The 55985-nt window shown below is 60.2% G+C and carries 53 protein-coding genes (1 of these 53 running past the window's edge); 29 read left to right on the top strand and 24 right to left on the bottom strand.

Annotated features, from left to right (window positions below):
• Nucleotides 1-432, bottom strand: the 5' portion of a protein-coding gene (locus KGA98_RS15990) for a universal stress protein (RefSeq protein WP_046041383.1). Its footprint begins 9 nt before the window's first position; 432 of the gene's 441 nt are visible here — the first part of the coding sequence; it begins with the start codon at nt 430-432; its stop codon lies beyond the left edge, outside the window.
• A 104-nt stretch (nt 433-536) separates the two neighbouring features.
• Between KGA98_RS15990 and KGA98_RS15985 the strand changes: the two genes are divergently transcribed.
• From KGA98_RS15985 to KGA98_RS15955, 7 genes are all read left to right on the top strand, one after another.
• Complete coding sequence (locus KGA98_RS15985) at nt 537-974, top strand: hypothetical protein (protein ID WP_090454096.1); 438 nt, start codon at nt 537-539, stop codon at nt 972-974.
• A gap of 620 nt (nt 975-1594) precedes the next feature.
• A complete protein-coding gene (gene fadB, locus KGA98_RS15980) occupies nt 1595-3742 on the top strand; it encodes a fatty acid oxidation complex subunit alpha FadB (protein WP_057715656.1) in 2148 nt (715 codons plus the stop codon).
• A 29-nt stretch (nt 3743-3771) separates the two neighbouring features.
• Nucleotides 3772-4947, top strand: a complete 1176-nt coding sequence (gene fadA, locus KGA98_RS15975) for an acetyl-CoA C-acyltransferase FadA (RefSeq protein ID WP_008023006.1) — start codon at nt 3772-3774, stop codon at nt 4945-4947.
• Nucleotides 4948-5042: 95 nt separating this feature from the next.
• A complete protein-coding gene (locus tag KGA98_RS15970) occupies nt 5043-5279 on the top strand; it encodes a DUF1653 domain-containing protein (RefSeq protein ID WP_057715655.1) in 237 nt (78 codons plus the stop codon).
• A 114-nt stretch (nt 5280-5393) separates the two neighbouring features.
• A complete protein-coding gene (gene topA, locus KGA98_RS15965) occupies nt 5394-8021 on the top strand; it encodes a type I DNA topoisomerase (RefSeq protein ID WP_223502767.1) in 2628 nt (875 codons plus the stop codon).
• Between the two features lie 247 nt (nt 8022-8268).
• Nucleotides 8269-8793 (top strand): DUF6586 family protein, encoded by a 525-nt coding sequence (locus KGA98_RS15960; protein WP_150812431.1) that lies wholly within the window; start codon nt 8269-8271, stop codon nt 8791-8793.
• Nucleotides 8794-8887: 94 nt separating this feature from the next.
• Complete coding sequence (locus KGA98_RS15955; protein ID WP_046041430.1) at nt 8888-9121, top strand: hypothetical protein; 234 nt, start codon at nt 8888-8890, stop codon at nt 9119-9121.
• A 92-nt stretch (nt 9122-9213) separates the two neighbouring features.
• Here the strand turns inward: KGA98_RS15955 and sulA are convergent, their stop codons facing one another.
• Both sulA and lexA read right to left on the bottom strand, forming a co-directional pair.
• Nucleotides 9214-9690, bottom strand: coding sequence for an SOS-induced cell division inhibitor SulA (gene sulA / locus KGA98_RS15950; RefSeq protein ID WP_008052977.1), 477 nt, complete (start codon nt 9688-9690; stop codon nt 9214-9216).
• 10 nt (nt 9691-9700) lie between these two features.
• Nucleotides 9701-10309 carry a transcriptional repressor LexA gene (gene lexA, locus KGA98_RS15945; protein ID WP_150812432.1) on the bottom strand — a complete coding sequence of 203 codons (609 nt, stop codon included), beginning with the start codon at nt 10307-10309 and terminating at the stop codon, nt 9701-9703.
• Nucleotides 10310-10538: 229 nt separating this feature from the next.
• Here lexA and KGA98_RS15940 point away from each other — a divergent pair, with 229 nt between their 5' ends.
• The 3 genes from KGA98_RS15940 to KGA98_RS15930 all read left to right on the top strand — a co-directional run bounded on the left by KGA98_RS15940 (nt 10539) and on the right by KGA98_RS15930 (nt 13165).
• Nucleotides 10539-11246 (top strand): TetR/AcrR family transcriptional regulator, encoded by a 708-nt coding sequence (locus KGA98_RS15940; protein WP_007974041.1) that lies wholly within the window; start codon nt 10539-10541, stop codon nt 11244-11246.
• Nucleotides 11247-11404: 158 nt separating this feature from the next.
• Nucleotides 11405-12415: a beta-N-acetylhexosaminidase gene (gene nagZ, locus KGA98_RS15935; RefSeq protein ID WP_056722002.1), complete on the top strand. Its 1011-nt coding sequence runs from the start codon at nt 11405-11407 to the stop codon at nt 12413-12415.
• A gap of 12 nt (nt 12416-12427) precedes the next feature.
• Nucleotides 12428-13165: an S-methyl-5'-thioinosine phosphorylase gene (locus KGA98_RS15930; RefSeq protein ID WP_007974037.1), complete on the top strand. Its 738-nt coding sequence runs from the start codon at nt 12428-12430 to the stop codon at nt 13163-13165.
• Between the two features lie 143 nt (nt 13166-13308).
• On the opposite strand, the gene KGA98_RS15925 is transcribed toward KGA98_RS15930, so the two are convergent.
• The 3 genes from KGA98_RS15925 to mfd are packed head-to-tail and all read right to left on the bottom strand — an operon-like array spanning nt 13309 to nt 20047.
• Nucleotides 13309-16002: a DEAD/DEAH box helicase gene (locus KGA98_RS15925; protein ID WP_150812433.1), complete on the bottom strand. Its 2694-nt coding sequence runs from the start codon at nt 16000-16002 to the stop codon at nt 13309-13311.
• Nucleotides 16003-16008: 6 nt separating this feature from the next.
• Nucleotides 16009-16587: a CsiV family protein gene (locus tag KGA98_RS15920; protein WP_150812434.1), complete on the bottom strand. Its 579-nt coding sequence runs from the start codon at nt 16585-16587 to the stop codon at nt 16009-16011.
• 10 nt (nt 16588-16597) lie between these two features.
• Entirely contained in the window at nt 16598-20047 is a 3450-nt protein-coding gene (gene mfd, locus KGA98_RS15915) for a transcription-repair coupling factor (protein WP_150812435.1), read from the bottom strand.
• A 363-nt stretch (nt 20048-20410) separates the two neighbouring features.
• On the opposite strand from mfd, the gene KGA98_RS15910 reads away from it, so the two are divergent.
• The 3 genes from KGA98_RS15910 to sthA all read left to right on the top strand — a co-directional run bounded on the left by KGA98_RS15910 (nt 20411) and on the right by sthA (nt 24809).
• Nucleotides 20411-21874 (top strand): glyceraldehyde-3-phosphate dehydrogenase, encoded by a 1464-nt coding sequence (locus KGA98_RS15910; RefSeq protein ID WP_090454111.1) that lies wholly within the window; start codon nt 20411-20413, stop codon nt 21872-21874.
• A 295-nt stretch (nt 21875-22169) separates the two neighbouring features.
• A complete protein-coding gene (locus KGA98_RS15905; RefSeq protein WP_191626067.1) occupies nt 22170-23207 on the top strand; it encodes an FAD:protein FMN transferase in 1038 nt (345 codons plus the stop codon).
• A gap of 207 nt (nt 23208-23414) precedes the next feature.
• A complete protein-coding gene (gene sthA / locus KGA98_RS15900; protein WP_007984277.1) occupies nt 23415-24809 on the top strand; it encodes a Si-specific NAD(P)(+) transhydrogenase in 1395 nt (464 codons plus the stop codon).
• Between the two features lie 42 nt (nt 24810-24851).
• Here the strand turns inward: sthA and KGA98_RS15895 are convergent, their stop codons facing one another.
• Together KGA98_RS15895 and KGA98_RS15890 are read right to left on the bottom strand one after the other, a co-directional pair.
• Nucleotides 24852-25574, bottom strand: coding sequence for a glycerophosphodiester phosphodiesterase (locus KGA98_RS15895; RefSeq protein ID WP_007984279.1), 723 nt, complete (start codon nt 25572-25574; stop codon nt 24852-24854).
• 14 nt (nt 25575-25588) lie between these two features.
• On the bottom strand, nt 25589-26170 hold the full coding sequence (locus KGA98_RS15890; protein WP_150812437.1) for a PilZ domain-containing protein: 582 nt from the start codon (nt 26168-26170) through the stop codon (nt 25589-25591).
• 94 nt (nt 26171-26264) lie between these two features.
• On the opposite strand from KGA98_RS15890, the gene KGA98_RS15885 reads away from it, so the two are divergent.
• The 3 genes from KGA98_RS15885 (at nt 26265) to KGA98_RS15875 (ending at nt 29517) form a co-directional block, all read left to right on the top strand.
• On the top strand, nt 26265-27515 hold the full coding sequence (locus tag KGA98_RS15885; RefSeq protein ID WP_102668916.1) for a lipoprotein-releasing ABC transporter permease subunit: 1251 nt from the start codon (nt 26265-26267) through the stop codon (nt 27513-27515).
• Between the two features lie 7 nt (nt 27516-27522).
• Entirely contained in the window at nt 27523-28206 is a 684-nt protein-coding gene (lolD, locus tag KGA98_RS15880) for a lipoprotein-releasing ABC transporter ATP-binding protein LolD (protein WP_173677889.1), read from the top strand.
• Between the two features lie 66 nt (nt 28207-28272).
• Complete coding sequence (locus KGA98_RS15875; protein WP_057715642.1) at nt 28273-29517, top strand: lipoprotein-releasing ABC transporter permease subunit; 1245 nt, start codon at nt 28273-28275, stop codon at nt 29515-29517.
• A gap of 124 nt (nt 29518-29641) precedes the next feature.
• Here KGA98_RS15875 and KGA98_RS15870 read toward each other — a convergent pair whose 3' ends face one another.
• Nucleotides 29642-30991, bottom strand: coding sequence for a heavy metal sensor histidine kinase (locus KGA98_RS15870; protein WP_150812438.1), 1350 nt, complete (start codon nt 30989-30991; stop codon nt 29642-29644).
• A complete protein-coding gene (locus KGA98_RS15865; protein WP_057715640.1) occupies nt 30991-31671 on the bottom strand; it encodes a heavy metal response regulator transcription factor in 681 nt (226 codons plus the stop codon). Before KGA98_RS15865 ends, KGA98_RS15870 begins: the two co-directional genes overlap by 1 nt.
• A gap of 155 nt (nt 31672-31826) precedes the next feature.
• Between KGA98_RS15865 and KGA98_RS15860 the strand changes: the two genes are divergently transcribed.
• Nucleotides 31827-32348, top strand: a complete 522-nt coding sequence (locus tag KGA98_RS15860) for a plastocyanin/azurin family copper-binding protein (protein WP_150812439.1) — start codon at nt 31827-31829, stop codon at nt 32346-32348.
• Between the two features lie 61 nt (nt 32349-32409).
• The gene (gene queF, locus KGA98_RS15855) at nt 32410-33240 is read left to right on the top strand and encodes an NADPH-dependent 7-cyano-7-deazaguanine reductase QueF (RefSeq protein ID WP_090454128.1); all 831 of its coding nucleotides are present in this window, start codon (nt 32410-32412) and stop codon (nt 33238-33240) included.
• A gap of 174 nt (nt 33241-33414) precedes the next feature.
• Here queF and KGA98_RS15850 read toward each other — a convergent pair whose 3' ends face one another.
• Nucleotides 33415-33678 carry a DUF4404 family protein gene (locus tag KGA98_RS15850; protein ID WP_150812440.1) on the bottom strand — a complete coding sequence of 88 codons (264 nt, stop codon included), beginning with the start codon at nt 33676-33678 and terminating at the stop codon, nt 33415-33417.
• Between the two features lie 112 nt (nt 33679-33790).
• Nucleotides 33791-34411: an HAD family phosphatase gene (locus KGA98_RS15845; protein ID WP_150812441.1), complete on the bottom strand. Its 621-nt coding sequence runs from the start codon at nt 34409-34411 to the stop codon at nt 33791-33793.
• Nucleotides 34412-34612: 201 nt separating this feature from the next.
• Here KGA98_RS15845 and KGA98_RS15840 point away from each other — a divergent pair, with 201 nt between their 5' ends.
• The 3 genes from KGA98_RS15840 (at nt 34613) to rssC (ending at nt 37355) form a co-directional block, all read left to right on the top strand.
• Nucleotides 34613-35302, top strand: coding sequence for a VacJ family lipoprotein (locus KGA98_RS15840; RefSeq protein ID WP_150812442.1), 690 nt, complete (start codon nt 34613-34615; stop codon nt 35300-35302).
• A gap of 389 nt (nt 35303-35691) precedes the next feature.
• Nucleotides 35692-36873 (top strand): two-component system response regulator RssB, encoded by a 1182-nt coding sequence (gene rssB / locus KGA98_RS15835; RefSeq protein WP_057715634.1) that lies wholly within the window; start codon nt 35692-35694, stop codon nt 36871-36873.
• Nucleotides 36873-37355, top strand: a complete 483-nt coding sequence (gene rssC / locus KGA98_RS15830; protein WP_057715633.1) for an anti-sigma factor antagonist RssC — start codon at nt 36873-36875, stop codon at nt 37353-37355. Before rssB ends, rssC begins: the two co-directional genes overlap by 1 nt.
• A 134-nt stretch (nt 37356-37489) precedes the next feature.
• On the opposite strand, the gene tal is transcribed toward rssC, so the two are convergent.
• Nucleotides 37490-38416 carry a transaldolase gene (gene tal, locus KGA98_RS15825; RefSeq protein WP_057715632.1) on the bottom strand — a complete coding sequence of 309 codons (927 nt, stop codon included), beginning with the start codon at nt 38414-38416 and terminating at the stop codon, nt 37490-37492.
• Nucleotides 38417-38594: 178 nt separating this feature from the next.
• The gene (gene dusA / locus KGA98_RS15820) at nt 38595-39590 is read right to left on the bottom strand and encodes a tRNA dihydrouridine(20/20a) synthase DusA (protein ID WP_218542950.1); all 996 of its coding nucleotides are present in this window, start codon (nt 39588-39590) and stop codon (nt 38595-38597) included.
• A gap of 445 nt (nt 39591-40035) precedes the next feature.
• Between dusA and KGA98_RS15815 the strand changes: the two genes are divergently transcribed.
• Together KGA98_RS15815 and KGA98_RS15810 are read left to right on the top strand one after the other, a co-directional pair.
• Nucleotides 40036-40374 (top strand): DUF6124 family protein, encoded by a 339-nt coding sequence (locus KGA98_RS15815; RefSeq protein ID WP_150812484.1) that lies wholly within the window; start codon nt 40036-40038, stop codon nt 40372-40374.
• A 146-nt stretch (nt 40375-40520) separates the two neighbouring features.
• Nucleotides 40521-40742 carry a hypothetical protein gene (locus tag KGA98_RS15810; RefSeq protein ID WP_150812485.1) on the top strand — a complete coding sequence of 74 codons (222 nt, stop codon included), beginning with the start codon at nt 40521-40523 and terminating at the stop codon, nt 40740-40742.
• Nucleotides 40743-40810: 68 nt separating this feature from the next.
• Here KGA98_RS15810 and KGA98_RS15805 read toward each other — a convergent pair whose 3' ends face one another.
• The 6 genes from KGA98_RS15805 to KGA98_RS15780 form a co-directional block, all read right to left on the bottom strand.
• Nucleotides 40811-41596 (bottom strand): transporter substrate-binding domain-containing protein, encoded by a 786-nt coding sequence (locus KGA98_RS15805; RefSeq protein WP_223502766.1) that lies wholly within the window; start codon nt 41594-41596, stop codon nt 40811-40813.
• A 90-nt stretch (nt 41597-41686) separates the two neighbouring features.
• The gene (gene copD, locus KGA98_RS15800; protein WP_150812487.1) at nt 41687-42610 is read right to left on the bottom strand and encodes a copper homeostasis membrane protein CopD; all 924 of its coding nucleotides are present in this window, start codon (nt 42608-42610) and stop codon (nt 41687-41689) included.
• 3 nt (nt 42611-42613) lie between these two features.
• The gene (gene copC / locus KGA98_RS15795; RefSeq protein ID WP_150812488.1) at nt 42614-42997 is read right to left on the bottom strand and encodes a copper homeostasis periplasmic binding protein CopC; all 384 of its coding nucleotides are present in this window, start codon (nt 42995-42997) and stop codon (nt 42614-42616) included.
• A gap of 52 nt (nt 42998-43049) precedes the next feature.
• Entirely contained in the window at nt 43050-43952 is a 903-nt protein-coding gene (locus KGA98_RS15790; RefSeq protein ID WP_090454179.1) for a copper resistance protein B, read from the bottom strand.
• Nucleotides 43953-43962: 10 nt separating this feature from the next.
• Entirely contained in the window at nt 43963-45669 is a 1707-nt protein-coding gene (locus KGA98_RS15785) for a copper resistance system multicopper oxidase (protein ID WP_150812489.1), read from the bottom strand.
• A gap of 107 nt (nt 45670-45776) precedes the next feature.
• Entirely contained in the window at nt 45777-46478 is a 702-nt protein-coding gene (locus KGA98_RS15780; RefSeq protein ID WP_102668829.1) for a murein L,D-transpeptidase catalytic domain family protein, read from the bottom strand.
• 81 nt (nt 46479-46559) lie between these two features.
• On the opposite strand from KGA98_RS15780, the gene KGA98_RS15775 reads away from it, so the two are divergent.
• Entirely contained in the window at nt 46560-48314 is a 1755-nt protein-coding gene (locus tag KGA98_RS15775; RefSeq protein ID WP_154860624.1) for a murein L,D-transpeptidase, read from the top strand.
• Between the two features lie 187 nt (nt 48315-48501).
• Here the strand turns inward: KGA98_RS15775 and KGA98_RS15770 are convergent, their stop codons facing one another.
• Complete coding sequence (locus KGA98_RS15770) at nt 48502-48969, bottom strand: hypothetical protein (RefSeq protein WP_150812491.1); 468 nt, start codon at nt 48967-48969, stop codon at nt 48502-48504.
• A 243-nt stretch (nt 48970-49212) separates the two neighbouring features.
• Here KGA98_RS15770 and KGA98_RS15765 point away from each other — a divergent pair, with 243 nt between their 5' ends.
• On the top strand, nt 49213-50784 hold the full coding sequence (locus KGA98_RS15765; RefSeq protein ID WP_150812492.1) for a GGDEF domain-containing protein: 1572 nt from the start codon (nt 49213-49215) through the stop codon (nt 50782-50784).
• Nucleotides 50785-50896: 112 nt separating this feature from the next.
• The gene (locus KGA98_RS15760) at nt 50897-52303 is read left to right on the top strand and encodes a DUF1254 domain-containing protein (RefSeq protein WP_150812493.1); all 1407 of its coding nucleotides are present in this window, start codon (nt 50897-50899) and stop codon (nt 52301-52303) included.
• A 35-nt stretch (nt 52304-52338) separates the two neighbouring features.
• Here the strand turns inward: KGA98_RS15760 and KGA98_RS15755 are convergent, their stop codons facing one another.
• Entirely contained in the window at nt 52339-52665 is a 327-nt protein-coding gene (locus KGA98_RS15755) for a hypothetical protein (protein ID WP_191626072.1), read from the bottom strand.
• A gap of 339 nt (nt 52666-53004) precedes the next feature.
• Here KGA98_RS15755 and KGA98_RS15750 point away from each other — a divergent pair, with 339 nt between their 5' ends.
• Nucleotides 53005-53799, top strand: a complete 795-nt coding sequence (locus KGA98_RS15750; RefSeq protein ID WP_150812494.1) for an exodeoxyribonuclease III — start codon at nt 53005-53007, stop codon at nt 53797-53799.
• Nucleotides 53800-53912: 113 nt separating this feature from the next.
• On the top strand, nt 53913-54743 hold the full coding sequence (locus KGA98_RS15745) for an arylamine N-acetyltransferase family protein (protein WP_150812495.1): 831 nt from the start codon (nt 53913-53915) through the stop codon (nt 54741-54743).
• Between the two features lie 55 nt (nt 54744-54798).
• Here KGA98_RS15745 and KGA98_RS15740 read toward each other — a convergent pair whose 3' ends face one another.
• Nucleotides 54799-55104, bottom strand: coding sequence for a BrnA antitoxin family protein (locus KGA98_RS15740; protein WP_090454198.1), 306 nt, complete (start codon nt 55102-55104; stop codon nt 54799-54801).
• Between the two features lie 3 nt (nt 55105-55107).
• Nucleotides 55108-55389 carry a BrnT family toxin gene (locus KGA98_RS15735; RefSeq protein ID WP_057715593.1) on the bottom strand — a complete coding sequence of 94 codons (282 nt, stop codon included), beginning with the start codon at nt 55387-55389 and terminating at the stop codon, nt 55108-55110.
• Nucleotides 55390-55643: 254 nt separating this feature from the next.
• Between KGA98_RS15735 and KGA98_RS15730 the strand changes: the two genes are divergently transcribed.
• On the top strand, nt 55644-55985 hold a 342-nt coding region (locus KGA98_RS15730; protein ID WP_317848891.1), incomplete at its 3' end, for a solute carrier family 23 protein.

Genomic DNA, 55985 nt, shown 5'->3' with positions numbered 1-55985 from the left:
GTTTTGCAGGCGCACCGCCAGCACATCGCAAGGCGCGCCATGCAGCACGTCATTGGCGGTGGAGCCCAGCAACAGTGCCAGACCATGCCGGCCATGGCTGCCCACCACGATCAGGTCGCAGGTTTGCTCCTTGGCCAGATGGTGGATCTCCTGGCGTGGCTGGCCGTAGGTCAGGTGGCTGTATTCCCTGGAGAGCTCCGGGTATTTCAGGATCAAGCGGTCAAGGCGCTCCTTGGCCTGATCGAACTGCTGCTGTTGCAGTTGTGACAGGTCCATTGGCACGTCGCCGCCGAAGGCCATCGCCATCGGCTCGACAATGTGCACCAGCGACAATTTCGCACCGTTGCTCACCGACAGTTCGCGAGCGCGGTGAATCACAGGGTCGCACTCTTCGGTCAGATCTACAGCGACCAGAATATGGTTGTAGGGCATGAGGTGCTCCTCCTGAGGGATGCAATATTGGTAAGTATGGCTGGTTTCAAGCGCATTGGTTCCAAAGTGACACAATGGGCTCATTCAAATTCGGGAGTACAGATATGACGGTCTGGATAGTGGTGTCAATCCTGCTGGTGGTGCTGAGTCCGCTGGCATGGTTGCGGCCGTCGCGAGTTCAGAGCGGGCGCATCGCCTTGCGGATGGAGGCTCGGCGCATCGGGCTGGCCATGCAATTGGCGCCTCAGGAGTGGCCGCACTGGCTCAGCCAGGAGCCGCCGAGCCCCTGCGCCCAGTACCATCGTCCTCGACGTGGCAATCAGCCGGCGTGCTGGAGTTACTGGCAAAAATCACCGGGTGTCTGGGTCAATCAATGGCAGGAAATCTGTGAAGACAGGGCACTGCTCGATCATTTCGAAAAATTGCCGGCCAACGTCTACAAAGTCGAGGCGGACAAGCAAATGATCACGTTGTACTGGGGCGAGAAGGGCGAGGCTGAGGTGTTGCAGCAGATCGACGCCACCCTCAAAGCCCTCGCCTGAAACCCGACCCCCCTGTAGGAGCGAGCCTGCTCGCGATGAACCTGAGAGCGCCGCGGGGTGCCAGGCTTCCCGCGTCATCGTTGACGTCCATCGCGGGCAGGCTCGCTCCTACAGGTGTTTTTCGCAGGCAATAAAAAGCCCGACATTCATCATCGGGCTGGAGTTGGCCAGGCAGGCCGGTAAAAACGGTGTTGGCTGATCTTACGCTGGGCATTCGCCAAAAGCGTTCACAATTTTCCCCTGGGTTCCGCCAGCGTAGTTTGTTAAACACGGGCTGCAGCGAATTAGGGCGAACTTTCTAACAATTGATTCTATGAATGACCTTGCATGCTCAAGCGTGTTTAAGGTCTTCGCAGTACGGATATGACCGGAAAGTCGCGTTTCAACCCATGTTTCGGGCGATTGACAATTGTCGGAAATTCCGTGAAGGTGACGTACCCAAATCAAACGGGCGTATGAATTGAGCGTTTGTATTTCAGACCGCTCCTACAGAATCCCGACTATCGCGTTGGCGGGTGTGCCGGGGGAATGGGCGTAGCATTGACGATCAACGTCCTTGCCAAGCCATTCGCCTGCGTCCGACGTGTACTGTTCAGCTTCCATATCGTGGAGATCAGTTGATGATTTACGAAGGTAAAGCCATCACGGTTAAGGCTCTTGAAAGTGGCATCGTCGAACTGAAGTTCGACCTCAAGGGTGAGTCCGTCAACAAGTTCAACCGTCTAACCCTGAACGAACTGCGTCAGGCCGTAGACACCATCAAGGCAGATGCTTCGATCAAGGGCGTGATCGTCAGCAGTGGCAAGGACGTGTTCATCGTCGGCGCCGACATCACCGAATTTGTCGACAACTTCAAGCTGCCGGATGCAGAACTTGTTGCTGGCAACCTCGAAGCCAACAAGATTTTCAGCGATTTCGAAGACCTCAACGTCCCGACCGTCGCCGCGATCAATGGCATCGCGTTGGGTGGCGGTCTGGAAATGTGCCTGGCGGCGGACTACCGCGTCATGTCCACCAAGGCCAAGATCGGTCTGCCGGAAGTCAAGCTGGGCATCTACCCGGGCTTCGGCGGTACTGTGCGCCTGCCGCGCCTGATCGGTGCCGACAACGCCATCGAATGGATCGCCGCCGGCAAGGAAAACCGTCCTGAAGACGCGCTGAAAGTCGGCGCCGTCGACGCCGTGGTTGCTCCTGAGCAACTGCAGGATGCCGCACTGGAACTGATCAAGCGCGCCATCTCCGGCGAGTTCGACTACAAGGCCAAGCGCCAGCCGAAGCTGGAAAAGCTGAAGCTGAACGCCATCGAACAAATGATGGCTTTCGAAACCGCCAAGGGTTTCGTGGCCGGCCAGGCTGGTCCGAACTACCCGGCGCCGGTTGAAGCGATCAAGACCATCCAGAAAGCCGCGAACTTCGGTCGCGACAAGGCGCTGGAAATTGAAGCTGCAGGTTTCGTCAAACTGGCCAAGACCTCTGCTGCGCAGAGCCTGATCGGCTTGTTCCTGAACGATCAGGAACTGAAGAAAAAGGCCAAGGCCTACGACGAAATCGCCAAGGACGTGAAGCAGGCCGCCGTACTGGGCGCCGGCATCATGGGTGGCGGTATCGCCTATCAGTCGGCTTCCAAAGGCACGCCGATCCTGATGAAGGACATCAACGAGCACGGTATCGAGCAGGGGCTGGCCGAAGCCGCCAAACTGCTGGTCGGCCGCGTTGATAAAGGTCGCATGACCGCCGCGAAAATGGCTGAAGTGCTCAACGGCATCCGTCCAACCCTGTCGTACGGCGACTTCGGTCACGTGGACTTGGTGGTCGAAGCGGTCGTCGAGAACCCGAAGGTCAAGCAAGCGGTACTGGCCGAAGTTGAAGACAAGGTCAAGGAGGACACCATCCTGGCGTCCAACACCTCGACCATTTCCATCACCTTGCTGGCCAAGGCCCTCAAGCGTCCGGAAAACTTCGTCGGCATGCACTTCTTCAACCCGGTGCACATGATGCCGCTGGTGGAAGTGATCCGTGGCGAGAAGTCCAGCGAGCTGGCTGTTGCCACCACCGTTGCCTACGCCAAGAAAATGGGCAAGAACCCGATCGTGGTCAATGACTGCCCGGGCTTCCTGGTCAACCGCGTCCTGTTCCCGTACTTCGGCGGTTTCGCCAAGCTGGTCAGCGCCGGTGTGGACTTCGTCCGTATCGACAAGATCATGGAAAAATTCGGCTGGCCTATGGGCCCGGCGTACCTGATGGACGTGGTCGGCATCGACACCGGTCACCACGGTCGTGACGTGATGGCTGAAGGCTTCCCGGACCGCATGAAGGACGACCGTCGCTCGGCCGTCGACGTGCTCTACGAAGCCAAGCGCCTGGGCCAGAAGAACGGCAAGGGCTTCTACGCCTACGAGACCGACAAGAAAGGCAAGCAGAAGAAGGTTGCCGATCCTTCGGTACTGGAAGTGCTCAAGCCGATCGTTTACGAGCAGCGCGAAGTCACCGACGAAGACATCATCAACTGGATGATGATCCCGCTGTGCCTGGAAACCGTGCGTTGCCTGGAAGACGGCATCGTCGAAACCGCTGCCGAAGCCGACATGGGTCTGGTCTACGGTATTGGTTTCCCTCCATTCCGTGGCGGTGCGCTGCGTTACATCGATTCGATCGGTGTGGCAGAGTTCGTTGCCCTGGCTGACCAGTACGCTGATTTGGGCGCGCTGTACCACCCGACCGCGAAGCTGCGCGAAATGGCCAAGAACGGCCAGAGCTTCTTCGGTTAAGCGCCCCCAACTAGAGTGAGAGTGAACTTATGAGCTTGAATCCTAGAGACGTCGTGATTGTCGACTTCGGTCGTACTCCGATGGGCCGCTCCAAGGGCGGCATGCACCGCAACACCCGTGCCGAAGACATGTCGGCGCACCTGATCAGCAAACTGCTGGAACGTAACGTCAAGGTCGACCCGAACGAAGTCGAAGACGTGATCTGGGGCTGTGTGAACCAGACCCTGGAGCAGGGCTGGAACATCGCACGCATGGCGTCGCTGATGACCCAGATCCCGCACACTTCGGCCGGCCAGACCGTCAGCCGCCTGTGTGGCTCGTCCATGAGCGCTCTGCACACTGCCGCGCAAGCGATCATGACCGGCAACGGTGACGTTTTCGTGGTTGGTGGCGTCGAGCATATGGGTCACGTGAGCATGATGCACGGTGTCGATCCGAACCCGCACATGTCGCTGTACGCGGCGAAAGCCTCGGGCATGATGGGCCTGACCGCGGAAATGCTGGGCAAGATGCACGGCATCACTCGCGAGCAACAGGACGCTTTCGGCGTGCGCTCCCACCAACTCGCCCACAAGGCGACCGTGGAAGGCAAGTTCAAAGACGAAATCATCCCGATGCAGGGCTACGACGAGAACGGTTTCCTGAAAACCTTCGACTACGACGAAACCATTCGTCCGGAAACCACCCTGGAAAGCCTGGCGGCTCTGAAGCCGGCGTTCAATCCGAAGGGCGGCACCGTGACAGCCGGTACCTCGTCGCAGATCACCGATGGTGCCTCGTGCATGATCGTGATGTCGGCGCAGCGTGCGCAGGATCTGGGTATCCAGCCTCTGGCGGTGATTCGTTCGATGGCAGTGGCAGGTGTGGATCCGGCAATCATGGGCTATGGTCCAGTACCGGCCACACAAAAAGCACTGAAGCGCGCGGGTCTGGGCATTTCCGACATCGACTTCTTCGAGCTCAACGAAGCTTTCGCCGCACAGGCCCTGCCAGTGCTGAAAGATCTGAAAGTACTCGACAAGATGAACGAGAAGGTTAACCTGCACGGCGGCGCGATCGCCCTGGGCCACCCGTTCGGTTGCTCCGGTGCGCGTATCTCCGGCACTTTGCTCAATGTGATGAAGCAGAATGGCGGTACCTTCGGGGTAGCCACCATGTGCATTGGTCTCGGCCAAGGCATCTCCACCGTCTTCGAACGCGTTTAAGCGTCTCGTTGATGGAAGCCGGGGCCAAGTGCCCCGGTTTTTGTTTTTCCGGATTTATTTTTTTATTTTGAAAAAATTTGAGTGAGGGCCAAAGCATGCCGATACAACCTGGGCTCTACCAACATTACAAAGGTCCGCAGTACCGCGTATTCAGTGTTGCGCGGCATTCGGAAACCGAAGAAGAAGTGGTCTTCTACCAAGCCCTGTATGGCGATTACGGCTTTTGGGTGCGTCCCTTGAGCATGTTCCTGGAGTCCGTCGAGGTTGACGGCGAACAGGTGCCACGCTTTGCTTTGGTGCAGGCCGAACCGAGCGTTTTTCCGCAGCCATAAGGGGAGTGCGCGCAGAGCCCTGCGCTTGACCTCATCTTGTAGCCACTATATATAGCGGTGCCGCGTCAGGCGCCAACCGCCTTTCACTTCTCGAATTCAGGAATTTTCTGATCCATGGGCAAATCGCTGGTCATTGTGGAATCCCCGGCTAAGGCCAAGACCATCAACAAGTATTTGGGCAACGAATACGTGGTGAAGTCGAGTATCGGCCATATCCGAGACCTGCCCACCAGCGGTTCGGCTAGCGCCAGCAAAGAGCCAGCCGCCAAGCGCGGCAAGGCTGCTGCGGGTGAAGCGCCGGCACTGTCGCCGAAAGAAAAAGCGCGCAAGCAGCTGGTCGCGCGCATGGGTGTCGATCCGGATCATGGCTGGAAAGCCAAGTACGAGATCCTCCCGGGCAAGGAAAAAGTCATCGAAGAGCTGCGCCGGCTCGCCAAGGATGCTGACACCATCTATCTCGCAACCGACTTGGACCGCGAGGGGGAAGCCATTGCCTGGCACCTGCGCGAAGCCATCGGTGGTGACGACACCCGCTACAAGCGCGTGGTGTTCAACGAAATCACCAAGAAGGCGATTCAGGAAGCCTTCTCGAAACCAGGCGAGCTGGATATCGACCGCGTCAACGCCCAGCAGGCGCGTCGCTTCCTCGACCGCGTGGTGGGTTACATGGTTTCGCCGCTGCTGTGGGCCAAGATCGCTCGCGGTCTGTCCGCCGGTCGCGTGCAGTCGGTTGCCGTGAAGCTGGTGGTCGAGCGCGAACGTGAAATCCGCGCGTTCAACCCGGAAGAGTACTGGGAAGTTCACGCCGACCTCGGCACCGCAAAAGGCGCGACCGTGCGCTTCGACGTGGCCCGCGAGAAAGGCGAAGCCTTCAAGCCGCTCAATGAAACCCAGGCCATGGCCGCGCTGGAGAAGCTCAAGGCTTCCACCTACAGCATCGTCAAGCGCGAAGACAAACCGACCAGCAGCAAGCCGTCGGCACCCTTCATCACGTCCACCTTGCAGCAAGCCGCAAGCAATCGCCTGGGCTTCGGTGTGAAGAAGACCATGATGATGGCCCAGCGTCTTTACGAAGCTGGCTACATCACTTATATGCGTACCGACTCCACCAACCTTTCGGTTGATGCCGTGGCGATGGCGCGTGCCTATATTGAAGGCGAATTCGGCAAGAAATACCTGCCGGAAACCCCGAACGTCTACAGCAGCAAGGAAGGCGCACAAGAGGCTCACGAAGCGATTCGTCCGTCCGACGCCAATACCGAGCCAAGCAAGCTGTCGGGCATGGAGCGTGATGCTGAGCGCCTCTACGAGCTCATCTGGCGCCAGTTCCTCGCCTGCCAGATGCTGCCGGCGCAATACCTGTCGACCACGGTCACTGTCGGTGCCGGCGACTTCGAGCTGCGCGCCAAGGGCCGCATCCTGAAGTTCGACGGTTACACCCGCGTCATGCCGCAAATCGCCAAGCCAGGCGATGACGACGTACTGCCGGACATGGCCCAGGGCGACGCGATGAAGCTGATCAAGCTTGATCCGACCCAGCACTTCACCAAGCCGCCGGCGCGTTACTCGGAAGCCAGCCTGGTAAAAGAAATGGAAAAGCGCGGTATCGGTCGTCCTTCGACCTACGCGGCGATCATTTCGACCATTCAGGACCGCGGCTACGTGGCGCTGCACAACCGTCGTTTCTACTCGGAAAAGATGGGCGACATCGTCACCGAGCGTCTGGCCGAAAGCTTCTCCAACCTGATGGACTACGGCTTCACCGCCGGCATGGAAGAGCATCTCGATGACGTGGCCCAGGGCGAACGCGACTGGAAAAACGTGCTCGACGAGTTCTACGGCGACTTCAAGAAGAAACTCGAAGTAGCCGAAAGCCCGGAACACGGCATGCGGGCCAATCAGCCTGTCATGACTGACATTCCGTGCACCACCTGCGGTCGCCCGATGCAGATCCGTACCGCGTCGACCGGCGTGTTCCTCGGTTGCTCGGGCTACAGCCTGCCGCCGAAAGAGCGCTGCAAGGCCACCGTCAACCTGGTGCCGGGCGATGAAATCGCTGCGGACGACGAGGGTGAGTCGGAGTCGCTGGTGTTGCGTGGCAAGCATCGCTGCCCGATCTGCAGCACGGCGATGGACGCCTACCTGCTCGATGAGAAGCGCAAGCTGCACATCTGCGGTAACAACCCGGATTGCGATGGCTACGAAATCGAAGAGGGCACCTATCGCATCAAGGGCTATGAAGGTCCGAGCCTGGAGTGCGACAAGTGCGGTAGCGAGATGCAGCTCAAGACCGGCCGTTTCGGCAAGTTCTTCGGTTGCACCAATGCCACCTGCAAGAACACCCGCAAACTGCTGAAGAGTGGTGATGCGGCGCCGCCGAAGATGGATCCGGTGAAGATGCCTGAGCTGAAGTGCGAAAAGGTCAACGACACCTACATTCTGCGCGACGGTGCATCCGGTCTGTTCCTGGCGGCCAGCCAGTTCCCGAAAAACCGCGAGACTCGTGCTCCATTGGTGATGGAAATCATCCCGCACAAGGATGAGATCGATCCGAAGTATCACTTCCTCTGCGAAGCGCCGAAGAAAGATCCGGATGGTCTGCCAGCCGTGATCCGTTACAGCCGCAAGACCAAGGAGCAGTACGTGCAGACCGAGGTTGACGGTAAGCCGACTGGCTGGAAAGCGTTCTACGATGGCGGCAAGTGGGCGGTCGAAGACAAGCGTCCGGCAGCCAAGGCTTAAAGCCGCGCCCCCTGTAGGAGCGAGCTTGCTCGCGATGGACCTGAGAGCAACGCGGGCATTCTGAAGGCCCGCGTCATCGTTGACGACCATCGCGAGCAAGCTCGCTCCTACAGTCAGTGCGCAAGGCCGCATGAGAACCCTCGGGTTTTCATGCGGCTTTTTTGTTTTGGGCTTGCGGTCGGATCGGCTGATCCACGACACTGTCAGACCTGCGTGAAGCAATTATTTCGTTGTGGAGGCTGCCGTCATGGCCCACGAACTGTATACCCGCACCAATCAGAAGATTTATTTCGCCGGCTTGTCGCTCGAAGCGCTGGCCCGCACTGAAGAGGGGCGGGCGATGAATTCGCTGGCGCTGATCCAGGCTGGGCGCGAATCCGCGCTGTTTCATCTGTACGGCGCGCTGCTGGGCCTGTGTCACGAGATCGCCGGTTTCTATCGCTTGCCTCAGGCCAATGCGCCCCGTGCAGAGTTGTTGCTGACTCGCGAGGTGCTGGACACCATCGCCATTCCGGAAATGGCTGAGCTGGTCGAGCTGGCCAATAACCCGGAGACCTGGCTGGCCAAGTTGTTGGCTGCCCATGCTGCGTTGTTTCAGCCGCCGCGCGCGCCCCACAAGCCAAAAGGCGACGTGACCCAGCCACTGATCCTGGCTGTCAATCTGGATGAAGAGGACGCGCCGCAAGAGCTGAGTCGGGAGGAGCTGGAGAGCTGGCGTCAGAACCTGAAAGCGCTGGCGATCCGCTTTCGCGAAGGCTTGAACGAGTGCTGACAGAAACAGTTTTGGGATGGCATCTGGTCAAGATCCCGAGCGAAGCCTGGCCGATGCCTATATAATCCCCGCCTTTCGTGGAGAACAGTCCTTTATGCCAACGTCCTTTCTAGAAATTGTCGAGTTACCAGACGGCCGTATCGAGCTGCGCAGGGCCGAGGACGAGGGTTCTCTGGTTACTTTGGATTTCTCCGAGGACGCCAAGGCATTCCTGCAAGGGCAGCACGTGGAAGTCGCCAAGGCGATGTTGAGCGTCGGTGTTCAGATGGCCGGTCGCCTGGTTGAAGGCGAATTCGACAAGGAAGAGGGGTCGCGGGTTCTTCATTGACCGCCGCCTGTCGCTTTTCCTGATGTCGTTACTCATCGGCTTCTCTGCCCCTGGAGAAGCCTTGCGCGGTGAATCACGCGTTTGTCCGCCGGTTAACCCAGTCGAATATTCAGGCTCTGAGCGTCCCCGGTACGGGCGGCGCTGATCAGTTGTTGTCGCGATTGGGGGCTCAGCGGGTTGATCCAGCTGACCACCGTGTGGCTACGACCCAGGCGCAGGGCTTCGCAAGTCAGTTGCTGGGCGCTCTGGGTGCCCCGCGGTTGCAGCAGCAGAATGCGCTCGCGGTTAAGGCCGGCATCTCGCAGCCAGGCTTGAGTCAGGCTGGCGGGTGGCGCGATCAGTGTCAGCCAGCGTGCGTCCTGGTCCTGGCTCAATTCCCTGAGGATCGGTGCCAGAAGGCTCAGGCAGTTCCCGGCTGCACCACGCAGTGACAGCTCGCTGAAAGCGTCAGGTTCGGCGCTCCAGGGGGACTCGACTACGTCTTTCAGGATCGGCGCCAATGGCTGTGCCATGAACGCTTCGAACAACGGCAGTTGGGTTTGCTGTGGTGATGTCTGTGGGAACTGCATGGTGCCTCCTTTAGCGGCGAATGACGCCGACACTCAAGCCTTCGATCACCAGTTCCTGGTCTTGAAGGTTCACTTCAATAGGGGCGAACTCGGGGTTCTCGGCGATCAGCCAGACTTTGCTGCCGTCACGCTTGAAGCGCTTGACGGTCACTTCGTCGCCGATCCGCGCAACGACGATCTGGCCGTTACGGGCTTCGCGGGTGGTGTGGACCGCCAGCAGGTCGCCGTCGAAAATGCCGATATCCTTCATGCTCATCCCATGGACGCGCAGCAGGTAGTCGGCGCGCGGATGGAAGAAGGCGGGATTGATGTTGCAGGACTCTTCGATGTGTTGCTGCGCAAGAATCGGGGCGCCAGCTGCTACCCGGCCAATGATCGGCAGGGTGGAATCGTCGGTCTTGGCTTCGAAGCCGGGAATGCGGATGCCACGGGAGGCGCCAGGCGTCATCTCGATTGCACCCTTGCGGGCCAGTGCCTTGAGGTGTTCTTCCGCCGCATTGGGTGACTTGAAACCCAGTTCCTGAGCGATTTCCGCGCGGGTGGGTGGGTACCCGTTGTCTTCCAGGCAGCGCTTGATGAAGGCCAGAATCTCTGCTTGTCGTGGCGTCAGCTTTAGCATATCGATCGCTCTGTTTTTTTATACAGTGACTGGGATTATATACAGTAAGGCGGTCTTGGCAATGCTCCATTTTTCAGTCGCCGCCGGACGGTCAAACAGCCGGTGGATTGAAGCTATGCCGTTGTGTGGTTAAATGTCTGACCGACCATTCCCGAAACGAACTGCCAGACTTGACAATGCACAGGCTGAAACGTATGTTTCAAACAAGTGTTTGTCAGGCGGAGTAGCCATGGCCCAGTCGGAAACCGTTGAACGCATTCTTGATGCCGCCGAGCAGTTGTTCGCGGAAAAAGGTTTCGCCGAAACCTCGTTGCGTCTGATCACCAGCAAGGCGGGTGTCAACCTGGCGGCGGTGAACTATCACTTCGGTTCGAAGAAGGCGTTGATTCAAGCGGTTTTCTCGCGGTTCCTCGGGCCATTCTGCATCAGCCTCGATAAAGAGCTGGAGCGGCGTCAGGCCAAGCCTGAAATCAAGCCGACACTCGAAGAGTTGCTGGAAATCCTCGTCGAGCAGGCACTGGTGGTGCAGCCGCGCAGTGGCAACGACCTGTCTATCTTCATGCGTTTGCTGGGGCTGGCGTTCAGTCAGAGCCAGGGGCACTTGCGTCGTTATCTGGAAGACATGTACGGCAAGGTGTTTCGCCGCTACATGATGCTGGTCAACGAAGCAGCGCCACGTATTCCACCTATCGAACTGTTCTGGCGCGTGCACTTCATGCTGGGTGCGGCGGCGTTCAGCATGTCCGGCATCAAGGCCTTGCGCGCGATTGCCGAAACCGATTTCGGTGTGAACACCTCGATCGAGCAGGTCATGCGCCTGATGGTGCCGTTCCTGGCTGCCGGCATGCGCGCCGAATCCGGCGTTACCGACACGGCCATGGCCACGGCCCAGTTGCGTCCGCGTAGCAAATCGACACCGGTTGCCGCCAAGGTTTAACCGCACACGGGTGGGCGCGGCAGCTGACATCCGCTAAGCTAGCCGCCCATGCCGACTCTCGTTCTGAACCCGTTTCCCATTGAAATCGCCGACCTGCCGGGCACAGTGTCTGGCGGCGAATTCGTGTGGGCCGGGTTTTCTGTTATCAAGGAATTTCTATGACTGCTGGCTTGCAAGGCTCGTTGATGGTGGACGTCGCCGGTACCTGGCTGACGGCTGAAGATCGCCAATTGTTGCGCCAGCCCGAAGTGGGTGGCCTGATCATCTTTGCCCGCAACATCGAGCATCCGCGTCAAGTGCGCGAGCTGAGTGCGGCCATTCGCGCCATTCGTCCCGATCTGCTGTTGGCGGTGGATCAAGAGGGCGGCCGCGTGCAGCGCCTGCGCCAGGGATTCGTGCGATTGCCCGCCATGCGCGCCATTGCCGACAACCCGAACGCCGAATACCTGGCCGAGCAGTGCGGCTGGATCATGGCCACCGAAGTGTTGGCCGTTGGCCTGGACCTGAGCTTTGCCCCGGTGCTGGACCTGGATTACCAGCGCAGCGCCGTTGTCGGCACCCGTTCGTTCGAAGGCGATCCCGAGCGCGCTGCCTTGCTTGCGGGTGCATTCATCCGCGGGATGAACAGCGCCGGGATGGCCGCCACCGGCAAGCACTTCCCCGGCCACGGTTGGGCTGAAGCGGATTCTCACGTCGCGATTCCCAACGACGAACGCAGCCTCGACGAGATCCGCGCCAATGACCTGGTGCCGTTTGCCAAGCTGAGCAAGCAACTGGCCGCGGTCATGCCGGCCCACGTCATTTATCCACAAGTCGATTCCCAGCCCGCCGGTTTCTCCCGCCGCTGGTTGCAGGACATCCTGCGTGGCGAATTGCAGTTCGATGGCGTGATCTTCAGTGACGACCTGTCCATGGCGGGCGCTCACGTGGTCGGCGATGCTGCAAGCCGTATCGAAGCGGCGCTGACTGCCGGTTGCGACATGGGCCTGGTGTGCAACGACCGTGCGGCCGCCGAACTGGCCCTGAGCGCTGCCCAGCGTCTGAAGGTCAAGCCTTCGGAGCGCATTGCGCGGATGCGCGGCCAGTCGTTTGCCAGCACCGAATACCGTCAAGACCCGCGCTGGCTGGCCGCTGTCGGCGCGCTCAAAGAAGCTCAATTGATTGATTAAGGACTGTTCGTTATGACGGTTTACGCGATTATCGGTGGCACAGGCCTGACTCAACTCGAAGGCCTGAGCATTCGCCAGTCACTGGCAGTGGACACGCCTTATGGCGCACCTTCGGCCGACGTTCAGATCGGCGAGTATGCCGGCAAGGAAGTACTGTTCCTCGCGCGTCACGGTCATCCCCATCGTTTTCCACCGCATCAGGTCAACTACCGCGCCAACCTCTGGGCGCTGAAGCAGGCCGGTGCCGAAGCCATTCTGGCAGTCAACGCCGTGGGCGGCATCCATGCCGCGATGGGCACCGGGCATTTCTGCGTGCCGCATCAGTTGATCGACTACACCAGCGGTCGTGAGCACACCTACTTTGCCGATGACCTGGAGCACGTCACCCATATCGACTTCAGCTACCCCTACAGCGAGCCGTTGCGTCAGCAACTGATTGCGGCATTGGCGGCGGAAGGCGTGGGCTACAGCAGTCATGGCGTGTATGCCTGCACTCAAGGGCCGCGCCTGGAGACGGTGGCTGAAATCGCCAGGCTGGAGCGCGATGGCTGCGACATCGTCGGCATGACCGGTATGCCGGAAGCCGCCTTGGCCCGCGAGCTGGAACTCGATTACGCCTGCCTGGCGCTGGTGGTGAACCCGGCGGCGGGCAAGTCGACGGCGGTGATCACCATGGCCGAGATCGAGCAGGCATTGCATGACGGCATGGGCAAGGTGAAGTCGACGCTGGCGCGGGTGCTCAAGGGCTGATCAGTCGATACACCGAGTCGACTCCTTCGCGAGCAAGCCCGCTCCCACATTCGAATTGTGTTTAGCTTCAACAGTGGAGGCAACACAAAACCACTGTGGGAGCGGGCTTGCTCGCGAAGAGGCCGGATCAGGCACCGAATGTCTCAACGTTTTTCGAGGTTTTCCGGCAGCGGCGCAAACAGCGCCTCGATATCATCGCTCTGCAGTTTCCAGTCCCCGGCCTTGCGCCCATCCAATACGCCGGCCGCGAGGTCGGATTTTTCCTTTTGCAGGTGCTGAATCTTTTCTTCCACCGTGCCGCGCGCAATCAGTTTGTAGACGAACACCGGCTTCTCCTGGCCGATACGATACGCGCGGTCGGTCGCCTGGTTTTCCGTCGCCGGGTTCCACCACGGGTCGTAATGAATCACCGTGTCCGCTTCGGTCAGGTTCAGGCCAACGCCACCGGCCTTCAGGCTGATCAGAAAAATCTGACGCTTGCCGCTCTGGAATTCCTTCACCGGTGTGCGGCGGTCGCGGGTCTGGCCGGTCAACAGAGCGTAGGCCACGCCGCGCTTGTTCAGTTCGTCTTCGATCAGTGACAGCATTGAAGTGAACTGCGAGAACAGCAGGATCCGCCGACCTTCCTCGAACAATTCCTCGAGCATTTCCATCAGGCTATCGAGCTTGCCTGACGTGCTGCCACGGCTTGGCAGGGTCGCCTCGTTGACCAGGCGCAAATCGCAGCACACCTGTCGCAACTTGAGCAGGGCTTCAAGAATGATGATCTGGCTGCGGGCCACGCCTTTGCGGGTGATCTCGTCGCGGACTTTCTTGTCCATGGCCAGGCGCATGGTTTCGTACACGTCGCGCTGGGCCTCATTGAGTTCGATCCAGTGGATGATCTCGGTTTTCGGCGGCAACTCGGTGGCAACCTGTTCCTTGGTGCGGCGCAGCAGGAAAGGTTTGATCCGGCCGTTGAGGTGCTGGAGCCTGACCTCGCTGGTGCGTTTTTCAATCGGCACGCGGTAATCGCGGTTGAAGCTTTTGACGTCGCCCAGCCAGCCGGGCAGCAGGAAGTGAAACAGCGACCAGAGTTCACCGAGATGGTTTTCCAGCGGCGTGCCACTCAGGCACAGGCGCTGCCGGGCATTGAGCTCGCGGGCAGCCTGGGCGGCCTTGCTGGTCGGGTTCTTGATGTATTGCGCTTCGTCCAGCACCAGTATGTGCAAGGGCTGCGCCGCCAGGCGTTCGACATCCTTGGGCAGCAGCGCATAGGTGGTCAGGATCAGATCGTAGTCGGCCAGCTTGTCGAAGTGTTTTTTGCGGCTGGCACCGTACAGCGCCAGTACCTTGAGCTGCGGCGTGAAGTGCGCCGCTTCGTCGAGCCAGTTGGGGATCAGGCTGGTCGGCATCACCACCATGCACGGACGATCGAGACGACCGGCGTTTTTCTCGCTCAGGACGTGCGCCAGTGTCTGCAGGGTTTTGCCCAGGCCCATGTCATCCGCAAGGATTCCACCCACTTCCAGCTGCCGCAGCGATTGCATCCAGCTCAAGCCCTCAAGCTGATACGGACGCAACGTCGCATTCAGGCCGTCCGGGGCGACGGCCGTGTGGTCCTTGATGTCGCGCAGGCGCTGGGCAAAGGTGCGGATCTGTTCGCCACCCTCCCAGAGCAGTGGCATGTCTTCCAGTGGGTTCAGGCGTGTGGCATCGGCCTTGCTCAGGCGCAGCGTGGTGTCGCCGGGCTCCTGCAAGTAGAACTCGCCGAGGGTGGCCAGCACCGGTTTCAAGCGGCCGAAGGGCAGGGCGACTTGCAGCGGGCCGTGCCCGGAGTTCGGGCGATTGGGGATATTGACCAGGATCAGCTCGTCGTCGCGGCGTCGGGCAAGGCGCTCCGGGTTGAGGATTTCGGTGTGGGAGCGCATCAGGTTGAGCAGGATCGGCAACAGGCTCAGGCGTTCGCCGTTGACGATGATCCCCAGTTCCAGGTCGAACCAGTCGCGTTCCGGTGCCTGTTCGACCGTGGCGTACCAGTCGTCTACCGCCGTCAGGTCGAAACCGAATTCCTCGTCGATCTGCAATTCCCAGCCCTGGGTGCGCAACTTCGGCAGTTCATTGAGGGTAAAGGTCAGCCAGGCGCTGTCATTGACCATCTCGAACAGCTCGCCGGCACTTTCCGGCAGGGCCTTGCTTTGCCGGGTGGCGATTTTGAAGCCGAGGATTCGCAGTTGCTCTCGGTAGGACTGTTCCACTTCCGGGTGGCGTTTTATCCGCAGTGTCTGGGTTTCCTGACGAATCAGGATGTCGGTGTTTTTCTGCCCGGAAACGTACTCGTCCAGGTAACTGAAAGACAGCGCCGCGCGATGCTGGATGTAACGCTGCATTCGACCGTTGCGCGGTTCGAACGCGCTGAACTCGATGCTGGCCAGCCACAGGCGCGGAACGGGCTGCACATTGTCCACCAGCACTTGCGGCGGTGCTTTCGGACTGCGGTTTTCCAGGACCGCCTGGAGTTTTTCCAGGAGTTCGGCATCTTTGGCGGCAGCGGGGTAGTCGAGGGTTTCCTGCACTTGCAGGAGCACCGCCGCGCAATGTTTGCAGTTGCTGTGGACCGGGCAGGAGCAGGTGGCGTCGACCATCAGCAAAGTGCCCTTGGCTGACTCTCGCAGACGAATGGTCTGACGGTAAACGTTACCGCCCGAGCCTTCACACGCGGCGACGATGGTAGCGTCGCCGGCTTCGACGATCCTGACACGATTCTCCAGCGCGTAGCGGCGGCCACGCTCCAGGCTCTGTTCCTTGAATCGGCTGACCCAGGACGGTGCCAGGGGTTTGCTCAGGGTCGCGGACATTGGGAATCAGTCCGGAATTTCTTCGGGAGCTGCTCGGGGGGCGGGGGCGGTCAGCGAGGTGATCTTGATCAGCAGGCCGAGGTGGCCGTTGTCGAGGAAGTTCAATTGGCCGTTTTTGGTGTGGCTTTCCTGTTTCAAGCGCTCGCTGGCCGTCACCATGCCATTGGCATCGATCTGGTTGACCCAGAAATCGGCGTCGACGTCGGTAAAGCGCCCCAGTTTCATGTTCAGTGTGCCCTCGATCGGGTACTGACCATACTGTTCCTTGCCGTCGCTGATCGCCACTTTGCTGGCGGTTTCGCCGAGGGGCTGTTGCCAGGCCTTGTGCAGCAACACCGTGTAGTCAGCGCTGCTGGTGAGTTTTTCCACCTCGCCATTGAGGCTTGGCGTGCGCAGGCTGTCGGGGTTGACCGGTTGGGCGCCAGCGGCCCAGTCTTCCGGCGCGGCGCGACTGACGATTGCCGGCACGGTGTTTTGACGGACCAGAATCATTTCGACCTGATACAGGTCATCGGCATATGCCGTGGGTGCGACCAGCGCTGGCATCAACAGGGTCAGCAGGGTCAGTGAGCGAAACAGGCGCATGCGGCGTCCTTCAAGCAGTTTTCGGAACGAGGCGCTCGAAAAGCGCCTCTACAGTATTAAAGCGCTCTTCCGGGCGCTCCATCGGAACCATGAACTTGAACATCGTGGCACCTTCGAACTTGTAGCGTTTTGGCTGGCTCTGGATCAGTTTGATCAGGGTCAGCGGGTCGACCGGCGTCTGTGCGGCGAACTCGACGCGACCGCCTTGAGGGCCGCCATCGACTTTCTTGATACCCAGTTGCTCGGCCTGCAATTTCAATGCAGTGATGCGGATCAGGTTCTTGGTCGGTTCCGGCAACAGGCCGAAACGGTCGATCATCTCCACCTGCAAATCCTTGAGGCCGTCCTCGTCGGTGGCCGAGGCAATGCGCTTGTAGAGAATCAGGCGGGCATGGACATCCGGCAGGTAGTCTTCCGGGATCAACGCCGGTACCCGCAAGTTGACTTCCGGACCGCCGCCAAGCGGTTGATCGAGGTTTGGCTGTTCGCCCTTGCGGATCGACTTCACCGCGCGCTCGAGCATTTCCATGTACAGCGTGAAGCCGACGGCCTGGATCTGCCCGCTCTGGCCGTCGCCGAGCAGTTCGCCGGCGCCACGGATTTCCAGGTCGTTGGTGGCAAGCACGAAGCCAGCGCCGAGGTCCTGGGTGTTGGCAATTGCTTCCAGGCGCTTTTCCGCGTCCGGGGTGATTTGCTGGCGAGGCGGCGTCAGCAGGTAGGCGTACGCCTGGTGGTGGCTGCGTCCGACCCGGCCGCGCAACTGGTGCAACTGTGCCAGGCCGAACTTGTCGGCACGCTCGATGATAATGGTGTTGGCGCTCGGTACGTCGATGCCGGTCTCGATGATGGTCGAGGCAATCAGCACGTTGAAGCGCTTGTGGTAGAAGTCGCTCATCACCTGTTCGAGTTCGCGTTCGCGCATCTGCCCGTGGCCGATGCCGATCCGTGCTTCCGGCACCAGTTCGGCCAGATCGGCAGCGCATTTCTCGATGGTTTTCACGTCGTTGTGCAGGTAGTAGACCTGGCCGCCACGCAGCAACTCACGCAACAAGGCCTCTTTGACCGTGCTCTTGTTCTGCTCCATGACGAAGGTGCGTACCGACAGGCGACGGGCCGGCGGCGTGGCGATGATCGACAGGTCGCGCATGCCCGACACCGCCATGTTCAGCGTGCGCGGAATCGGCGTGGCGGTCAGGGTCAGGATGTCGACTTCGCTGCGCAGGGCCTTGAGCTGTTCTTTCTGACGGACACCGAAACGGTGCTCTTCGTCGATGATCACCAGCCCGAGGTTTTTGATCTTCACGTCGTCCTGCAGCAGCTTGTGCGTGCCGATGACGATGTCGATCTTGCCTTCGGCCAGGTCCGCGACCGCCGCATTCACTTCCTTGGCCGACTTGAAGCGGCTCATCACTTCCACGCTCACCGGCCAGTCGGCAAAGCGGTCGCGGAAGCTGTTGTAGTGCTGCTGGGCGAGCAGGGTGGTCGGCACCAGGATCGCCACCTGGCGACCGCCGTGCACTGCAATGAACGCGGCGCGCATTGCCACTTCGGTCTTGCCGAAGCCGACGTCGCCGCACACCAGGCGGTCCATCGGCTTGGGCGCAAGCATGTCTTCGCGCACCGCTTCGATGGTGGTTTGCTGGTCCGGGGTTTCTTCGAACGGGAAACCGGCGCTGAAGGTGGCGTAGTCGGCCTTCGGATCGGCGAAAGCGTAGCCTTCGCGGGCAGCGCGACGTGCATAGATGTCGAGCAACTCGGCGGCCACGTCACGCACCTGTTCGGCGGCTTTGCGCTTGGCTTTCTGCCAGGTCTCGGAGCCCAGGCGATGCAGCGGGGCCAGGGCATCGTCGCTGCCGGTGTAGCGGGCGATCAGGTGCAGGTTGGCCACCGGCACATAAAGCTTGGCGCCTTCGGCGTATTCCAGGGCGAGGAATTCAGCGGTCTGGCTGTCGATTTCCAGGGTCGCCAGGCCCAGGTAGCGGCCGACACCGTGGTCGATGTGCACCACCGGCGCACCCTCGCGCAGCTCGGTGAGGTTCTTGATGACGGCATCGTTGTTGGCATCGGCGCGTTTTTCGCGGCGACGGCGCTGCATCACGCGCTGGCCGAACAGCGGGCTTTCGGCGACGAGGGCCAGGGCCGGGTCATCGAGCAGCAAGCCTTCGTCGAGCGGGGCGATGGTGATCGCCAGCCGTTCCTTGCCGGCGACAAAGTCCGGCCAGCTGTCGACGGTTTTCGGTCGCAGCTTCAGGCGTTCCAGCAGCTCCAGCAACACTTCGCGGCGGCCTGCCGATTCGGCGGTAAACAGCACGCGACCGGGGAACTGGTCGAGGAAGCCGGCCAGTGCCGCCATTGGCTGAGTGGCCTTGGCTTCGATCGCCAGGTTGGGCAACTCGCGAGCCGGGAAGCGCTCGCGACCGCCACCGCTTTCTACATCCTGCTGACTGGCCACCACGCGCGGCCAGTTCTTCAGGCGCGCGAAGCAGTCTTCCACCGGCAGGAACAGTTCGGCGGGCGGCAATAAAGGGCGGGACGGGTCGACGCGGCGTTCTTCATAGCGATTGCGCACATCGTTCCAGAAGTTTTCCGCGGCTTGCTCGATGCCCGGCAGGGAAAACACTTGCGTGTCCTGGGGCAAATAATCGAACAGTGTCGAAGTTTCTTCGAAGAACAGCGGCAGGTAGTACTCGATACCGGCCGGGGTAATCCCGCTGCTCAAGTCCTGGAAGATCGGGCAACGGCGGAAGTCGACGTCAAAACGCTCGCGGAACCGCGCCTTGAAACGGGTGACCGCTTCTTTCTGCAGCGGAAACTCCCTGGCCGGCAACAGCTTGACCGAGTCGACTTTGTCGATCGAACGCTGGTTCTCCGGGTCGAAGGTGCGCAGGGTTTCGATTTCGTCGTCGAACAGATCGATGCGATACGGCAGCTTGCTGCCCATCGGGAACAGATCGATCAGCGAACCGCGAACGGTGAACTCGCCGTGTTCATACACCGTATCGACGTAGCGATAGCCCGTGGCTTCGAGCCGGGTGCGCATTTGCTCGACATCGAGCTTCTGGCCGATATCCAGCACCAGGCTGCTGCCGAGCAGGAATTTGGTCGGCGCGAGGCGATGCAGGGCGGTCGTGATCGGCACCACCAGCACGCCATGGCTCAGTTCCGGCAACCGGTACAGGCTGGCGATGCGCTGGGAAATGATGTCCTGGTGCGGCGAGAACAGGTCGTAGGGCAGGGTTTCCCAGTCGGGAAAGTGCAGTACGGGCAATTCCGGGGCGAAGAAAGCCAGCTCCTGTTCCAGCCGTTCGGCACTTTGGCTGTCGGCGGTCAGCAGCAGGGTAAAGCGCTTGGCAGCGCTGGCGGCCTCGGCGATGGCCAGGCTCAGGGCGGCACCGGGCAGGTTGCCCCAGTGCTGTTTACCTGCCGCGGCAGGGAGAAGCGGTAGACGCAGAACGGGCACGGAAGGTTGAGCTCCAAGCGTTGCGACAAAGTCGGTAATTGTAGCGGTCTACGATGCCGCCTGTCAGTTGCTGACTGTGTCTAAAGTACGGGTTTGGCGAAATGTAGTGGTAAAGACAAAATTCTGCGCTTTTTTACCTAAAATTAATGAATATGTAGTGGCAAAAACAACGAGTGTTACGGAGGGTTACGGATAAGGAGACTTTGGCTCCAAAAAATTGACTGTGCTGAAAGCCCCGGTTTTATTGGGCTGGAGCGAGGCGTAATTTTTTTGAACGACGATTTGTTACGTAAAGCGCGACGGGCGCGCATTGCTACCGCTGTCACTCGGCGGCATAATGTAGCCCCTTTTTTCTGCCCCTACATGTGGAAGGTTCCCGTGACTCAGAAGCCCGACCAGTGTCTTGGTGAATGGATCGACCGTGAAGCACTCGCAGAAGCGATGATTCCGCTTATCGGTCAGCTCTACCGCAATAACAACGTGGTGAGCTCGATCTATGGCCGCAGCCTGATCAACCGCTCGGTGATTTCGATCCTCAAAGCGCACCGCTTTGCCCGTCATCGCCAGACCGACGAAACCGAACTCTCCGTCCACGAAACATTCCCGCTGCTCAAGGCGATGAGCGAGCTCAAGCTCGGTGCCGCTTCGGTAGACCTGGGCAAGCTGGCGGCCAAATACAAGGCCGAAGGCAATGGCCGTAGTGCCGAGCAGTTCGTCCGTGAAGAGATGGCCGACGTGGTTGGCCAGCAGAACGCTTCCGCCCGCAAAGGCACCGACGTTGTCCTGTACGGCTTCGGTCGTATCGGCCGTCTGCTGGCGCGCATCCTGATCGAGAAAACCGGTGGTGGCGACGGCCTGCGTCTGCGCGCCATCGTGGTCCGCAAGGGCGCCGAGAACGACCTGGTCAAACGTGCCAGCCTGCTGCGTCGCGACTCGGTTCATGGCCCGTTCGATGGCACCATCACCATTGATGAAGCCAACAACACCATCACCGCCAACGGCAACCTGATCCAGGTTATCTACGCCAAGAGCCCGGCCGAAGTCGACTACACCCAGTACGGCATCGAAAACGCTCTGATCGTCGACAACACCGGTGTATGGCGTGACGCCGATGGTCTGGGCCAGCACCTGGCTTGCCCGGGCGCTGCCCGCGTAATCCTCACCGCACCTGGCAAGGGCGCGCTGAAGAACATCGTGCACGGCATCAACCACGGCGAAATCACCCCTGACGACAAGATCATCTCGGCCGCTTCCTGCACCACCAACGCCATCGTGCCGGTGCTCAAAGCTGTGAATGACAAGTACGGCATCGTCAACGGCCACGTCGAAACCGTTCACTCGTTCACCAACGACCAGAACCTGATCGACAACTTCCACAAGGGCAGCCGTCGTGGCCGCGCCGCGCCGCTGAACATGGTAATCACCGAGACCGGTGCCGCCACTGCAGCCGCCAAGGCTCTGCCAGTGTTGAAGGGCAAGCTGACCGGTAACGCGATTCGCGTTCCTACGCCGAACGTGTCGATGGCTATCCTGAACCTGAACCTGGAAAAGGCCACCACTCGCGAAGAGATCAACGAGTACCTGCGCCAGATGGCCATGCACTCGGATCTGCACAAGCAGATCGATTACGTCAGCTCCCAGGAAGTGGTTTCCACCGACTTCGTTGGCTCGCGCCACGCAGGCGTAGTGGACGCTGAAGCGACCATCACCCAGGATAACCGCGTTGTTCTGTACGTCTGGTACGACAACGAGTTCGGTTACAGCTGCCAGGTGGTTCGCGTGATGGAAGACATGGCCGGTGTAAACCCGCCAGCATTCCCGCGCTAAGCCTTAGCTGCACATGAAAACGCCCCGGCCTTGGTCGGGGCGTTTTTGTTTGTGCTGCTTTTGTCTATTGGGGGATGTGTTGTTCGCACTGGCCTCATCGCGAGCAAGCTCGCTCCCACAGGGTGTGGTGGTGTTTGCACGGTAGTGATCACGCCAGCTATCCAATGTGGGAGCGAGCTTGCTCGCGATAGCGGTCTGAGAGAGCTATCAATGCTGAATGTGATGGCCTCTTCGCGAGCAAGCCCGCTCCCACGGTTCTATCGCATAATAGCTGGCCCTGGCGGCGTGTCAGGGGATGCATTGGGGAGCTCGGGAATTGTTGATCAGGTGGCTGGGGGTGGCATTTTTGCTGCTCGGCGCACTATCAGGCTGCGGCAACGGCGACACTCTGGAGAGCTTCGGCGGCCCGACCATGGGCAGCACTTATTCGATCAAGTATGTGCGCCATGCCGACCTTCCGGCGCCGGACGAAGTCCGTGTCCAGGTCGAGCAGATCCTCGCTGACATTGACCGGCAAATGTCGACCTACCGCAGCGACTCGGACATCGAGCGCTTCAATGCGTTACCGGCCAACGGCTGTCAGGCAATGCCGGCGTCGATCCTCGAATTGGTCCGCGTGGGCGAGCAATTGTCAGTGCAAAGCGACGGTTCCTACGACCTGACGGTGGAGCCGTTGCTGAACCTCTGGGGATTCGGTCCGCAGGCTCGCGGGGAAAAAGTCCCGACCGCCGAAGCGCTCGCCGTAGCCCGCAAGCGCGTCGGCCACGAACATTTGCGCATCGATGGCGACCGGTTGTGCAAGGACGCCGCCGTCGAGGTCGACTTCAACAGCATCGCCGCCGGTTATGCGGTGGACACGATTGCCGCAAGACTCGAGGCGATGGGCATCCATGACTTCCTCGCCGAGGCCACGGGTGAGCTCAAGGCGTCCGGCAGGAAGGCTGACGGCTCGCCGTGGCGCATTGCCCTGGAAGAGCCGCGGGATGACCGGCAGGTGGCGGAACGGGTCATTGTCGTCGACGGCTATGGCCTGTCCACTTCTGGCGACTACCGGAATTATTTCGAGCAGGACGGACAGCGTTTTTCCCATACCTTTGATGCCCGCACCGGTGCGCCGGTCTCACACAGCCTGGCGTCCGTCACAGTGATTCATCCTTCGGCGCTGATGGCCGATGGCTTATCGACGCTGTTGCTGATTCTCGGCCCGGAGCGCGGTTGGGACTACGCAGAAAAACACGATATCGGCGCATTTTTTGTGATTCGTGCCGATACAGGTTTCGTCACACGCAGCAGTCCCGCTTTTGAACGCATCAGTGGCGAAAAAACCGAATGATTTCGGCGATTTGAGCATTGAAAACTGGCGTTGTAGCGCAGGCAAAAGTAGCCTACGACGCGACCAAGGGTTAATGTGCGCGGCGTTGACGCTTCTATAGACTGTGTCCGGGTTCTGCACTGGCCCCAAATTGTTCCTTCATGCCACGCATTGGCGTGATTTAGCCGCAGGTGCCGAGGGTACCGCGGCCTGTTCTGAGGAGTACGCATGGCTGTCTACAACTACGACGTGGTGGTGTTGGGTTCCGGCCCGGCAGGGGAAGGCGCGGCAATGAACGCCGCCAAGGCAGGGCGCAAGGTGGCGATGGTCGATAGCCGTCGCCAGGTCGGCGGCAACTGCACTCACTTGGGCACCATCCCGTCCAAGGCACTGCGTCACTCGGTGCGGCAGATCATGCAATTCAACACCAACCCGATGTTCCGGGCCATTGGTGAGCCGCGCTGGTTCTCGTTCCCGGACGTGTTGAAAAGCGCCGAGAAAGTCATCTCCAAGCAAGTCGCTTCGCGTACCGGCTACTACGCCCGTAACCGCGTCGACGTGTTCTTCGGCACCGGCAGCTTCGCCGACGAGCAAACCATCGAAGTGGTCTGCGCCAACGGCGTGGTCGAGAAACTGGTGGCCAAGCACATCATCATCGCCACCGGTTCGCGTCCTTATCGCCCGGCGGACATCGATTTCCACCACCCGCGTATCTACGATAGCGATACCATCCTCAGCCTCGGCCACACCCCGCGTAAACTCATCGTTTACGGCGCCGGCGTGATCGGTTGCGAATACGCCTCGATCTTCAGCGGTCTGGGTGTATTGGTTGAATTGGTGGACAACCGTGGGCAACTGCTGAGCTTCCTCGACTCGGAAATTTCCCAGGCCCTGAGTTATCACTTCAGCAACAACAACATCACGGTTCGCCACAACGAAGACTACGACCGCGTCGAAGGCGTGGACAACGGCGTGATCCTGCACCTCAAGTCCGGCAAGAAGATCAAGGCCGACGCCTTGCTCTGGTGTAACGGTCGTACCGGCAACACCGATCAGTTGGGTCTGGAAAACATCGGCGTGAAGGTCAACAGCCGTGGCCAGATCGAAGTCGACGAGGCATACCGCACCTGCGTGCCGAACATCTACGGCGCCGGCGACGTGATCGGCTGGCCAAGCCTGGCCAGTGCCGCCCACGACCAGGGTCGTTCGGCCGCCGGCAGCATCGTCGATAACGGTAGCTGGCGCTTTGTGAATGACGTGCCGACCGGCATCTACACCATTCCGGAGATCAGCTCGATCGGCAAGAACGAGCAGGAACTGACTCAGGCCAAAGTGCCGTACGAAGTGGGCAAGGCCTTCTTCAAGAGCATGGCGCGGGCGCAGATCGCCGGCGAGCCGCAAGGCATGCTGAAGATCCTGTTCCACCGTGAAACCCTGGAAGTGCTGGGTGTTCACTGCTTCGGTTATCAGGCGTCGGAGATCGTGCACATCGGTCAGGCGATCATGAACCAGCCGGGCGAACTCAACACGTTGAAGTACTTCGTCAACACCACGTTCAACTACCCGACCATGGCCGAAGCCTATCGGGTAGCCGCGTACGACGGCCTCAACCGGCTTTTTTGACGGGCTCCGGCCGGTGGCCTGAGCCGGCCGGGGAGACCGATTTCAGCAATTCTCGAGCGTGGCGGTGGCCAAACCGGGAAAGTCTGTAATCAGGCTGTCAACGCCGAAGTCGGCGAGTCTGCGCATCAGCGCGGGCTCGTTGACGGTCCATACCGACACATGCAGCCCCTGACGTTGCGCCCTTTGCAGGCGTTCCGGCGTGCACAGGGTCCAGTTCAGCGCCAGAATTTCACAGCCGTAACTGGCCGCGACCTTCAGCGGGTCGAGCCAGGCGTATTCGGCCACCAGCCCCCGGGACACGTCCGGCACCAGTTCCAGCGCGGCCTTGAGCACTTCACGAGAACTCGAGGTGATGGTCACCTTGTCCATCAGGCCATGACGCTGCACCATTTCGCGAATCGCCAGCACGGTGGTCGCGGCACGCATCCGTGATGCGCTTTTGACTTCCAGCTGCCAGTGATCGAAGTCGCATTTCTCGAACAGTTCTTCCAGCGTCGGAATCGGGCAAGGCTTGATCCAGCCCGGTCCACCCTTGCGTGCGTCATAGGTCACAAGCTCGGCCGCCGTGTGTTCGACGACCTTGCCGCGACGGTCGGTGGTGCGCTTGAGGGTCGGGTCGTGGATGACCATCAGCTCGCCGTCCATGGACAGGTGCAGGTCCAGTTCGCAGCGACGCACGCCGTGCTTGAGACATTCCTGAAAGCTGGTCAGGGTGTTTTCCGGTGCTTCGCCCTTGGCGCCGCGATGGCCGTAGATGAGGGTCACGGTTCTTCCTTAATTTAATTGCCTGATTCGAGTTGGTCGCGGGCCAGGCGTCGTTCCTGGGCCTGCTTTTGCAAGATGTGGCGGGCCAGCAGTTGGCGTTGGGCGTCGGTCAGGTGTTCGAACTCGGTGCCGACGTCATAGCCGTCGCCCTTGCGGTCGCAATGGGTGACGCGGGCGCGCAGCAGCAGGCCCAGGGCCTGCGGCATCAATACCAGTTTGACCGACAGGCGGGCGCCGGCGGCAATGGGCGATGGATGCTGAAAGTCGATGCCGCCTTCGGAGATGATCACTGGCTGCGGTTCGCCGATCTGCCCGAGCACGGTGATGGCGATCACCTGGCTCAGCAAGTCGATGCGTTTGTTCTGGGATTTGAGGAATGCCGCGAGGTTCCGGTCGCGTTCGCTGATCTGGCGTAACAGGTGTTGCGACTCGAATTCGCTCAGGTGCAGTTCGCTGAGCAAGTTGAAGAGTGGAGAAGCATCCTGCAACACTTCCTGGCCTGTGGCTTCAGTAGCGGACAGGGGCCGAATTTCCAGTGCGATCGTATCCTCGATACGGTAGTATTCGCGGCGATCTTCTTCATCTAATGTCGACATGGCGAACCCATGGTAGCGGCGGTGGTCTGAGTGTAAAGCTGGTTATCGACCCCCGCCACAAGGACGTTCCTTTTCCCTCCGAACAAGCCCCGACATGTTCAGACCTCTCTTCGTATTTATCGGCACGCGTTACACCCGTGCAAAGCGTCGCAATCATTTTGTGTCATTCATTTCCCTGACTTCGATGATCGGGCTCGCCCTTGGCGTGGTCGTGATGATCGTGGTGCTGTCGGTGATGAATGGCTTCGATCATGAGATGCGCACCCGCGTGCTGGGCATGGTGCCCCACGCGACCATCGAGTCCGGTGAGGCGATCAGCGATTGGCAAGGCCTGGCCGCGAAGGTCAAGCAGAACCCGCAGGTGACGGCCGTGGCGCCGTTTACGCAAATGCAGGGTTTGCTGACCAATAACGGCAAGGTCTCGAAAGTCCTGCTCAATGCCATCGACCCGGCGCAAGAGCGCCAGGTGTCGATCATCGATCAATTCATGACCCAGGGAAAACTCGACGACCTGGTGCCGGGTGAGTTCGGCATCGTCATCGGCGACAAGGCCGCGGCCAAGCTCGGTGCGGCCATCGGCGACAAGCTGACCTTCGTCGCGCCCGAAGTCACGGTGACCCCGGCCGGGATGTTCCCGCGCATGAAGCGCTTTACCGTGGTCGGCATCTTCCATGTCGGCGCCGGTGAGCTCGATGGCTATCTTGGCGTCACCAACCTGCAGGACCTGGCCCGGCTGCACCGCTGGAAACCGGATCAGGTCCAGGGCCTGCGCCTGAAGTTCGACGATCTGTTCCAGGCGCCGCGCACCGCGTGGAGCATCGCCCGCGACCTCGGCGAAGACCGCTACTACGCCCGCGACTGGACCCGCACCCACGGCAACCTGTACCAGGCGATCCGCATGGAAAAAGCCATGATCGGCCTGTTGCTGCTGCTGATCGTTGCCGTCGCTGCGTTCAACATCATTTCCACGCTGGTGATGGTGGTGAATGACAAGAAGGGCGACATCGCGATCCTGCGCACGCTGGGCGCCACACCAGGCACGATCATGCGCACGTTCATGGTGCAAGGCACCGTCATTGGCGTAGTCGGTACCGCGATCGGCGCGGTGGTCGGGATCTTCGCCGCGCTGAACGTCAGCGCCGCGATCTCGGCCCTCGAAGGCCTGATCGGGCACAAGTTCCTCAACGCCGACGTGTACTTCATCGATTACCTGCCGTCGCAGGTGCAGAGCCAGGACGTCGTGATGGTCTGCTCCGCGGCGTTGGTCCTGAGTTTCCTCGCCACCCTGTATCCAGCCTGGCGTGCCGCGCGCACCCAGCCTGCGGAGGCGCTACGTTATGAGTGAGTCGGGCATGAGTGATAAAGCAATCTTGAGCTGCCGCAGCCTGGGCAAATCCTACGAGGAAGGCCCGGAATCGGTAGAAGTGTTGGCCGGCCTGCAACTGGAGTTGCACCCGGGCGAGCGTGTGGCGATTGTCGGCAAGTCGGGCTCGGGCAAAAGTACCTTGCTCAACCTGCTGGGCGGCCTCGATACACCGACCAAGGGCAGCGTCTGGCTCGACGGTGAAGAACTGTCGGCGCTGAGCGAGAAGAAGCGCGGCCTGCTGCGTAATCGCGCACTCGGCTTCGTGTACCAGTTCCACCACCTGCTGCCGGAATTCACCGCCCTGGAAAACGTCTGCATGCCGCTGCTGATCGGCAAGACCGCGATCCCCGAAGCGCGTCAGCGTGCCACGGCGTTGCTGGAGCGGGTAGGGCTGGGGCATCGCCTGGAGCACAAGCCGGCCGAACTGTCCGGTGGTGAGCGTCAGCGTGTGGCCATCGCCCGCGCCCTGGTGAACAATCCAGGCCTGGTGATGCTCGACGAGCCGACCGGCAACCTCGATTCCCACACCGCCCAGGGGATCCAGGACTTGATGCTGGAGCTCAGCACCTCGATGCGCACGGCGTTCCTGGTGGTGACCCACGACATGAACCTCGCCCGCCAGATGGACCGCGTCCTGCACTTGCAGGAAGGTTGCCTGACTCCCATCTAACGGATTGAAACCCGACGCGACCGAAAGGTGCGTCGGGTCTTTTATTTTTATACGGTGCCCCAGCGAATGTTCAGACCGTTATCGATCTTTATCGGCACGCGCTATACCCGCGCCAAGCGCCGCAATCGCTTTGTTTCCTTCATCTCGATGACCTCGATGATCGGCCTCGCCCTCGGCGTGCTGGCGATGATCGTGGTGCTGTCGGTGATGAACGGCTTCCAGCGCGAAATGAGCTCGCGCATCCTCGGTATGGTGCCGCACGCCACCATCGTCGGCGTGAACCCGATTGACGACTGGAAGCCCGTGGCGGCGGCCGCGATGAAAAACCCGGAAGTGACGGCGGCGGTGCCGTTCACCGAGATGGAGGGCATGCTGTCCTACAAGGGCACGATGCAGCCGATCCAGGTCAGCGGTGTCGACCCGGCGCTGGAGGGCCAGGTGTCGATCGTCGCCAAGCACATCGTTCAGGGGAGCCTGGAAGCCCTGAAGCCGGGCGAATTCGGCGTGGTGATCGGGCAGATCACGGCGCGCCGCTTCCGCTTGAACGTGGGCGACAAGATCACCTTGATCGTGCCTGAGGTCAGCAATGCGCCGGGCGGCATTACCCCGCGCATGCAGCGGCTGAATGTGGTCGGCGTGTTCAAGGTCGGTGCGGAACTGGACGGCACCATGGCGCTGATCCACATGGCCGATGCCGCGCAGATGCAGCGCTGGGAGCCGAATCAGGTGCAGAGCGTGCGCCTGGCGGTGAAGGACTTGTATGCCGCGCCGCAAGTGTCGAACGACATCGCCACGGGGCTGGGCGCGGCCTACAAGGCTGACGACTGGACCCACACCCAGGGCAGCCTGTTCAGCGCGATGAAGATGGAAAAAACCATGATCGGCCTGCTGTTGCTGATGATCGTCGCGGTGGCGGCGTTCAACATCATCGCGACCCTGATCATGGTGGTGAACGACAAGGGTGCGGACATCGCGATCCTGCGCACCATCGGCGCCACGCCACGGCAGATCATGGCGATCTTCGTGGTGCAGGGCACGGTGATCGGCATCGTCGGCACCTTGATTGGCGGTGTATTGGGCGTGATTGCCGCACTGAACGTCAGCCAGATCGTAGGTTGGATCGAGCGGGTCAGCGGGCAGCACATCTTCAGTTCCGACGTGTACTTCGTCAGTAACCTGCCGTCTGAGCTGCAAGGCGCGGATGTGGCGCTGATCTGCACGGCGGGGTTTGTCATGAGCTTCCTGGCCACGGTTTACCCGGCCTGGCGTGCGGCGAAGATCGAGCCGGCTCACGCGTTGCGGTATTCGTAAGCCGTTACACCGCCTTCGCGAGCAAGCCCGCTCCCACAGGGATCTGCGTCGTACACAGATGATGTGAACACCACAAAACACTGTGGGAGCGGGCTTGCTCGCGAAGGGGCCGGAGCTGCTGGCCTCAATCCCCCTTCGGTAACTCAATCACAAACCGCGTCCACCCATTCTCCGATTCGCAACGAATCTGCCCGCCATGGGCACGGATGATCGACTGGGTGATCGCCAGTCCCAGTCCCGCATGTTCGCTACTGCCTTCACGACGCGCAGGATCGGCCCGGTAAAACCGGTCAAACAGGCGCGGCAATAGATCTTTGGAAATCTGTTGGCCCGTGTTTTCAACGGTCAGGCGCAACTCTTTTGGCTGATCGACGATTCGCACCCGAACCTCGCCATCGACCGGCGTGAACCGCAGTGCGTTGTCCAGAAGGTTCGACAGTGCCCTGCGCAACATGCTGCGGTCACCTTCGAGGCGGGCATTGCCGTCACGACTCAGTTTTACCTGCGCGTCTTCCGCCAGCGGCGCAAAAAACTCCAGCAGCAGATCCGTTTCCTGTCCCAGTTCCAACGGTTCGCGCTTGGGGATTAACAGTCCATGGTCAGCCTTGGCCAGATAGAGCATGTCGTTGACCAGTTGCGCCATCCATTGCAGCTCTTCGAGGTTGCTGTGCAGGGCTTCGCGGTAGTCCTCGATGGGGCGAGGGCGGGTGAGGGTGACCTGGGTGTGGGTCAGCAGGTTCGACAATGGCGTGCGCAGTTCATGGGCAATGTCGGCGGAGAAGGCCGACAGGCGCTGAAACGAGTCGTCGAGGCGTCCGAGCATGGCGTTGAAGTTGTGGGCCATTTCCGCCAGTTCCGGCGGTATGTTTTCTTCAGGTAGCCGCGAGTTCAGCGATTGCGCGGAAACACCACTGGCCACCGCGCTGATCCGCCTTAACGGGCGCAAGCCGCTGCGTGCCGCCCAGGCGCCCAGCAGTGCGGTGGCCAGGGCTGACAGGCCGACGGTCAGCCAGATCAAATGCTGCATGCGTTGCAGAAAGTGCTGGTGATGGGTGATGTCCAACAGCAGGGTCAGTTGCGGTGACTCGGGTTTGTCCGCGAAAAGCGGCGCATTGAGGACGCGGTAATCTGTGCCTTCATGGCTCACCGTCGACAATCCGGACCGGCGCGGCAGTGCCTGGGGGATGTTGGTCGAGCTGTCATACCAGCGCTGGCCGTCGCTGCCGGTGATTCGCAGGGACAGGTCAGCCTGCCGGCTCAACTCCTCGGCCAGTTTTACTTCGCTGTCACTCGACTGTAAGTCGTGCAGGGCCCGACGCAAGCCAATCAGCTTGCCGTCCAGCAGTTGCTGGTCGAGTTCAACGAAGTGCGCCTCGCTGGCGCGGCTGAACAGCACCCCGGCGAACAACGAGACCACGGCGGTGCATGCGGCAAACAGCAGCGCCAGGCGGCTGCTCAAGGAGAGACGGCGCATCAGGCGGGACGCTCTTCAAGGACGTAGCCCATGCCGCGTACGGTATGGATCAGCTTGTTGGGGAATTCATCGTCGATCTTCAGGCGCAGGCGACGGATCGCCACCTCGATGACATTGGTGTCGCTGTCGAAATTCATGTCCCAGACCTGGGACGCAATCAGCGACTTGGGCAGGACTTCGCCCTGGCGGCGCAGGAGCATTTCCAGCAGGGCGAATTCCTTGGCGGTCAGGTCGATACGCTGGCCGCTGCGTTCGACCCGGCGCCGGATCAGGTCCAGGCGCAGATCGGCCAGTTGCAGGCTGGTCTCCTGCGGCGTGGTGCTGCCGCGACGCAACAGGCTGCGGACCCGGGCCAGTAGTTCGGAGAAGGCAAACGGCTTGACCAGATAGTCATCGGCACCCAGTTCGAGGCCGTGAACCCTGTCCTCCACGGCGTCACGGGCGGTCAGAAAAAGTACCGGCGTGTCCAGGCCGGCGCTGCGCACTGCTTGGAGAATTTGCCAGCCATCACGACCCGGCAGCATTACATCAAGAATCAGCAGGGCATATTCGCCGCTGAGGGCCAATTGCTGGCCGGTGTTGCCGTCGGCCACCAGTTCCGTGTTGAACCCGGCCTCGGTCAGGCCCTGGCGCAGATAATGGCCGGTTTTGGGTTGGTCTTCGACGATCAGCAGTTTCATGGGCGACTCATGGCAAGTGGAACGAAGGCTTTATACCGTGGGCAGCATTCGCACAGGGCAACCTGACAAAGTTGTAATCTGGCTGTCAGGTTACGGGCAGTGGCAGCAGTTTAGAGTTTTGCGCATGCTGAGCCTTAACTTGTTGGAGTATGACGATGTTTTTACGCAAATCCGTGGCGCAAATCCTGTGTTTGCTGGCGCTGAGTTCACCGGTGTGGGCAGACGCCGGGCATACCTACGATTTCGGTCAACCGGCCTCGGCGGCCAAGGCGACCCGCAGCATCGAGGTGGTGATGGGGGACATGTCCTTCACGCCGAAGTCCCTCGATATCAAGGCCGGGGAAACCGTGCGCTTCGTGCTGGTCAATAAAGGCCAGTTGCTGCATGAGTTCAACTTGGGGGATGCGGCATTGCATGCCAGGCACCAGCAGGAAATGTTGCAGATGCAACAGAGCGGCATGCTGGCGCCAACCGGTATGAAGGCAATGGCCGGCATGGATCACAGCAAAATGGACCACGGCATGAAGCATGATGACCCCAACAGCGTGCTGGTGGAACCGGGCAAGACCGCCGAGCTGACCTGGACCTTCAGCAAGGCCACCAGCCTTGAGTTTGCCTGCAATATTCCCGGCCATTACCAGGCCGGCATGGTCGGCAAACTGACTGTCAGTCAGTAAGCACTCAAAGGCGGGAGCAAAGGCTGATAGAATCCGCTGATTCTTCAGTCAGGTTTCCGCCATGCATCCCGCAGCCGAACACTCGCCGCTGGGCAAGTCCAGCGAATACATCGCCACCTACACGCCGTCCTTGCTGTTCCCGATCCCGCGCACCGCGAAGTGGGCGGAGCTGGGCCTGACGGCGCAAACCCTGCCGTACAAAGGCGTGGACTTCTGGAACTGCTTCGAGCTGTCCTGGCTGCTGCCGTCGGGCAAGCCGGTGGTGGCGATCGGCGAATTCAGCATTCCGGCGGATTCGCCGAACATCATCGAGTCGAAGTCGTTCAAGCTCTATCTCAACTCCCTGAACCAGACGCCGTTTGCCGATACCGCGAGCCTTGAGGCGACGCTGGCCAAGGACTTGTCGGCGGCTGCCGGCAAGCCGGTGGGTGTGCGCATTCGCAGTCTCAAGGAGGTCGAGAGCGAAGGTGTCGTGGCCTTGCCGGGCGTGTGCATCGATGAACTGGATATCAGCGTCAGCAACTACGAGCATCCACGGCCGGAACTGCTGCGTTGCGATGATTCGCGCATTGTCGAGGAGAGCGTGCACAGTCATTTGCTCAAGTCCAACTGCCCGGTCACCAGCCAGCCGGACTGGGGCAGCGTCGCGGTGGAGTACCGTGGCGCGGCGCTGGATCATGCGAGCCTGCTCGAGTACATCGTCAGCTTCCGCCAGCACTCGGACTTCCATGAACAGTGTGTAGAGCGGATCTTTCTCGACCTGCAGCGGTTGCTCAAGCCAGAGAAACTGACGGTGTATGCGCGTTATGTGCGTCGTGGCGGGCTGGATATCAACCCGTATCGCAGCACTGAAGAGGTGCAGCTGCCGAACCATCGCCTAGTCCGCCAGTAACGCTTTAATGTGGGAGCGGGCTTGCTCGCGAAGGCGGCTTCACATTCAACGATGATGTTGACTGACCCACCGCTTTCGCGAGCAAGCCCGCTCCCACAGGGGACTTGCATTGCCAAGTGCAGAAAAGAAAAAGCCCTGCTATCACTAGCAGGGCTTTTTTGCGTCTGGCGGGGTTCAGATTCCCATATTGGCCAAGGCCTGCCCTATGTTACGCAGGGTGCCGGCAAGGGTAGGGTGTTCGAGCTCGAAGCGTTCCACGGCCAGGTTGACGCCATCGGCGAGGCTGGAATCCTGGGTTTTGGTTTCGAGTTCAAGCTTCAACTCGATCTGTTGCATCAGTTCGCTCAACTCTGCGCGTTCGGCTTCAGACAATGGAGGATTCTGTTCCAATTGCTCGCGCAGGGCATTGAGCTGTTCTTGCAGTTCGCGGGCAGGCATGGCGTTCTTCCTTCTTTTATCGATAGGCACTGGCATAGACCATGGCGGCAGGCCAAAGGTCGATGGCTGACCTTTAGATTAATCCACTCGCGGCCAACGTGCATGATCTCGATCAGGGCTTTTCGCCCTTGAGCCGACGCAAGCTGATATCGGCCAGGCAGGTGTCGAGTTCACCGAGATGATCGATCACCGAATGCACGCCCAGACCAAACAGTTGCATTGTCGCCTTGGCGCGTTTGATGTCGCGCTCCTGCGGGGGCAGCGCTTGCCATTGCTCGGGCGCCAGCCCGCACAGCGAGCCGCAGGATGCCAGACCGATGGTCCACAACCCGGCATTGAGCCCCGCTTGCAGCAAACGGGGTTCACCGCTCACCAGTACGCAGCCGTCGAGTCGCTCGACGTTCAGGGTCATCAAGGCGTGCCAGCAGGCATTCGGGGCGGGCCATGGGTTGTTTGTAGCTGAATGTTGCGAGGGTTTGATCCATTCCGGCAGCGCCGCGGCCAGGGTTTGGCTGAGGGCAGGGGGCAGTTCATCGAGCCAGGCGCAGGGGATTTGCTGGCGCTGCAAGCTGCGCAGGCTATCCAGTGCGCCGGGCGTGGCCTCGGCGTGTTCGGCCGAGTGGCTGCCGTGCCGGTGCGTGTGCGCGCCGAAATCCACCAGGCAGCCACTGAGGCCGAACAGTACGGCGGTCAGGCTGGGTGCGGTTTGAGGCAAGGCTTCGGCGAGCGGCATGTGGACGTCCCTGAAATAGCCTGAAGGCTAGTGGACGACGGTGACAGTTGAATGACATGGATGTGAAACGCTCACATTTGGCACGATTCCTTCCGTGTGGATCTCGTACAAAGTGCGTTAAACGGCGTTTACGTCTTATACTTGCCAACTTATTGCCTGGGCCAAGTGCCCGAGCCAGTACAAACCAAGGAGTTTTTTTCTATGCGCTGGAGCAATCATCTAGCCAGGATTTGTGTATGCGCCAGTGTGATGCTGGTTCCGTTCGCTGCCCAGGCAGCCACGGAAGAGGATCCTTGGGAAAGCGTCAACCGCCCGATTTTCAAGTTCAACGACGTGATCGACACCTACGCGCTCAAACCCCTGGCCCAGGGCTACCAGTACGTGACGCCGCAGTTTGTCGAAGACGGCGTTCACAACTTCTTCCGTAATATCGGCGATGTGCGCAACCTGGCCAACGATATCCTGCAGGCCAAACCTCGTGCCGCAGGCGTTGATACCGCACGAATCATTTTCAACACCACCTTCGGCTTGCTGGGCGTCATTGATGTCGGCACGAAAATGGGCCTGCAGCGCAATGACGAAGACTTCGGTCAGACGCTGGGCTACTGGGGTGTCGGCAGCGGCCCTTACGTGATGCTGCCGCTGCTGGGGCCAAGCACCTTGCGTGATACGCCGTCGAAGTACGTCGACAGCTACACCGGCGCTTATCGTTACGTAAACGACGTTTCGGTGCGTAACTCGTTCCACGCCCTGGACATCATCGATACCCGTGCCAACCTGCTGTCGAGCGAGAAGCTGATCACCGGCGACAAGTACACCTTCATCCGTAATGCATACTTGCAGAACCGTGAATTCAAGGTGAAAGACGGTCAGGTCGAAGACGATTTTTGATCTCGACCGGTAAACTGAAAAAGGCGGCCATCAAGGCCGCCTTTTTTGTCTGCGAAGAGCCGCATGCGGATGAAATCGCGGTTTTCACTGTAGTCCCGGCCGGTTTGGCTCGTGGGTTCGAACCTTCCATTGGGTTACGGATTTGCCTGTTCTTATAACTCTCGGTGATTTGACAAATAAAGACGTCAAGCGACCATCGGCGTGAGCTTGAAACGCCCCGCGGATGGGAGTACCGTCTGCGCCTTAGAAGGGCACCTCTGGTGAACACGTGTGTAGGGCAATTGCCCGAAAGCGGTGCGACAGAGAGGCTAGAAAGCGAATCCAGTAGTCAGCGCCGGGCCAAAATCCCCGCCTGCTACGCCAACCTAATTCTGGCGCCGTTTGCCCACATGCCAAAAACCAGTGCCACGCTGCTGATAATCGATGATGACGAAGTAGTGCGCGCGAGCCTCGCCGCCTATTTGGAAGACAGTGGTTTCAGCGTCTTGCAGGCCAGCAATGGTCAGCAGGGTCTTCAGGTATTCGAGCAAGACAAGCCCGACTTGGTCATCTGCGATCTGCGCATGCCGCAGATGGGTGGACTCGAACTCATTCGCCAGGTCACCGAACTGTCGCCGCAAACCCCGGTGATCGTGGTGTCGGGTGCCGGCGTGATGAATGACGCGGTCGAAGCCCTGCGCCTGGGCGCGGCGGACTACCTGATCAAGCCTCTCGAAGATCTGGCTGTGCTCGAGCACTCTGTGCGCCGGGCCCTGGATCGTGCGCGCCTGCTGCTGGAGAACCAGCGCTACCGCGAGAAGCTGGAGAAGGCCAATCGCGAGCTCGAAGCCAGCCTGAACCTGCTCCAGGAGGATCAGAACGCCGGTCGCCAGGTGCAGATGAACATGCTGCCGGTCAGCCCCTGGACCATCGACGAGTTCAAGTTTGCTCACCAGATCATCCCGTCGCTGTACCTGTCGGGTGATTTCGTCGACTACTTCCGGGTCGACGAGCGCCGGGTCGCCTTTTACCTGGCGGACGTTTCCGGTCACGGCGCCTCCTCAGCCTTCGTCACCGTGCTGTTGAAGTTCATGACCACGCGCTTGCTGTTCGAATCCAAGCGCAGCGGCACCCTGCCGGAATTCAAGCCTTCAGAGGTTCTTGGTCATATCAACCGGGGCCTGATCAGTTGTAAGCTGGGTAAACACGTCACAATGGTCGGTGGAGTCATCGACGAGGAGACCGGTTTGTTGACCTATAGCATCGGCGGTCATTTGCCGTTGCCAGTGTTGTACACGCCAGACAGTGTTCGTTATCTGCAAGGGCGTGGTCTGCCGGTGGGCCTCTTCAACGAAGCCACCTACGAAGACCACGTGCTGGAACTGCCACCGACGTTCAGCCTGACGCTGATGTCTGATGGCATTCTGGATCTTTTGCCAGAACCCACACTCAAAGAGAAAGAAGCGGCGTTGCCCCAACGGGTCAAGGCAGCGGGCGGCACCCTGGATGGGCTGCGGCAGGTTTTTGGATTGGCCACGCTAGGGGAGATGCCGGATGATATCGCCCTGTTGGTGTTGAGCAGGAATCTTTGATGAGTACCGGTAGAATCCAGTTCGCCGAGCAGGATGGCACCTTCGTCCTGAAGTTCGTCGGTGAAGTTCGCCTGACCCTGTGTTCGGCGTTGGATGCGACTATTGAGCGGATCTTCAGCGCGTTGAATTTCAATTCGATCGTGATCGATCTGACCGAAACCCGCAGCATCGACAGCACCACACTTGGCCTGCTGGCCAAGCTGTCGATCCTGTCGCGGCAGAAGGTTGGCCTGCTGCCGACCGTCGTCACCACCCACGAAGACATCACGCGGCTGCTGCAGTCCATGGGCTTCGAGCAGGTGTTCAACATCGTTGACAAGCCGGTTCCGTGCCCGGAATGCCTGGACGACCTGCCAGACCAGGATCAGTCCGAAGAAGTGGTGCGGATCAAGGTGCTCGAAGCGCACAAGATCCTCATGGGCCTGAACGACACCAATCGTGAAGCCTTCCATGACCTGGTGAATGCGCTCGAACGCCATTGATCCCCTGAATTGATGTGGGTCAGCCAGACCCCCATCGCGAGCAAGCTCGCGATGGCGTCCTGCCAGTCACCAAACACATACAAAAAAGGGCGAACCCTCACAGGTTCGCCCTTTTTGCATTACACCCACTCAGATCACAGCTTGGCCTGCAACAACGCCTCGAGCTTCTCCTGATCCCGCGCGAACTGACGAATGCCTTCAGCGAGTTTCTCGGTCGCCATCGCATCTTCGTTGGACAGCCAGCGGAACTGCGATTCGTTTAGGCTCAGGCGCGCTTCACCGGCATGGCCAGGCGCCAGTTTGCGCTCCAGCTTGCCGGTATCCGCGGCCAGCTTGTCGATGAGGTCCGGGCTGATGGTCAGGCGGTCACAGCCGGCCAGTTGCTCGATCTGGCCCAGGTTGCGGAAGCTCGCCCCCATGACCACGGTCTTGTAGTCATTGGCCTTGTAGTAGTTGTAGATGCGCGTCACCGACTGCACGCCCGGATCATCCGCGCCGGTGTAGTCGTTGCCGTTGGCTTTCTTGTACCAGTCGTAGATACGGCCCACGAACGGCGAAATCAGGAACACCCCGGCGTCGGCACAGGCGGCCGCCTGGGCAAAGGAGAACAGCAGGGTCAGGTTGGTCTGGATGCCTTCCTTTTCCAGGATCTCGGCAGCGCGGATGCCTTCCCAGGTGGACGCGATCTTGATCAGCACGCGGTCGCGGCCAATACCGGCCTTGTCGTACAGCTCGATCAGGCGATGCGCACGCTTGAGCATGGCATCAGTGTCGAACGACAGGCGCGCATCCACTTCGGTGGAAATGCGGCCCGGAATCACTTTCAGGATTTCTTGCCCCACGGCCACGCCAAAACGGTCGCTGGCCAGGCCCACATCGCCCTTGCAGTCATTGACGCAGGCGTTCAGCAGCTCGGCATACGCAGGAATGGCCGCGGCCTTGAGCAGCAGGGAAGGGTTGGTGGTGGCGTCCACGGGCTTAACGCGAGCGATAGCTTCGAAGTCGCCGGTGTCGGCAACCACGGTTGTCATTTGTTTGAGTTGTTCCAGCTTGGAAGTCATGAGCGTGCTCTGTCCTATGGGTCTGATGACATTACCCGAGCGCTGACAGCCACTCAAGGGCGTGTACGTGTATCAATGCCCCCTGTGGCAACAACCTGAAAACAGGTGTTTGAAAGGTGGGGTGCGGTATCGAAGAATACGATGCCAAAACGCCCCACAGGTTCAACAAGACCGACCGTTAACGCCCCTCAAGCAACTCCGCCGCTTGATCCAGCAACGCCAAAGGCTCTTTGGCCTTGTGAATGTCCACCGACAATAACTGCCGAAACTTGCGTGCTCCCGGGAACCCGGTGCCCAGCCCAAGCACATGGCGAGTGATGTGGTGCATCGAACCACCTGCCGCGATGTGCGCCGCTATATAAGGACGCAACTGCGCCAGCGCCTCAGCCCGGCTGATCACCGGCGCCGCGCTGCCGAACAGCTGCTGGTCCACCTCGGCCATCACATAAGGGTTGTGATACGCCTCGCGGCCCAACATCACGCCGTCAAACGTCTGCAAATGTTCGTGGCAAGCCTCCAGCGTCTTGATCCCGCCGTTGAGGATAATCTCCAGCTCAGGAAAATCCGCCTTCAACCGCGCTGCCACGTCATAACGCAGGGGCGGGATGTCACGGTTCTCCTTCGGCGACAACCCCTCCAGAATCGCGATCCGTGCATGCACGGTAAAACTGGTGCACCCGGCATCCCGCACCGTGCCGACGAAATCACACAGCTCCTCGTAACTGTCCCGGCCATTGATCCCGATACGGTGCTTGACCGTCACCGGAATCGACACCGCATCACGCATCGCCTTCACACAATCGGCCACCAACTGCGGATGCCCCATCAAGCACGCGCCGATCATATTGTTCTGCACCCGATCACTCGGGCAGCCGACATTCAGGTTCACCTCATCGTAACCATGCTCCTGCGCCATGCGCGCACATGCGGCCAGGTCCAGCGGCACACTGCCACCCAGTTGCAGCGCGAGCGGGTGCTCGGCTTCGTTGTGCCGCAGGAAACGCTCGTGATCACCGTTGAGCAGGGCACCGGTGGTGACCATTTCGGTGTAGAGCAGGGCGTTTTTCGACAGCAGGCGCAGGAAGAAGCGGCAGTGGCGGTCGGTCCAATCCATCATGGGTGCGACGGAGAAACGGCGGGAAAGCGGGGCGGGTGTGGCGGTGGTTACGGACATGGGGGATCTGGAATCGGTGAGGCTGGGAGGTGGAGGAGTTTATCAGGAATGGGGCTTGTGGGGTTTGGGCATGCCTCAGGGCGATTTAGCAGGTGCTGGGTATTGCGTTGATAACATCACGAAAAAGTAGGAGATTTCCCTCAAATCGCGTCCACATTGCCCATATTGCCCTACCTCTGATCACCCGATTAACCTCCCTCCGTCGCTGCAAATTCAGCGACAAGGGTGTGGAAGCCCTTCACAAGATCTAGGCGCATAGGCGCCACCTAAATTTAAGCAGGCGCTTTTTTCATGTCTGCTGTTAAATTATGGCGGCTGTGCGCGGGGCACTTTCGGGTGCGCCGGGTTCCTAGATCCCCGGTCTTCCACACCTGCGCACAGCTGCCACCCCATCATGTGGAAGTGATGCTGGCAGTTCCTTTGGTTAATTCTAGGAACGATAACGATGAAAAAGATAACGCCTGACCCTCCGGAAACCGCAATAGCTTCCGACTCTCTCGATCTTGGTCAACTCTCCGCTGACTCTCAGCGGGTTGTCAGCAAACGTCTACGAAATCCGAATCACGCTGATCCCGTCTGCCATGTGTTCACCATTCTGCCCAACGTCGACACTGAAACGCTCCTCTGTCACGCCTGTGAAACCCTTGCATCGTTGAACGTCTTGACCACTGACCTGGCTTGCAAGCTCGAAGGTTCAACCCGCAGTTTGGCGCTGTCGATTCAACAGTTGGCGGTGGTGGGGGAGTTGTTGGTGAATCGGGCATTGGACAATGTCGATCCGTAAGGTAGTGGAAGTGAGAGATCGCCAGGTGCGCACGGTTCCTGAACCAACGCTGTCACCCTCCAAAGTTTCATGTTGCCCGGCACAGACGAGGCATAGGATGACCGCCAAACGCCAGGCCCCGCGCCTCAACCCACAGGAATCAAAAAATGATCGCAAACCTCGTCAAAGTCTCGCTGCTTGCCGGTGCTTTGTTGTTGAGCGCCTGTTCGGGTGTGAGCGCCCATCGTGATTATTCTGCCGACTCGGTGCAGCCGGCCGGGTTTGGCCCGGGGCCGACCAGCAGCAATCCCGACAAGATGAATTTCCATGGCAGTGCGCTCGGCAATAGCTTCGGCGAATACGGTTCCGGTTTGCTGCACGACGATTGATACGCGCTCCGCAATGAAGAAGGGCGCTCCTTTGGGGGCGCCCTTTGTTGTGCGAAAAAAACGATCCGTTACTTGGCGTCAGGCACCGCCAGCCATTGGCGCAGAATCTTCTGGTAGTTGCCTGTCGCCTTGGCCAGTTGCAGCCACTGATCGACGTACAGCTTCCAGGTGATGTCGTCGCGGGGCAGCAGGTAGGCTTTTTCGCCGTATTGCATGTAGTGCGTGGGGTTGACCGCGCACAGGCCCGGCTTGAGCTTCTGCTGATACAGCGCCTCGGATGCGTCGGTGATCATCACGTCGGCTTTTTTATCCAGCAGTTCTTGAAAGATGGTCACGTTGTCGTGCAACTTCAATTGCGCCTTGGGCAGGAAGGCGTGGACGAAGGCTTCGTTGGTACCGCCGGCGGGTTCGACCAGGCGAACCGTTGGCTGGTTGATCTGTTCGACGGTCTGGTACAGCGCCTGGTCTTCGCAGCGCACCAGCGGGATTTTGCCGTCGACGTCCAGGATGCTGCTGAAGAAGGCTTTTTTCTGCCGTTCCAGGGTGACCGAGATGCCGCCCATGGCGATGTCGCACTTGCCGGCGAGCATGTCGGGCATCAGGGTTTTCCAGGTGGTGGGCACCCACTCGACCTTGACGCCAAGGCTGTCGGCCAGGGCGCGGGCCATGGCGATGTCGATGCCGGAGTATTCGCCGTCCTCGGCTTTGAGGGTGTAGGGCTTGTAGTCGCCGGTGGTGCAGACGCGCAGTTGTCCCTGTTGCATGACGCTGTCCAGATGCGAAGGTTCTGCCTGGGCGCCAAGGGAGAGTGCGAGCAAGCCGCCGAGCATCATTGCTCTTTTGATTTTCGTCATTGTTATCGGGCTTTTGTGCTGGAGTGGTTTTGAAAGGGGAGTGTAGTGAAACTTTCACCGGTGTGAAAAATCAACGCCCCTGAAGATGACTCACTCCACTTCCGGGCTCAACGTACCCAGCCACGCCACCAACCCCAAAATCAATATCGCCGCGGCCATTTCCACCCACACACTGCGTCGAAGTGCATGGGCTGCCACGCGATACTGGCCCTCTCGCAACGACCGCTCCAGCAAGGGGCCAAGATAAAAGCGGTTCAGCGCCGCCAACACCAGCATCCCGGCAAACAGCAGTACTTTGATCGCCAGCAAAACTCCGTAGTGGCTGAGTAAAACCTCATCGAGTTTCGGCCCGACAATGAAGAGGTAGTTCACCACGCCCGTCACGGTGATGATCACAACGACCAGCGCACCGACAAGCTCAAATCGCCTGACTGCGTGAGCCAGCAACCGTATGTGCGCTTCGGTTTGCAGGGCCCGGGGTTGCGCCATCAACGCAAACGCCAGCAACGCGCCGAGCCAGACACCCGCCACCAACAGGTGCAGGATGTCCGTAGCGAAATGCCAATAACGGCGACTGCCTTCGTCCATGGCGCCATGCCCGCTCCAGGCCAGGCTGGCGAGGGCGATGCCGCCGGCCGTGGCGGCGATCACCAGGCTGATGCCGGGGGCGCGTGGGTTGAGCATCAACGCCAAACCCGCGACCGCTAATGCAATCATCCGCACGGCCCAGGCCAACCCGACGTCCGTCTCGAACAGCATCATTTCGAGGTGAGGGCGCAACTCGGTAACGTCTGATTCACCGCTCATGACGCGGACCATCAGCACCATGCCGGCGATGGACAGCAGCGCGCCGAGCCCGGCTGTTCCCGTCAATAACCGGCGAAAGGGCAAGACTGTCCCGGATTGCCGTTCCTGTCCCTTGAAGCTGTAGAGCCCGAACAGCGCCACGCCAAACAACAACATCAAATCCACATACAACACAAACCGCAGCACGACGTTGGCCGAGTCGCTCATCGATCATTTCACTTTGAAGGTGACGTTGCCGGTGATCGGGTGGGTGTCCGACGACACCGCGCGCCATTCGACCTTGTAGGTGCCGGCAGCCAGGGGCGCTGCCGGGATGATGAACATGGTCTTCGGATCGCTGCCGCCGCTGACTTTGGCCTTGACCGGCATCGGGGCATGGGCCATGCCGGCCATTTCGGTCATCAGCAGTTTTGCACCGGAAAACTGGGTGACGAGGTTTTCGGAGAAGTGCAGTTCGATCTTGTCGGGTGATGCACCTTCTACACCTTCCGCCGGGGTGGAAGAGAGTAGTTTGGGGTGCGCTTGAGCGAGGGTGCTAACAAGCAGGCCGCTGAGCAACGCGACTGCGATAGCGGTGGGTTTGAAGAAGCGCATGCAAGGTCCTTTACCGCTCGAAGCGGTTGTTGTTGGTTTTGGGTGAGTCTGTTCAGAACCACATCCGAACACCGAGCACGAGGCGGGTTTCGCTGCGGTCCTCGCCTTCGTCGTTGGCGTAGTCGGCGGTGTTGCCGTAGGTGCGGTTCCAGGTCACGCCGAGGTAGGGCGCGAATTCCCGGCGGATTTCGTAGCGTAGGCGCAAACCAGCCTCGGTGTTGGACAGCCCCGCGCCGATGCCCCGTTGCGGATCGTTTTTGCCGTAGGCGTTGAGCTCGACGGTCGGCTGCAGGATCAGCCGATTGGTCAGCAGGATGTCGTAGTCGCCTTCCAGCCGCACGGCGCTCTGACCGCCTTCGCCGATGAAGGCCGTGGCTTCGGCCTCGAAGTTGTACAGCGCCATGCCTTGCACGCCGAACGCGGCCCAGGTTTGCGGGGCACCGGGTTTGAAGTCCTGGCGCACGCCGCTGACGACGTCCCACCACGGGGATATGGCGTGGCCCCACAGGGCCTGGATTTCCGCGTCCTCGGTCACGCCGTTGGTGCGCTCGCCTTCGGAGCGCAGCCACAGGCGATCAATGTCACCGCCGACCCAACCGGACAAGTCCCAGGCCAGTGTGCTGCCGTCATCGGCGTCCTGCCATTCCAGTTTGTCGGCGAGGAAAAAGGAGTTGAGCGTGCTGTCATGTACGTGGTGGCCGGCGGGATCGGCATACACCGCAGCGCGATCGGCATCGGTCAGCACCGGGATCGGCGTGCGACTTTCGCTGGGGGCGGCGGGCTGCATCTGGCCCTCGTCCATGCCTTGCATCTGGTCGTGGTTCATCTGGCTATGATCCATGCCTTGCATCTGGCCGTGGTCCATCTGGCTGTGATCCATGCCTTGCATGTCATCGCTGGCGGCCATTGCCGTCGAGGTCACGAGTGCGAAAAAAACCGGGGTGAATCGAATCATGGGGCGCACCTCATTCTTCCACGCGAACTTCACGGAACATGCCCATTTCCATGTGGTACAGGAGATGGCAGTGATAGGCCCAGCGGCCGAGCGCATCGGCCGTGACCCGATAGCTGCGCCGGGAGCCCGGTGGCATGTCGATGGTGTGTTTGCGCACCATGAACTGGCCGTTCTCGTCTTCGAGGTCGCTCCACATGCCATGCAGGTGGATGGGGTGCATCATCATCGTGTCGTTGACCAGAACGATCCGCAGCCGCTCGCCGTACTTGAGGCGCAACGGCTGTGCATCAGAGAACTTCACGCCGTTGAACGACCAGGCGAATTTTTCCATGTGGCCCGTCAGGTGCAGTTCCAGGGTGCGGCCAGGCTCGCGGCCGTCCGGGTCTTCGAAGGTGCTGCGCAGGTCGGAGTAGGTGAGTACGCGGCGCCCGTTGTTGCGCAGGCCCATGCCGGGGTCGTCGAGTTTCGGTGAGGTGGACATGGCTTGCATGTCCACCAGCGGGTTGTCGGTTTCCGAGGCCGGGTGGGACTGCATGCCGGGCATATCGCCCATGGCCATGTTGCTGTGATCCATGCCCGCCATGCTGCCGTGGTCCATGCCGCCCATGCCCATGTCATCCATGTTCACCAGGGGGCGCGGGTCCAGTGGCGGCAGCGGCGCAACCAGTCCTGTCTTCACCGCCAGGGTGCCCCGTGCGTAGCCGGTGCGATCCATCGCTTGGGCGAACAGGGTGTAGGCCGCTTCGGTCGGCTCGACGATAACGTCGAAGGTTTCCGCCACGGCAATGCGAAACTCGTCGACGCTCACCGGTTTGACGTGCAGGCCATCGGCGGCGACCACGGTCATTTTCAGGCCGGGGATGCGCACGTCGAAGTAGGTCATGGCCGAGCCGTTGATGAAGCGCAGCCGCAGCTTTTCCCCGGGGCGGAACACCCCGGTCCAGTTCGAATCCGGCGCCTGGCCGTTCAACAGGTAGGTGTAAGTGGCGCCGCCGACGTCCGCCAAATCGGTGGGGTTCATCTTCATCTCGGCCCACATTTTGCGGTCGGCGACGGTCGGCCCCCAGCCTTTTTCGCTGACGTCGTGGATGAAATCGCCCACGGTGCGTTTGTTGAAGTTGTAGTAATCGGACTGTTTTTTCAGCGTCTTCATCAGGCCGACCGGGTCTTCGTCGGTCCAGTCGCTGAGCATCACCACATAGTCACGGTCGTACTGGAACGGCTCCGGGTCTTTGGCGTCGATCACCAGCGGGCCGTAGACGCCGGATTGTTCCTGAAACCCCGAATGGCTGTGATACCAGTAGGTGCCGTTCTGGCGCACGGTGAACTGGTAGACGTACATGCCGCCGGGCTCGATGCCCTTGAAGCTCAGCCCCGGCACGCCGTCCATGTTGGCCGGCAGCAAGATGCCGTGCCAGTGAATGGACGTGCTGTCCTTGAGTCTGTTGCGCACCCGCAGCGTCACCGTATCGCCTTCACGCCAGCGCAGCAGCGGGCCGGGGATGCCGCCGTTGATGGTCATCGCGGTGCGTGGGCTGCCGCTGAAGTTGACCGGGGATTCGCCGATGAACAGGTCGAATTCATTACCGGCCAACACCTGCGGTTCGCCGGGACTGCTGATTGCCCAGGCCGGCGTGCGCCATAACCCGAGGCCGCCGAAGAGCCCGCCGATGGCCAGGCCTTTGACGAAGGTGCGTCTTGAAGTGTGGGAGTGCATGCCGTCTGTTCCGCCCGTCAGCCTGTTGAACTTGTCGATGAGGCTAGCAGGCGGTGCCTTTCAGCTGGCTGAGGCGAAGATTACAGTTTTGACAGGTTGGGCGTCGCTTACCGGCGTGAAGTGGACTTTTCCCTTGAGGCCACCGTGTCGCCGCTGCAGTTGATGTAGGAAGACGACTTCAGCCAGCGTTGGTCCGGGTAGTAGGAAAACAACAATTGCCCGTCCTTCATCGAATCAATCAGCCGATGGGCAATCGCCGGTCTGACGGCCGGGCAACCCAGGCTGCGGCCGATGCGGCCATTGGCGCGGGCCAGCACCGGGCTGACATAGGGCGCGCCGTGAATGACGATGGCCCGGTCAAAGGCGTTATCGTTGAAGCCGGGCTCCAGGCCTTCCATGCGCAGCGAGTAACCGTTCTGGCCGAGGTAGCTTTGCTGGGTGCGGAACAGACCGATGCTGGTGGCGTGGCTTTCGTTGCGGTTGGAGAACAGCGTGGCCATGTTTTCACCGCTGTTGCGGCCATGGGCGACCAGTTCGTGAAACAGCAACTTGCGCCGTTTAAGGTCGAAGACCCACAGGCGTTGTTCGGTCGAGGGCAGGGAGTAATCGATCACCGCCAGTCGTTGGGCGGGGGCGACACCTTGGGCACGGCTGCATTGAGTGGCACGAACGGCCAGGGCAATCACTTTGGCGTCGGCGCCGGGTGCTGCTTTGACCAGCGCGTTTTCAAGCGAATCGGCGTAGGCTGACGTTACTGAAAGGCACGTCAGTAAAATGGCAAATAAAAGGCCAAAGCGGTTTAGCGCCATAGTCGGGTCTCATCATGATAATTTCGAGTCTAGCAGCGAGCGGAAAACTAGCCGTTTGAAACGGGGGATTAAGGATTATCCATGGTGCAGTTAACAAGGTCATTCGTCATAAGCCGCATGTTTTTTATGGGCTTTCTGATCAGCGGTGCAGCGTTTGGGCAAGTTTCGCCGATTGAGCCGGTATCTGCGGCGAGCAGCACAATCGATGCCGCGGCGCCCGACGACGCGGTCGGCCAAGCGATTCAAGCGACGCTGGAACCGCTGCGATCGGCCTTTCCGCCGTTGCTCACGTCCAGGCGCCATCAGCGTGTGGATGTCAACCGGGTGGTGCTGGATTTCTATATGCATCGCAACTATCGCGCCGCGTGGACGGATGATCGTGACGTGGCGCAATTACTCAAGAGCCTCGAAGAGACCCGGATCGACGGCCTGAATCCGGCGGATTTCCGCATCACCGAACTGGCTCAGGCCCATGAGTCGCTGGTGGCGGCCATGCCTTCCACAGCGCAACGGGCGATGTTTGACATGGCGGCGACCCGCACGTTCATCACCGCGCTGCTGCAACTGCGCCGGGGTAAAGTCGATCCGTCGCGGCTGGACATTCACTGGAATTTCGATCCTGCCGGCGGCAATGCCCACGAGGACATGAACAACCTGTTCGCCGCCCTCGATGCCCATGACGTTGCGCGTGCATTCGCCGATGCGCCTCCTCAGGAAGAGATTTACCGCAATTTGCGTGAAGGCCTGGCCCGGTTGCGCCAGGTCCATGATGCGGGCGGCTGGCCGAAAGTCACTGAAGGGCAATCGCTCAAGCCCGGCATGGACGGGGTGGCGGTGGCTCAATTGCGTGCGCGTCTGGTGGCGGGCGGTTACCTGGGCGCGCACCTGTCGAAAAAAGCCGGTTACGACGACAAGGTCATCGCCGCGGTGAAGAAGTATCAGACCGAGCAATACCTGGGGGCCGATGGCGTGGCGGGGGCGGCGACGCTGGCGGCGCTGAACGTGCCGGTCGAGGCGCGGATCGATCAGGTGCGGGTCAACATGGAGCGCGCCCGGTGGCTGTTGTACAAACTGCAGGGCACGTTTGTGATCGTCGATATCGCCGGATACAAGGTGGCGATGTACCGTGACGGTCTGCCGATCTGGCGTTCGCGAGTGCAGGTCGGCAAGCCGGTGCGCAGTACGCCGGTATTCCAGGCCGAAATCACCTACATCACGTTCAACCCGACCTGGACCGTGCCGCCGACCATCCTCAAGCAGGACGTGATTCCGAAAGTCCAGAACGATCCGGGTTATCTGGCGGCCAACCGGATTCGCGTGCTGGATCGCGAAGGCAATGTGCTCGATCCGTCGAGTGTCGACTGGAGCAACCCGCGAGGCATCCACCTGCGTCAGGATGCCGGGCCCGACAGTTCGCTGGGGCAGGTGGTGATCCGCTTCCCCAACGACTATGCGATTTACCTGCATGACACGCCACACCGCGAGCTGTTTGCCAAGACAGTCCGGGCCACCAGTTCAGGCTGCATCCGCGTGGAAAACCCCTTGCAACTGGTCGAGCTGTTGTTTAACGACCCGGTACGCTGGAACAGCGCCGGGATTCAAAAACAGTTGGCCAATGGCAGGACCGAGAACATCCCGCTACCGGTGAAAGTGCCGGTGTTGTTGGCTTACTGGACCGTGGACCTGAGCAATGACGGGCGGGTGACGTTCAAGCCCGACATTTATGATTACGATGCCAGGGTGCTGCAGGGCTTGAGTCAGCCTACGAAATTGCCCGCTCTGGACTTGCGTCGCGCAGAGATACCGCTGGTGGTGACGGGGCAGAACAAGCTGTAGCGAAAGACTGGAAACGGGCGCCGGAGCGTATTACTGATCACTTAACACACGAAACCGGTGGGAGCGAGCTTGCTCGCGATGGCGAACTGTCAGGCACCCCTTACGTGACTGTCCAACCGTCATCGCGAGCAAGCTCGCTCCCACAAGGTTTGCGGTGTTCAAAGGCTTAACTGACTGGCATTAGCCCCTAAAGCGCCAGCCCTTGCTGGACCACGACAAGCAGATCGGTTTCCGTGAGCGCCACCGCATCCAGTTGCGCGGTGGCCTGCTCGATCGTTTGTAGCCACCAGTGTGTTTCACCGTGTTCGTCCACGGTGCGCAACAGGGCGAGTTCGTTGTCTGTTGTGTGGATCTCGACCCGCCCCTCACCGTCGGCGGTGAAGCGTGCAACCGGGTCAAAGGTAATGCTGTGCTCGTTGCCGATGATCACCAACTGGTCGATGGCGTAGTCGTAAGCGTCGCCATCGGGGTGGCTCTCAAAGACGTGGGTGGGGTTGCGCCGCAGGATCAGGCCCGCTTCGGTCAACGGCTGTAGCCAGGTCTCTATGCGTTGATACAGTTCGTAGACCTGGCCCGGCCAGCCATCGATCGCCTGATCCGCGCTGGCCAGCCGTGTCTGTTTCAATTTTGCGGCGAGTTCGTCTGCCTTGCTCATGTCGATTCCCTGTATTGAGGTTTGTCTAATCGTAGCTCGTTGACGCACAGGCCGCGCTTGCCCTGGGTCATGTTTGCAGCGCAGGCAGGGTGCGGACGTTGCGTCCGGGCAGCACCGACGGGCGGTGTGTTACCGCTGGGCAAGTGGCCACCCATTTGTCCTGGATAACCCCGTAAACTACGCCGCCCGAAGACTGAGGGCTTTGGGTCGTTGCCCATGCCTTGCCCCCGACAGGATGAACTTTTGCCCACGCGCTTTAACGACCCGGACCACGCCCCTGGCATCGCATTGAAACGCATACCACTGCGCAAGGCCGCGGTATTGTTCATTGCCACGGTATGCCTGTGCCTGTGCGGTTTGCTCTACCTGCAACTGGAACAGTCCCGTCGCCACGACCTGAGCCTGGCGCAAGTGGCGTCTTCGAATCTGACGCGGGCCATGGCGCAGCAAGCCGAAGACACCTTCATGAAGGCCGACCTGGTGTTGACCAGCCTGGTGGACTGGATTCAGGTCGACGGGTTCGGCCCGGACCAACGGCCACGCTTGCAGCAGACCTTCGCTCGGCGCGTGCTGGCGCTGGATCAGTTGCACGGCATCCTGCTGTTCGACCAGAAGGGCCAGTGGGTGGTGACCTCGTTTGAAAATCTGCCTCGGGGCCCCGGCGTCGCCGATCGCGAGTACTTCAAGTATCACCAGCAGAACGTATCGTCGGTGGCGCATATCGGCCCGGCCATTCGCAGTCGGGAAAACGGTGAGTGGATCATTCCGGTTTCCAAACGGGTCAACGACAAGAACGGCCGTTTCCAGGGCGTATTGCTGGCCGGGATCAAGATGTCGTACTTCGACCAGTTCTTCAAAAGCTTCAGCCTCGACGACAACGGCTCGATGTTTCTCGGCCTGACCGATGGCACGCTGTTGGCGCGTCGACCTTTTGTGGAGGCGCAGATCGGCACGTCGCTGGCCCAGAGCGAGATTTTCCAGAAGTCCCTGCCACTGGCCAGCTCCGGCAATGCGATGTTCACATCCATCATCGATGGTGTGACACGCCTTTACGGTTACCGACAGCTGGAGGCGTATCCGCTGGTGGTCACGGCGGCGTCGTCCACGGAATCCATTCTCGCGGGCTGGTACGACACGGCGTTTCGCTCCAGTCTCATTGTTGCCCTGGTATTGCTGGGCGTGGGGCTGTTCGGGTGGGTGTTCCTGCATCAGGTGCGTGTTGGCGAGCGGGTCGAGTCGGATTTGCGCAGGGCACAGCAAGCGCTGGAGCTGATCGCCACCCACGACAGCCTGACCGGATTGGCCAACCGCCGATTGTTCGAGCGGGCGCTGGACGTCGAGTTCGGGCGCGGCGCCCGGCAGGTGAGCCCTTTGAGCCTGATCATGCTCGATATCGATTACTTCAAGCGCTACAACGACACCTACGGCCACGTGGTGGGGGATCACTGTCTGGCCGAAGTGGCACGCGCGCTGAAGAGTTGCTGCCACCGCAAGGCCGATCTGGCGGTGCGTTACGGCGGCGAAGAGTTTGCGGTGCTGCTGCCGGACACTGACATCCACGGCGCCATGACGATTGCCGAGCAGATCCGCCGCAGCGTCATCGACAAGAACATCAGCCACACCGGCTCGCCCAATGGCTACGTGACGGTGAGTCTTGGTTGCTATTCGTTCGTGCCGTCGGGGCGTGACAGCATGGATGTGTTTGTCGAGCGGGCGGATGCGGCGTTGTATCAGGCCAAGCATTCGGGGAGAAACCGCGTGGCAACGTTGTCGATGGCCGGTGGCGTCGAGGCGTTGATGCGCTCCGACCGTTGAGGTGCTGTTGCTGCCGGTGGTCTGTCTCCCTGGTCTGGCGGAATTGATCGTCTAGAGTTCCGATTGTTCTGTCGATCCCGGCAGACATCCACTCGCATGGACGATCGCCAACATGTTGATACCTCAAACGTTGACAGCCGTTGCTTTGACCGTCGCAGCCACTGCCATCTTTCCGCTGGCCAGCCACGCGCAATCGAAAATCACCGCCGAAGAAGCTCACTCGATCGGCGTGGATGCCTACATCTATTTTTACCCGCTGCTGAGCATGGACGTCACTCGCAAGCAGTTCACCAACATCGAGCCGGGCAAGGAGTTCGGTAAAGGCCCGATGAACATGTTTGTGAGTGTGCCGCAGTACCCGCCTGCCGATTTCAGAGGGGTGGTGCGTTCTAATTTCGACACGTTGTATTCGATTGCCTGGCTGGACTTGACCAAGGAACCGCTGGTGATCGCCGCGCCCGATACCGATGGGCGTTTCTACCTGTTACCGATGCTGGATATGTGGACCGACGTATTCGCTTCGCCGGGCTGGCGCACCACGGGCACTGAGGCCGGGCAATTTCTGGTGACGCCGCCGGGATGGACCGGGACGGTGCCCGCCGGGATGAGCCACCTGCCGGCGCCAACTCCGTTTGTCTGGGTCATCGGCCGTACCAAGACTGATGGCGCGGCGGATTACGCGGCGGTGCACAAGATCCAGGCCGGTTACACGGTTACGCCGTTGTCCCGGTTGGGCAAGGAGCCTGAAGCCGTCACCGTGAAGGTCGACCCGGCGGTGGACATGAAAACGCCACCGAAGATTCAGGTCGATTCCATGTCGGCTGCCAACTACTTCACTTACGCTGCCGAACTGCTGAAAGTGAATCCGCCGCACAGCACCGACCAGCCCATGCTGGCGCAGATCAAACGGATCGGCATCGAACCCGGCAAGTCGTTCGACATGGACACGCTGGATCCGCAAATCCAGGCCGCGCTGCAAAGCGTGCCCCAGGATGCGCAGGCCTTGATGACCTGGAAAGTGCCGACCCTGGCGCGAGAGGTCAATGGCTGGTCGATGAACACTGACACCATGGGTGTCTACGGCAACTACTACCTCAAACGAGCCATCGTTACGCAGGTGGGGCTCGGTGCCAACCTGCCCGAGGACGCGATTTATCCGTTGAACATCGGCGACAGCAACGGCAAGCCGCTCGAGGGCGCAAACAAGTACATGCTGCATTTCAACAAGGGCGAGGCGCCGCCAGTGAATGCCTTCTGGTCGATCACCCTGTATGACCCGGAAGGGTTCCAGGTCGCCAACTCACTCAATCGTTTTGCGGTCAGTAGCTGGATGCCGTTCAAGAACAACGCCGATGGCTCGCTGGATCTCTACTTCCAGAACGAAAGCCCTGGCAAGGATCTGGAGGCCAACTGGCTACCGGCACCCAAAGGGCCGTTCAACCTGACCATGCGTCTGTACGGTCCGAAAGCCGAGGCGCTGAATGGCAAGTGGAACCCGCCAGCGGTCAAGCCGATGTAGGCCTCAGGTCACAAAAAGCGGCCAATGACGGCATGTCATTGGCGGCTTTTGCCTGTCCAGCTACCTGTTCCGCCGCCAGCACCGCCGGTTCCGCCACCGGGCGCACCGGTGCCGCCGCCCGCGCCACTGCCCGGGCCATTGACGCCGGTGCTGCCGCTTGACGAGCCGGGGCTCTGTCCGCGCCCGTTATTACCCGAGGGATCGCTGGGCCTGTTGTTGTCTGGCAGCAGAGTTGAATTGCGGGTTGCGCCGGGTGCCGTACCGGTCGCGCCAGGACCATCGCCGGACGCCGCAAACGTGGCCAGGGACGTCGCCGACAACCATCCGGCCATGAGCAGTGAAGTCATTTTTCTGTTCATCATGGTCGTCTCCCGGGATGAGTCGTTACCTGATGTTAGTGTGAAGGGTCACGCGGTTGGTGCCGATCCGGTTGACGAATGGCACGAGACCTAAGGGGGCCGCCGATCCATGGCCAAACGAGAACCTTGTGGGAGCGGGCTTACCCGCGAAAGCGACAGGTCAGGCAAATGGTTGGCCACTGATACGACGCCATCGCGAGCAAGCTCGCTCCCACACAGCTCTCAGCGTCAGCAAGGCCTATGATCGACCGGCGTGCGCTCAAGGTGCTAGCGCCCCCGGGACCGCTGACGCACCCTGCCGGTGCCACACGTCAGGCACCTCGTCCTCAGGAGTGTCCGTTCATGAAAAACTTGCGGATCGCCACGTTCAACGTCAATGGCCTGCGCGCACGCCTGCCGAATCTGTTGGCCTGGCTTGAACGGGAAAAACCGGATATCGCCTGCCTGCAGGAATTGAAGGCAGTGGACAGCGCATTCCCGGCGGCTGAGCTTGAAGCGGCCGGCTACGGCGCCATCTGGCAGGGTCAGGCGTCCTGGAACGGCGTGGCGATCCTGGCGCGGGATGCGCAGCCGCTGGAAAGCCGACGCGGGTTACCCGGCGATGACAGCGACAACCATAGTCGCTATCTGGAAGCCGCTGTCCACGGGGTTCTGGTGGGTTGCCTGTATTTGCCCAACGGCAACCCGCAACCGGGGCCGAAATTCGATTACAAGCTGGCGTGGTTCGAACGGCTTATCCGTTACGCGCAGACGCTTGAAGGCAGCGAACATCCGGTGGTGCTGGCGGGGGACTACAACGTGGTGCCCACCGACCTGGACATCTACAACCCGCGCTCCTGGCTCAAGGACGCCTTGCTGCAACCGGAAAGTCGCGAGTGCTACCAGCGGTTGCTGGACCAGGGCTGGACCGATTCATTGCGGCACTTGCATCCACAGGATCGGCTCTACACGTTCTGGGATTATTTCCGTCAGCACTGGCAGAAAAACTCGGGGCTGCGCATTGACCATCTGCTGCTCAACCCGGCCCTGAGTCCGTATCTGCAAGACGCCGGGGTGGATGCGTGGGTGCGCAACGAGCCCCATGCCAGTGATCACGCGCCCACCTGGATTCAATTGGGCTCGCACAAGCGGTGTTGAGTGTTTTCATGCCGGGTGATTGGCTAAATCAATTGTCGGCGGCAATGCTTGATCCCGTATACATAGCGGCCACTGGCGGAGCAATCCGCCGCTGCGTGCAAAAGGACTGAACGATGAGCGAGCCACGCCTGACCGACCGTGCTTTGTATCTGCAACGCCTGGGCTTCGATGCACCTCCAGCGCCGACCCTGGAAACCTTGCGCCAGCTGCAACTGCGCCATACCGGCGTTTTCCCGTTTGAAAACCTCACCACATTATCCGGCGAGCCGGTGCTGATCGACTTGCCGTCCATAGAGCAGAAGGTCTTGCACGATGGTCGTGGCGGTTACTGCTACGAACTCAACAACCTGTTCCTGGCCTTGCTACAGGAATTGGGTTTCGACGCCCGTGCCATCAGCGGCCGGGTGGTGATGGGCCAGCCGGAGGGCTCCTGGACTGCCCGGACCCACCGCCTGAGCCTGGTCATCATCGATGACGTGCGCTACATCACCGACGTCGGCTTCGGCGGCATGGTACCGACCGCGCCCCTGTTGCTTGATACCCGTGCCGAACAAGCTACCCCTCACGAGTCGTATCGCATTGATCTGCACGTCGACGGCTTTACCCTGCGCGCCAACGTTGCGGGCGAATGGCGAGCGATGTACATCTTCGACCTGCAACGTCAGGAAGATATCGATTTTGCTGTGGGCAACTGGTACGTCTCGACCCACCCCGAGTCGTCTTTCGTCAAGCAGTTGATGGTGGCGCGCACCGGGGAGGGGTGGCGACGCACGCTCAACAATGGCAGCTTCGCGATTCACCGGATTGGCCATGACAGCGAGCGGCGGGAGGTGACGGATGTTCAGGAACTGATTGGCCTGCTGGGCAGCGAGTTCGGCATTCGCGTACCGGAACAGGCGCAATTGGCACGGACTCTGAAACGATTGATCGCAGCGCCGCAGTAACAGGCTGATCCTGGGCATCGCACAGAGCTGATCCGATTGATCGGCCATTTGTGTTTCAGGGCCGAACACCCGGTTCCATCACCCGTTGGATTTCGCGCAAGGCCTCTGCCAGCTTCTGCTCCAGACCCTTGAGTTCGGCAGGGGTGAGGGTTTGTTTCAGGTGTGCGCTCTTGCCTTCGTTGAGCAGGGCTCGGCGCAAGGTATTGTTGATCACCGTCTGGTAGCCGTACCCCTCGTGTTCTGCCAGTGCGCGGGCTGCTTCGATGACTGCGTCATCGAGCATGATGGTAATGCGGGTCTTGCCTTTGGCGGGCGCCACGGCCCCGCGCCTGGCGTTGCTGAAATCGTATTCGTCTTTCATCGGTCATGCCTCCAGGTACTGACGACGCTCGCTTTTGGTGGCGATGCGCGCGGAAATGATTCGAACGAAATTCGGATCGCGGTGGGTGTACACGACAACCAGCAATCGGCCTTTGGCGTCCAGCCCCAGGGTGATCCAGCGTTGTTCATCATGGTGATTGTCCTCGATGGTCAGCGCTCGCTCGTCATGGAATACCGGTTCAGTCTCTGCGAGGCTGATGCCTTGGTGCTTGAGTTTGTTGGCTGCGTTCTTGGCCTTGTGGAACTGAATTTCGAATGACTTCATTATGCATACTTTATATGTATAAAAAAGAGGCGAGCCATACCGATGGTCGCCAGGAATTCAAAAGACTAGTCAGCACGCGGGTGTGGGCGGCGAGGGATGTATTTCAAGGTTTTTGGCGTGGCCAGGAGGGTGGGTGTCAGGCGGAAATGGACAAGTATCCATTTTGTGACTGATAAGTTGTATACAACTCTATAGACATTTGTCCTATGTCTTGCATACAGTGTGCGCATAACAAAAACCAGGGAACCCCCTCCATGAAAACGCCCCATGTTTCACACCAACGGCCCGAGGACGAAAATCTTGGGATCGGCGCGAATATGGCTTATGGCCTGCAACATGTTCTGACCATGTATGGCGGTATCGTCGCGGTGCCATTGATCATCGGCCAGGCGGCCGGGCTCTCGCCGGCGGACATCGGTTTGTTGATTGCTGCTTCATTGTTTGCGGGGGGGCTGGCAACATTGCTGCAAACCCTGGGTTTACCGTTTTTTGGTTGTCAATTGCCGCTGGTGCAGGGCGTATCCTTCTCCGGCGTCGCGACCATGGTGGCGATTGTCAGCAGTGGCGGGGAGGGCGGGTTTCAATCGGTGCTGGGG

The organism is Pseudomonas sp. BF-R-24 (assembly GCF_019947335.1).
In the GTDB taxonomy this organism is placed as follows: domain Bacteria; phylum Pseudomonadota; class Gammaproteobacteria; order Pseudomonadales; family Pseudomonadaceae; genus Aquipseudomonas; species Aquipseudomonas jessenii.
The sequence above is the reverse complement of the archived record's forward strand: the minus strand, read 5'-3'. Positions and strand labels throughout refer to the sequence as shown.

What these genes read in the sequence shown, in the direction of transcription:
- KGA98_RS15810 (WP_150812485.1), top strand. Translation starts at nt 40,521, where the DNA reads ATGATCGCAAACCTCGTCAAAGTCTCGCTGCTTGCCGGTGCTTTGTTG.
- KGA98_RS15735 (WP_057715593.1), bottom strand. Translation starts at nt 55,389, where the DNA reads ATGAAGTCATTCGAAATTCAGTTCCACAAGGCCAAGAACGCAGCCAAC.
- rssB (WP_057715634.1), top strand. Translation starts at nt 35,692, where the DNA reads ATGCCAAAAACCAGTGCCACGCTGCTGATAATCGATGATGACGAAGTA.
- KGA98_RS15905 (WP_191626067.1), top strand. Translation starts at nt 22,170, where the DNA reads ATGCATTGGGGAGCTCGGGAATTGTTGATCAGGTGGCTGGGGGTGGCA.
- rssC (WP_057715633.1), top strand. Translation starts at nt 36,873, where the DNA reads ATGAGTACCGGTAGAATCCAGTTCGCCGAGCAGGATGGCACCTTCGTC.
- fadB (WP_057715656.1), top strand. Translation starts at nt 1,595, where the DNA reads ATGATTTACGAAGGTAAAGCCATCACGGTTAAGGCTCTTGAAAGTGGC.
- KGA98_RS15760 (WP_150812493.1), top strand. Translation starts at nt 50,897, where the DNA reads ATGTTGATACCTCAAACGTTGACAGCCGTTGCTTTGACCGTCGCAGCC.
- KGA98_RS15755 (WP_191626072.1), bottom strand. Translation starts at nt 52,665, where the DNA reads ATGATGAACAGAAAAATGACTTCACTGCTCATGGCCGGATGGTTGTCG.
- KGA98_RS15775 (WP_154860624.1), top strand. Translation starts at nt 46,560, where the DNA reads ATGGTGCAGTTAACAAGGTCATTCGTCATAAGCCGCATGTTTTTTATG.
- queF (WP_090454128.1), top strand. Translation starts at nt 32,410, where the DNA reads ATGCATCCCGCAGCCGAACACTCGCCGCTGGGCAAGTCCAGCGAATAC.
- KGA98_RS15770 (WP_150812491.1), bottom strand. Translation starts at nt 48,969, where the DNA reads ATGAGCAAGGCAGACGAACTCGCCGCAAAATTGAAACAGACACGGCTG.
- topA (WP_223502767.1), top strand. Translation starts at nt 5,394, where the DNA reads ATGGGCAAATCGCTGGTCATTGTGGAATCCCCGGCTAAGGCCAAGACC.
- KGA98_RS15815 (WP_150812484.1), top strand. Translation starts at nt 40,036, where the DNA reads ATGAAAAAGATAACGCCTGACCCTCCGGAAACCGCAATAGCTTCCGAC.
- sthA (WP_007984277.1), top strand. Translation starts at nt 23,415, where the DNA reads ATGGCTGTCTACAACTACGACGTGGTGGTGTTGGGTTCCGGCCCGGCA.
- nagZ (WP_056722002.1), top strand. Translation starts at nt 11,405, where the DNA reads ATGACTGCTGGCTTGCAAGGCTCGTTGATGGTGGACGTCGCCGGTACC.
- KGA98_RS15850 (WP_150812440.1), bottom strand. Translation starts at nt 33,678, where the DNA reads ATGCCTGCCCGCGAACTGCAAGAACAGCTCAATGCCCTGCGCGAGCAA.
- KGA98_RS15955 (WP_046041430.1), top strand. Translation starts at nt 8,888, where the DNA reads ATGCCAACGTCCTTTCTAGAAATTGTCGAGTTACCAGACGGCCGTATC.
- KGA98_RS15745 (WP_150812495.1), top strand. Translation starts at nt 53,913, where the DNA reads ATGAGCGAGCCACGCCTGACCGACCGTGCTTTGTATCTGCAACGCCTG.
- KGA98_RS15970 (WP_057715655.1), top strand. Translation starts at nt 5,043, where the DNA reads ATGCCGATACAACCTGGGCTCTACCAACATTACAAAGGTCCGCAGTAC.
- KGA98_RS15875 (WP_057715642.1), top strand. Translation starts at nt 28,273, where the DNA reads ATGTTCAGACCGTTATCGATCTTTATCGGCACGCGCTATACCCGCGCC.
- KGA98_RS15845 (WP_150812441.1), bottom strand. Translation starts at nt 34,411, where the DNA reads ATGCCGCTCGCCGAAGCCTTGCCTCAAACCGCACCCAGCCTGACCGCC.
- lolD (WP_173677889.1), top strand. Translation starts at nt 27,523, where the DNA reads ATGAGTGATAAAGCAATCTTGAGCTGCCGCAGCCTGGGCAAATCCTAC.
- KGA98_RS15805 (WP_223502766.1), bottom strand. Translation starts at nt 41,596, where the DNA reads ATGACGAAAATCAAAAGAGCAATGATGCTCGGCGGCTTGCTCGCACTC.
- lexA (WP_150812432.1), bottom strand. Translation starts at nt 10,309, where the DNA reads ATGCTAAAGCTGACGCCACGACAAGCAGAGATTCTGGCCTTCATCAAG.
- KGA98_RS15750 (WP_150812494.1), top strand. Translation starts at nt 53,005, where the DNA reads ATGAAAAACTTGCGGATCGCCACGTTCAACGTCAATGGCCTGCGCGCA.
- KGA98_RS15790 (WP_090454179.1), bottom strand. Translation starts at nt 43,952, where the DNA reads ATGATTCGATTCACCCCGGTTTTTTTCGCACTCGTGACCTCGACGGCA.
- KGA98_RS15910 (WP_090454111.1), top strand. Translation starts at nt 20,411, where the DNA reads ATGTGGAAGGTTCCCGTGACTCAGAAGCCCGACCAGTGTCTTGGTGAA.
- KGA98_RS15785 (WP_150812489.1), bottom strand. Translation starts at nt 45,669, where the DNA reads ATGCACTCCCACACTTCAAGACGCACCTTCGTCAAAGGCCTGGCCATC.
- KGA98_RS15865 (WP_057715640.1), bottom strand. Translation starts at nt 31,671, where the DNA reads ATGAAACTGCTGATCGTCGAAGACCAACCCAAAACCGGCCATTATCTG.
- copD (WP_150812487.1), bottom strand. Translation starts at nt 42,610, where the DNA reads ATGAGCGACTCGGCCAACGTCGTGCTGCGGTTTGTGTTGTATGTGGAT.
- tal (WP_057715632.1), bottom strand. Translation starts at nt 38,416, where the DNA reads ATGACTTCCAAGCTGGAACAACTCAAACAAATGACAACCGTGGTTGCC.
- KGA98_RS15960 (WP_150812431.1), top strand. Translation starts at nt 8,269, where the DNA reads ATGGCCCACGAACTGTATACCCGCACCAATCAGAAGATTTATTTCGCC.
- KGA98_RS15840 (WP_150812442.1), top strand. Translation starts at nt 34,613, where the DNA reads ATGCGCTGGAGCAATCATCTAGCCAGGATTTGTGTATGCGCCAGTGTG.
- KGA98_RS15780 (WP_102668829.1), bottom strand. Translation starts at nt 46,478, where the DNA reads ATGGCGCTAAACCGCTTTGGCCTTTTATTTGCCATTTTACTGACGTGC.
- KGA98_RS15885 (WP_102668916.1), top strand. Translation starts at nt 26,265, where the DNA reads ATGTTCAGACCTCTCTTCGTATTTATCGGCACGCGTTACACCCGTGCA.
- KGA98_RS15860 (WP_150812439.1), top strand. Translation starts at nt 31,827, where the DNA reads ATGTTTTTACGCAAATCCGTGGCGCAAATCCTGTGTTTGCTGGCGCTG.
- KGA98_RS15925 (WP_150812433.1), bottom strand. Translation starts at nt 16,002, where the DNA reads ATGTCCGCGACCCTGAGCAAACCCCTGGCACCGTCCTGGGTCAGCCGA.
- KGA98_RS15930 (WP_007974037.1), top strand. Translation starts at nt 12,428, where the DNA reads ATGACGGTTTACGCGATTATCGGTGGCACAGGCCTGACTCAACTCGAA.
- KGA98_RS15870 (WP_150812438.1), bottom strand. Translation starts at nt 30,991, where the DNA reads ATGCGCCGTCTCTCCTTGAGCAGCCGCCTGGCGCTGCTGTTTGCCGCA.
- KGA98_RS15890 (WP_150812437.1), bottom strand. Translation starts at nt 26,170, where the DNA reads ATGTCGACATTAGATGAAGAAGATCGCCGCGAATACTACCGTATCGAG.
- KGA98_RS15940 (WP_007974041.1), top strand. Translation starts at nt 10,539, where the DNA reads ATGGCCCAGTCGGAAACCGTTGAACGCATTCTTGATGCCGCCGAGCAG.
- sulA (WP_008052977.1), bottom strand. Translation starts at nt 9,690, where the DNA reads ATGCAGTTCCCACAGACATCACCACAGCAAACCCAACTGCCGTTGTTC.
- fadA (WP_008023006.1), top strand. Translation starts at nt 3,772, where the DNA reads ATGAGCTTGAATCCTAGAGACGTCGTGATTGTCGACTTCGGTCGTACT.
- KGA98_RS15740 (WP_090454198.1), bottom strand. Translation starts at nt 55,104, where the DNA reads ATGAAAGACGAATACGATTTCAGCAACGCCAGGCGCGGGGCCGTGGCG.
- KGA98_RS15920 (WP_150812434.1), bottom strand. Translation starts at nt 16,587, where the DNA reads ATGCGCCTGTTTCGCTCACTGACCCTGCTGACCCTGTTGATGCCAGCG.
- dusA (WP_218542950.1), bottom strand. Translation starts at nt 39,590, where the DNA reads ATGTCCGTAACCACCGCCACACCCGCCCCGCTTTCCCGCCGTTTCTCC.
- KGA98_RS15985 (WP_090454096.1), top strand. Translation starts at nt 537, where the DNA reads ATGACGGTCTGGATAGTGGTGTCAATCCTGCTGGTGGTGCTGAGTCCG.
- copC (WP_150812488.1), bottom strand. Translation starts at nt 42,997, where the DNA reads ATGCGCTTCTTCAAACCCACCGCTATCGCAGTCGCGTTGCTCAGCGGC.